The 57,671-nt window shown below is 59.7% G+C and carries 39 protein-coding genes (2 of these 39 running past the window's edge); 21 read left to right on the top strand and 18 right to left on the bottom strand.

The window, feature by feature from the left end:
- Positions 1–570, top strand: partial view of a helix-turn-helix domain-containing protein gene (locus AC07VO_RS16970; protein ID WP_019581529.1) — the 3' portion only. It extends 342 nt beyond the left edge of the window; 570 of the gene's 912 nt are visible here — the last part of the coding sequence; its start codon lies beyond the left edge, outside the window; the stop codon is at positions 568–570.
- Positions 571–703: 133 nt separating this feature from the next.
- Here AC07VO_RS16970 and AC07VO_RS16965 read toward each other — a convergent pair whose 3' ends face one another.
- The gene (locus tag AC07VO_RS16965) at positions 704–880 is read right to left on the bottom strand and encodes a hypothetical protein (RefSeq protein ID WP_167331182.1); all 177 of its coding nucleotides are present in this window, start codon (positions 878–880) and stop codon (positions 704–706) included.
- Positions 881–974: 94 nt separating this feature from the next.
- Positions 975–1,880, bottom strand: a complete 906-nt coding sequence (locus AC07VO_RS16960) for a LysR family transcriptional regulator (RefSeq protein ID WP_019581528.1) — start codon at positions 1,878–1,880, stop codon at positions 975–977.
- A gap of 114 nt (positions 1,881–1,994) precedes the next feature.
- Here AC07VO_RS16960 and AC07VO_RS16955 point away from each other — a divergent pair, with 114 nt between their 5' ends.
- Both AC07VO_RS16955 and AC07VO_RS16950 read left to right on the top strand, forming a co-directional pair.
- On the top strand, positions 1,995–2,876 hold the full coding sequence (locus AC07VO_RS16955) for an MBL fold metallo-hydrolase (RefSeq protein WP_477744536.1): 882 nt from the start codon (positions 1,995–1,997) through the stop codon (positions 2,874–2,876).
- Between the two features lie 208 nt (positions 2,877–3,084).
- Positions 3,085–3,699: an NAD(P)-dependent oxidoreductase gene (locus AC07VO_RS16950; protein ID WP_477746894.1), complete on the top strand. Its 615-nt coding sequence runs from the start codon at positions 3,085–3,087 to the stop codon at positions 3,697–3,699.
- A gap of 130 nt (positions 3,700–3,829) precedes the next feature.
- Here the strand turns inward: AC07VO_RS16950 and AC07VO_RS16945 are convergent, their stop codons facing one another.
- Positions 3,830–4,711 (bottom strand): LysR substrate-binding domain-containing protein, encoded by an 882-nt coding sequence (locus AC07VO_RS16945; RefSeq protein WP_018926562.1) that lies wholly within the window; start codon positions 4,709–4,711, stop codon positions 3,830–3,832.
- 159 nt (positions 4,712–4,870) lie between these two features.
- On the opposite strand from AC07VO_RS16945, the gene AC07VO_RS16940 reads away from it, so the two are divergent.
- From AC07VO_RS16940 to AC07VO_RS16915, 6 genes are all read left to right on the top strand, one after another.
- The gene (locus AC07VO_RS16940) at positions 4,871–6,508 is read left to right on the top strand and encodes a 5-guanidino-2-oxopentanoate decarboxylase (protein WP_018926561.1); all 1,638 of its coding nucleotides are present in this window, start codon (positions 4,871–4,873) and stop codon (positions 6,506–6,508) included.
- A gap of 8 nt (positions 6,509–6,516) precedes the next feature.
- Positions 6,517–7,965 carry an aldehyde dehydrogenase family protein gene (locus tag AC07VO_RS16935; RefSeq protein WP_495007640.1) on the top strand — a complete coding sequence of 483 codons (1,449 nt, stop codon included), beginning with the start codon at positions 6,517–6,519 and terminating at the stop codon, positions 7,963–7,965.
- Positions 7,966–8,183: 218 nt separating this feature from the next.
- Positions 8,184–9,287, top strand: coding sequence for an extracellular solute-binding protein (locus tag AC07VO_RS16930; protein WP_258672554.1), 1,104 nt, complete (start codon positions 8,184–8,186; stop codon positions 9,285–9,287).
- 203 nt (positions 9,288–9,490) lie between these two features.
- Positions 9,491–10,399 (top strand): ABC transporter permease, encoded by a 909-nt coding sequence (locus AC07VO_RS16925; RefSeq protein ID WP_495007639.1) that lies wholly within the window; start codon positions 9,491–9,493, stop codon positions 10,397–10,399.
- Positions 10,396–11,244, top strand: coding sequence for an ABC transporter permease (locus AC07VO_RS16920; RefSeq protein WP_018926557.1), 849 nt, complete (start codon positions 10,396–10,398; stop codon positions 11,242–11,244). The genes AC07VO_RS16925 and AC07VO_RS16920 overlap by 4 nt, the downstream gene beginning before the upstream one ends.
- A gap of 18 nt (positions 11,245–11,262) precedes the next feature.
- Entirely contained in the window at positions 11,263–12,318 is a 1,056-nt protein-coding gene (locus tag AC07VO_RS16915; protein WP_018926556.1) for an ABC transporter ATP-binding protein, read from the top strand.
- A 63-nt stretch (positions 12,319–12,381) separates the two neighbouring features.
- Here AC07VO_RS16915 and AC07VO_RS16910 read toward each other — a convergent pair whose 3' ends face one another.
- On the bottom strand, positions 12,382–13,311 hold the full coding sequence (locus AC07VO_RS16910) for an AraC family transcriptional regulator (protein WP_018926555.1): 930 nt from the start codon (positions 13,309–13,311) through the stop codon (positions 12,382–12,384).
- A gap of 336 nt (positions 13,312–13,647) precedes the next feature.
- On the opposite strand from AC07VO_RS16910, the gene AC07VO_RS16905 reads away from it, so the two are divergent.
- On the top strand, positions 13,648–14,001 hold the full coding sequence (locus AC07VO_RS16905) for a putative quinol monooxygenase (RefSeq protein WP_026286455.1): 354 nt from the start codon (positions 13,648–13,650) through the stop codon (positions 13,999–14,001).
- A 41-nt stretch (positions 14,002–14,042) separates the two neighbouring features.
- A complete protein-coding gene (locus AC07VO_RS16900; protein WP_019581518.1) occupies positions 14,043–14,273 on the top strand; it encodes a hypothetical protein in 231 nt (76 codons plus the stop codon).
- On the opposite strand, the gene AC07VO_RS16895 is transcribed toward AC07VO_RS16900, so the two are convergent.
- Together AC07VO_RS16895 and AC07VO_RS16890 are read right to left on the bottom strand one after the other, a co-directional pair.
- A complete protein-coding gene (locus AC07VO_RS16895) occupies positions 14,274–14,903 on the bottom strand; it encodes a flavin reductase family protein (RefSeq protein WP_018926552.1) in 630 nt (209 codons plus the stop codon).
- Positions 14,904–15,063: 160 nt separating this feature from the next.
- Complete coding sequence (locus AC07VO_RS16890; protein ID WP_018926551.1) at positions 15,064–15,255, bottom strand: hypothetical protein; 192 nt, start codon at positions 15,253–15,255, stop codon at positions 15,064–15,066.
- 206 nt (positions 15,256–15,461) lie between these two features.
- Between AC07VO_RS16890 and AC07VO_RS16885 the strand changes: the two genes are divergently transcribed.
- The gene (locus tag AC07VO_RS16885; protein ID WP_019581516.1) at positions 15,462–16,217 is read left to right on the top strand and encodes a COG4705 family protein; all 756 of its coding nucleotides are present in this window, start codon (positions 15,462–15,464) and stop codon (positions 16,215–16,217) included.
- A 66-nt stretch (positions 16,218–16,283) separates the two neighbouring features.
- Here AC07VO_RS16885 and AC07VO_RS16880 read toward each other — a convergent pair whose 3' ends face one another.
- The 7 genes from AC07VO_RS16880 to AC07VO_RS16850 form a co-directional block, all read right to left on the bottom strand.
- Positions 16,284–17,603 (bottom strand): MFS transporter, encoded by a 1,320-nt coding sequence (locus AC07VO_RS16880; protein ID WP_018926549.1) that lies wholly within the window; start codon positions 17,601–17,603, stop codon positions 16,284–16,286.
- A gap of 313 nt (positions 17,604–17,916) precedes the next feature.
- The gene (locus AC07VO_RS16875; protein ID WP_495007638.1) at positions 17,917–19,251 is read right to left on the bottom strand and encodes a sigma-54-dependent transcriptional regulator; all 1,335 of its coding nucleotides are present in this window, start codon (positions 19,249–19,251) and stop codon (positions 17,917–17,919) included.
- Entirely contained in the window at positions 19,251–21,011 is a 1,761-nt protein-coding gene (locus tag AC07VO_RS16870) for a sensor histidine kinase (RefSeq protein ID WP_495007637.1), read from the bottom strand. The genes AC07VO_RS16875 and AC07VO_RS16870 overlap by 1 nt, the downstream gene beginning before the upstream one ends.
- 86 nt (positions 21,012–21,097) lie before the next feature.
- Positions 21,098–22,024: a hypothetical protein gene (locus AC07VO_RS16865; RefSeq protein WP_495007636.1), complete on the bottom strand. Its 927-nt coding sequence runs from the start codon at positions 22,022–22,024 to the stop codon at positions 21,098–21,100.
- 63 nt (positions 22,025–22,087) lie between these two features.
- Positions 22,088–24,817 carry an RHS repeat domain-containing protein gene (locus tag AC07VO_RS16860; protein ID WP_495007635.1) on the bottom strand — a complete coding sequence of 910 codons (2,730 nt, stop codon included), beginning with the start codon at positions 24,815–24,817 and terminating at the stop codon, positions 22,088–22,090.
- Entirely contained in the window at positions 24,814–29,316 is a 4,503-nt protein-coding gene (locus AC07VO_RS16855; protein WP_495007634.1) for a SpvB/TcaC N-terminal domain-containing protein, read from the bottom strand. The genes AC07VO_RS16860 and AC07VO_RS16855 overlap by 4 nt, the downstream gene beginning before the upstream one ends.
- A gap of 234 nt (positions 29,317–29,550) precedes the next feature.
- Positions 29,551–31,074: a fumarate hydratase gene (locus AC07VO_RS16850; RefSeq protein ID WP_007938826.1), complete on the bottom strand. Its 1,524-nt coding sequence runs from the start codon at positions 31,072–31,074 to the stop codon at positions 29,551–29,553.
- Positions 31,075–31,535: 461 nt separating this feature from the next.
- Here AC07VO_RS16850 and AC07VO_RS16845 point away from each other — a divergent pair, with 461 nt between their 5' ends.
- The 3 genes from AC07VO_RS16845 to AC07VO_RS16835 all read left to right on the top strand — a co-directional run bounded on the left by AC07VO_RS16845 (position 31,536) and on the right by AC07VO_RS16835 (position 34,468).
- Positions 31,536–32,642 (top strand): GGDEF domain-containing protein, encoded by a 1,107-nt coding sequence (locus tag AC07VO_RS16845; RefSeq protein WP_495007633.1) that lies wholly within the window; start codon positions 31,536–31,538, stop codon positions 32,640–32,642.
- Positions 32,635–33,570 (top strand): iron-sulfur-binding ferredoxin reductase, encoded by a 936-nt coding sequence (locus tag AC07VO_RS16840; RefSeq protein WP_495007632.1) that lies wholly within the window; start codon positions 32,635–32,637, stop codon positions 33,568–33,570. Before AC07VO_RS16845 ends, AC07VO_RS16840 begins: the two co-directional genes overlap by 8 nt.
- A gap of 148 nt (positions 33,571–33,718) precedes the next feature.
- Positions 33,719–34,468 (top strand): enoyl-CoA hydratase-related protein, encoded by a 750-nt coding sequence (locus AC07VO_RS16835; RefSeq protein WP_064616334.1) that lies wholly within the window; start codon positions 33,719–33,721, stop codon positions 34,466–34,468.
- Positions 34,469–34,565: 97 nt separating this feature from the next.
- Here the strand turns inward: AC07VO_RS16835 and pyk are convergent, their stop codons facing one another.
- Positions 34,566–36,017, bottom strand: a complete 1,452-nt coding sequence (gene pyk / locus AC07VO_RS16830; protein ID WP_018926537.1) for a pyruvate kinase — start codon at positions 36,015–36,017, stop codon at positions 34,566–34,568.
- 173 nt (positions 36,018–36,190) lie between these two features.
- Here pyk and AC07VO_RS16825 point away from each other — a divergent pair, with 173 nt between their 5' ends.
- Together AC07VO_RS16825 and AC07VO_RS16820 are read left to right on the top strand one after the other, a co-directional pair.
- Complete coding sequence (locus AC07VO_RS16825) at positions 36,191–36,565, top strand: tetratricopeptide repeat protein (protein ID WP_018926536.1); 375 nt, start codon at positions 36,191–36,193, stop codon at positions 36,563–36,565.
- A gap of 237 nt (positions 36,566–36,802) precedes the next feature.
- Positions 36,803–37,162: a PilZ domain-containing protein gene (locus AC07VO_RS16820; RefSeq protein ID WP_018926535.1), complete on the top strand. Its 360-nt coding sequence runs from the start codon at positions 36,803–36,805 to the stop codon at positions 37,160–37,162.
- A 70-nt stretch (positions 37,163–37,232) separates the two neighbouring features.
- Here the strand turns inward: AC07VO_RS16820 and AC07VO_RS16815 are convergent, their stop codons facing one another.
- Positions 37,233–37,610 carry a DUF6124 family protein gene (locus AC07VO_RS16815; protein WP_495007631.1) on the bottom strand — a complete coding sequence of 126 codons (378 nt, stop codon included), beginning with the start codon at positions 37,608–37,610 and terminating at the stop codon, positions 37,233–37,235.
- A gap of 466 nt (positions 37,611–38,076) precedes the next feature.
- On the opposite strand from AC07VO_RS16815, the gene AC07VO_RS16810 reads away from it, so the two are divergent.
- The 4 genes from AC07VO_RS16810 to AC07VO_RS16795 all read left to right on the top strand — a co-directional run bounded on the left by AC07VO_RS16810 (position 38,077) and on the right by AC07VO_RS16795 (position 55,097).
- The gene (locus AC07VO_RS16810) at positions 38,077–42,042 is read left to right on the top strand and encodes a hypothetical protein (RefSeq protein WP_495007630.1); all 3,966 of its coding nucleotides are present in this window, start codon (positions 38,077–38,079) and stop codon (positions 42,040–42,042) included.
- 223 nt (positions 42,043–42,265) lie between these two features.
- Positions 42,266–46,933, top strand: coding sequence for a Tc toxin subunit A (locus tag AC07VO_RS16805; RefSeq protein ID WP_495007629.1), 4,668 nt, complete (start codon positions 42,266–42,268; stop codon positions 46,931–46,933).
- 83 nt (positions 46,934–47,016) lie between these two features.
- Positions 47,017–51,537: a Tc toxin subunit A-related protein gene (locus tag AC07VO_RS16800; protein WP_495007628.1), complete on the top strand. Its 4,521-nt coding sequence runs from the start codon at positions 47,017–47,019 to the stop codon at positions 51,535–51,537.
- A complete protein-coding gene (locus AC07VO_RS16795) occupies positions 51,534–55,097 on the top strand; it encodes an Ig-like domain-containing protein (protein WP_495007627.1) in 3,564 nt (1,187 codons plus the stop codon). The genes AC07VO_RS16800 and AC07VO_RS16795 overlap by 4 nt, the downstream gene beginning before the upstream one ends.
- On the opposite strand, the gene AC07VO_RS16790 is transcribed toward AC07VO_RS16795, so the two are convergent.
- From AC07VO_RS16790 to AC07VO_RS16780, 3 genes are all read right to left on the bottom strand, one after another.
- Positions 55,094–56,425, bottom strand: a complete 1,332-nt coding sequence (locus AC07VO_RS16790; protein ID WP_495007626.1) for a DUF58 domain-containing protein — start codon at positions 56,423–56,425, stop codon at positions 55,094–55,096. The genes AC07VO_RS16795 and AC07VO_RS16790 overlap by 4 nt on opposite strands.
- Before the next feature lie 148 nt (positions 56,426–56,573).
- Positions 56,574–57,575 (bottom strand): AAA family ATPase, encoded by a 1,002-nt coding sequence (locus tag AC07VO_RS16785; RefSeq protein ID WP_064616339.1) that lies wholly within the window; start codon positions 57,573–57,575, stop codon positions 56,574–56,576.
- Positions 57,572–57,671, bottom strand: the 3' end of a protein-coding gene (locus tag AC07VO_RS16780) for a DUF4350 domain-containing protein (RefSeq protein ID WP_064616340.1). Its footprint extends 1,064 nt past the window's final position; 100 of the gene's 1,164 nt are visible here — the last part of the coding sequence; its start codon lies beyond the right edge, outside the window; it ends in the stop codon at positions 57,572–57,574. The genes AC07VO_RS16785 and AC07VO_RS16780 overlap by 4 nt, the downstream gene beginning before the upstream one ends.

The raw sequence follows: 57,671 nt of genomic DNA, 5'->3' as shown, positions 1-57,671 counted from the left end.
GGCAATTCGGTAAATGCCCTGGCCCAAGCCGAAAGCTACCCGGCGGGCAAGGACAGCGAGTACCTCAACAGCCTGTTTTCAGCGCTGCAAAGCGAATACACCGGCCATCAGCCGGCGCGGGAAATGCTCATGCATTCCCTGGTCAGCGTGATCATGGTGTGGGTCAGCCGCCAGGTGATCCAGCGCCGCGCTGCCAATCAGCGTCCGCAGCGTGCCCGGGAATACCTCAACGGTTTTATACAGCTGGTGGAGGAGACCTATCGCCAGCACGTCAAGGTCGAGGACCTGGCCCATCGGCTGGGGATTTCCGTGTCCCACCTCAACGGCACGTGCCGTGAACTGGCGGGGCAACCGGCGTTGCAGATCATGCACGAGCGTCAGTTGCTGGAGGCCAAGCGCTTGCTGACCTACACCAGCATGACCATTTATGAAATGTCCGATGTGCTGGGGTTTTCCGATCCGACCAACTTCACACGCTTGTTCCGACGTCGGGTGGGGATCTCGCCCAAGGCTTTTCGCGACCGCTTGAAGGCCGATCAGGACGCTGCCGATCAGAAGAGCGAGGCCTGACCCTTGTGGCGAGGGGGCTTGCCCCCGTTCGGCGGCGCAGCAGTCGTAATTCGGTGAATGCGGTGTTCTCATTGAAATGCTGGGGCCGCTTCGCGACCCAACGGGGGCAAGCCCCCTCGCCACAAGGTGTTCGTCAGCGGAGGGCGTTGAGGCTTGCGCTGTGGGGGATGCAGCGCTCGAAGTTGCAGCTCGCGAAGTCATGGGGCACTTTGCGCAACTGTTCGACACGCCAGGCGGCTGTGCCATACAGCGCCAGCGTCGCCGCGCAGGTGATGAAAATGGCAAGGTATCTTCTTGTTTTGATGTTCATGGCGTTGACCTCTGAACGAATACCCTTGGGTACTGCTTTGAGCATAGGTCAGCGCCGGTGAGTTGCCATCAAAACCACCCCACATTCGCTCCGGTTAAAGGCCCACATCCCATGCCGGTTCTTCGGGAAATCTGAGCACCAGAAAATCCAGCATGCTGCGCAACGCCACCGGCATGTGCTTGCGTGAGGCATACACCGCATAGATGTTCATCTGACGGGGCTCGGCCTGGGGCAGCAGGCGGATCAGTTCGCCGCTGTGGATATGCATGCCGGCCAGGTAACTGGGCAGCATCGCCACACCGGCCCCGGCCATCGCCGCGCGCAACAGCGTGCTGGCTTCGTTGGCGCTGATGTTGCCCTGTACCGGCACCGAGACCGGTTCGCCATCCTGCTCGAAATGCCAGAGGCTTTTGCCGAAGTAGGAGTGGGTCAGGCAATTGTGCAGGCTCAGGTCTTCGACCCGCTGTGGCGCCGGGTGCTCGCGCAGGTAAGCGGGGGAGGCGCAGATCACCGAGCGGCAGACCGTCAGCCGCCGGGCGATCAGGTTCGGGTCCAGGTCGTTGCTGGTGCGGATGGCCAGGTCGATGCGCTCATCCACCAGGTTCACCGTGCGGTCGAGCATTTGCAGATCGATGCTTACGCCGGGGTAACGTTTGACGTAGGCGGCCATGGCATCGGCCAGTTGCGCCTGGCCGAACGAGGTGCTGACGCTGATCCGCAGCAGGCCGCGCGGTGCGTCGTCCGGCTCGCTGACGGCGGCTTGCATGTCGCTGGATAAATCGAGCATCTGCCGGCACCGGGGCAGGATTTCACTGCCGGCGGCGGTCAGGCTCAATTTGCGCGTGGTGCGGTGCATCAGGCGTGCGCCGACCCAATCTTCCAGCTCCGCCAGATACCGTGAAACCACCGGCCGCGACAGGTCCAGGTGATCGGCGGCGGCCGATTGGCTGCCCAGGTCCACCACCGTGACGAACACCCGCATTGCTTGTAGACGATCCATGATTTGCCCGCTTTCAGAAACAAACTATGTTCAAGCATCGCATTTTTTGTATCGAACCAGGCAACTAAGCTCTGTCCCATCGCCAAGCACGGCATTCGGACAACGGAGCAACAGATGATCGGCTTCACTTCAATCAAACGCATTCTTCTGGCAACCGCCGCACTGGGCTTCGCGGCCCACGCCGCTGCGGCGTCGACCCTGACCCTGGACGTCTACAACCCGGGCACCAACGCGATCTTCCCAGTGACCTCGGTACTGGTCAGCGGCGAGAAGGAAGCGATTCTGGTGGACGCACAATTCGGCAAATCCCAGGCCGAACAAGTGGTGGAAAAAATCCGCGCCAGCGGCAAGCAACTGACCACCATCTACATCAGCCACGGTGACCCGGATTACTACTTCGGCCTCGACACCCTCACCCAGGCGTTCCCGAACGCCAAAGTGCTGGCCTCGCAACCGACCGTTGATCACATCAAGAAAACCGTCGACGGCAAACTGGCGTTCTGGGGTCCGAAAATGGGCGCCGACGTGCCGAACAAAACCATCGTGCCGCACGTGCTCAAGGGCGACAGCCTGATGCTGGAAGGGCAGAAACTGCAGGTGCTCGGCCTGGATGGCAAGCAACCGGATCGCAGCTTTGTGTGGATTCCGTCGATCAAGGCAGTGGTCGGTGGCGTGGTTGTCGCCGAAAACATTCATGTGTGGATGGCTGATACCCAGACCGCGCAGTCCCATGCCGATTGGCTGACGACGCTGCACACGATCGAAGCCTTGAAGCCGAACACCATCGTGCCGGGTCACTACCTGGGCGAGAGCGCTCGCTCCCTGGCGGCTGTGCAGTTCACCGCTGATTACATCAAGGCTTTCGACGAAGAAACCGCCAAGGCGAAAGATTCAGCCGAACTGATCGGCGCGATGAAAAAACGCTACCCGACCCTGGGCGAAGAAAGCTCGTTGGAGCTGAGTGCCAAAGTCGCCAAGGGCGAGATGAAGTGGTAACCCGTCGGACCTGAAACTGAACAAGCCTTTGTGGCGAGGGAGCTTGCTCCCGCTGGAGTGCGAAGCGCTCCCTGCACTCCATCAGGCACACCGCATTTACAGGTTTTACGACTGCTTCGCAGCCGAGCGGGAGCAAGCTCCCTCGCCACAAAGGTTGTGCTGATTACACACACGCTATACATCACAGTTACATCAACTGGAGAACGTCATGAGCAAAATCGCAATCATCGGTGCCACCGGTCGTGCCGGTAGCCAACTGTTGGAAGAAGCCCTGCGTCGCGGTCACAGCGTCACCGCCATCGCCCGCGACACCTCTAAAATCGGCCAGCGTGCCGGTGTCGTCAGCAAAAACGTCGACGTGCTCGATGCTGCCGCTTTGCAAGCCGCCGTCGCTGGTCATGATGCAGTAATCAGTGCTGCACATTTCTCCACCATCCCCGCCAGCGCCGTCATCGAGCCGGTGAAGCAGGCCGGGGTCAAGCGTCTGCTGGTGGTGGGCGGTGCCGGTTCGCTGTTGCTGCCGGGCGGCACACGGGTGATCGACAGCGAAGGCTTCCCGAAGGAATACAAGGCTGAGGCCAGCGCCGGTGCCGATTTCCTCAACACCTTGCGTCAGGAACAGAACCTGGACTGGACCTTCCTGTCGCCGTCGGCGGAGTTTGTCGAAGGTGAGCGTACGGGCACGTTTCGAGTCGGCAAGGATGACTTGCTGGTGAGTGCGCAGGGCCGCAGCTGGATTACCTTTGCCGATTACGCGATCGCGTTGCTGGATGAAGTGGAAACACCGAAGCATTCCCGCCAGCGGTTTACGGTCGGGTATTGAGTGATTGATCGTTCCCACGCTCTGCGTGGGAATGCCTCAACGGACGCTCCGCGTTCGGCTCCGGATGGGACGCGGAGCGTCCCGGGCTGCATTCCCACGCGGAGCGTGGGAACGATCATCGGGGGGGCGGTTACCGTGCCTGCGCCTGCTCCACCAACCACCCCATCAATTCGCGCAACTTCGGCGAAGGCGCAGGTTTTTCGGGGAACACCAGGTAATACGCCAATCCGGTTTTCACCTTCAAATCAAAGGGCATGACCAGCCGCCCGGCGCTCAGGTCATCGCCGATCAACGACCAATCGCCAATCGCCACGCCTGTCCCCTGGGACGCCATCGACATCGCCAGGTCCAGGGTTTCGAAATGCTGGCCCTTGCCGACATTGCTCAGATGAATATCCGCCGCTTTCAACCAGGCTTTCCAGTCCCGTTCATCCCGGGTCGGATGCAGTAACAAGTGCTGTTGCAGGTCTGCCGGTGTCTGCAAGGCCAGTGGCCCTTCAAGCATCGGCCGGGAACACACGGGCGTCAGTTGCTCATCGAACAAATGATGGGAGGCCAGTGAGCTCTCCGGCGGCGGGCCATACATCACCGCCGCGTCGAACTGTTCACGATGAAAGTCCACGCCGTGTTTCACCGTGGTGGTCAATTCCACCGGCACATCCGGGCGTTCCTTTTGCCACTGCAACAGGCGCGGCAACAGCCAGCGCATCACGCAGGTCGGCGCCTTGAGTTGCAAGGTTTCGCGCTTCTCGCCGATCTGCTCCACGGCCTCATCGATCAGGCCGAAAATCTGCTGCACCCGTGGCAACCACTCACGTCCTTCGGCGGTCAGGCTCAAGCCCCGCGCCTGGCGAATGAACAGTTCATAGCCCAGATGATCTTCCAGCCCGGCGATCTGCCGGCTCACCGCGCCTTGGGTGATGTGCAGCTGTTCGGCGGCCCGGGTGAAGTTGCAGCACTGCGCGGTGATCAGAAAAGTGTGCAGCGCCGGCAGGGGAGGCAGTCGTTTCATTGGGATCCAAGGTATGACGTGAGGACATGGCTAGTATGACTTTTTATCCATTGTTGCGGCTACGTGTCGCCCGTTCCAATGAGGCCATTCCCTGGCCTGCCAATCCATCATAAACACTGCGCAGGCCCGGCGTCTCAAACGAACAAAAAGGGCAAACACATGGCGACGTGCGGCGAAGTATTGGTCAAGTTACTCGAAGATTACGGGGTCGAGCAGGTGTTCGGCATTCCCGGGGTGCATACCGTGGAGCTGTATCGCGGGCTGGCCCGTTCGAGCATCAACCACGTCACTCCACGTCACGAACAGGGCGCCGGGTTCATGGCCGACGGCTATGCCCGCACCAGCGGCAAACCGGGCGTGTGCTTCATCATCACCGGTCCAGGCATGACCAACATCACCACCGCCATGGGCCAGGCTTACGCCGACTCGATCCCGATGCTGGTGATCTCCAGCGTGCAATCGCGCAGCCAATTGGGCGGCGGGCGCGGCAAGCTGCATGAGCTGCCGAACCAGAGCGCACTGGTCGGCGGCGTGGCGGCGTTCTCCCATACCTTGATGTCGGCGGCGGAATTGCCGGGCGTGTTGGCGCGGGCCTTCGCGCTGTTCCAGGCCGGGCGTCCGCGTCCGGTGCACATCGAAATCCCGTTGGACGTACTGGTCGAAGAGGCCGATGACCTGCTCTCCAGCGTGCCAGTGAACATCGATCGTGCCGGTGCTTCGCCCAGCGCGATCAGCCGCATGACCGACCTGCTGGCCGGTGCCAAACGCCCATTGATTCTCGCGGGTGGCGGCGCCATCGATGCGGCGGCCGAGCTGACTGAACTGGCCGAGCTGCTGGATGCGCCAGTGGCCCTGACCATCAATGCCAAAGGCATGCTCGAATCCAGCCATCCGCTGCTGATCGGTTCGACCCAAAGCCTGGTGGCCACCCGTGCGCTGGTGGCCGAGGCTGACGTGGTGCTGGCCATCGGCACCGAACTGGCCGAAACCGATTACGACATCACCTTCGCCGGCGGTTTCGAAATCCCGGGCGTGCTGCTGCGCGTGGACATCGACCCAGACCAGACCGTGCGTAATTACCCGCCGAAGGTGGCGTTGGTGGCCGACTCGCGCAATGCCGCCCAGGCCCTGCTGAGTGCGCTGTCCCACAAGTCGCTGGCCGAGCGCCGCAATGACTGGGGCCAGGTGCGCGCCGCTCGCTTGCGAGAAGAGCTCGCCGCGACCTGGGACGCCCCGACCCTGGCCCAGACCCGCTTCCTGGAAACCGTGCTGTACGAATTGCCGAACGCGGTGTTCGTCGGCGATTCGACCCAACCGGTGTACACCGGCAACCTGACCTTCAACCCGGAGCGTCCGCGTCGCTGGTTCAACTCGTCCACCGGTTACGGCACCCTCGGTTACGCCTTGCCGGCGGCGATTGGCGCCTGGCTCGGTGGCAGCGTCGAAGGCGGCACGCGCCCTCCGGTGGTGTGCCTGATCGGCGACGGCGGCCTGCAATTCACCTTGCCGGAACTGGCCAGTGCGGTGGAAGCGCGTACGCCGGTGATTGTGTTGCTGTGGAATAACCAGGGCTACGAAGAGATCAAGAAATACATGGTCAACCGCGCCATCGAGCCGGTGGGCGTGGACATCTATACCCCGGACTTTATCGGTGTCGCCAAGGCCCTGGGCTGTGCGGCCGAAGCGGTCAACAGTGTTGACAGCTTGCGTGATGCGTTGCGCCTGGCCACCGATCGTCAGGGCCCGACCCTGATTGAAATCGACCAGACCCAGTGGATGAAGGCGGTGTCGCAATGAGTGCTCCCATGACCTTTCCGACGACCCTCGACGGCCTGTTCATCGATGGCCAATGGTCCGCTGGCAACGAACATCTGCGCGTGATCAACCCGGCGACCGAAGCCCTGCTGACCACCGTTAACGGCGGCGATGCACACGCTGTCGATCAGGCCGTCACCGCGGCGGCCAACGCTTTTAAGCAATGGTCGAAAACCACCGGAGCCGAGCGTGGGGCGATCCTGCGCAGAATCGCCGCAGGCGTGCAGGCCGGGCGTGAACAGTTGATGAAGTTGCAGTCGAGCAACAACGGCAAACCGCTGTTCGAAGCGGCCATCGACGTCGACGACGTGATCGCCACCTTTGAGTATTACGCCGGTCTGGCTGAAGGCCTGGACGCGAAACAAGACAGCGCCGTGGCGTTGCCGAGTGACGATTTCAGCGCCCGCTTGCGCCGTGAGCCGTGCGGCGTGGTCGGCCTGATCGTGCCGTGGAATTTCCCCATGGTCACCACCGCCTGGAAACTCGCCCCGGCCCTGGCCGCCGGTTGCTGCGTGGTGCTCAAACCGTCTGAAGTGACGCCGCTGCCGGAGCTGGAACTGGCGACGATCATTGCCGAGGCCGGTGTGCCAAACGGTGTGTTCAACCTGGTCTGCGGCACCGGCCTTGCGGTCGGCGCACCGCTGTCGGCTGACCCGCGCATCGCCAAGATTTCCTTCACCGGCAGCAACGCGGTGGGCGTGCAGGTGATGCAGCGGGCAGCGGAAACCGTGAAAGGCGTGAGCCTGGAACTGGGCGGTAAATCCTCGCTGCTGGTGCTCGCCGATGCCGACATCGAACTGGCTGTGGAAGTGGCCTGCGGCGGCGGTTTCTTCAACGCCGGGCAGATGTGTTCGGCGACCAGTCGTGTGCTGGTTGCCGATGAGTTGGCGGATGAATTTGTCGCGCGATTAAAGGCCCGTGCCGAAGCCATTCGCGTGGCCGACCCGTTCGACCCGAACGTGGAAATGGGCGCACTGGTCAACCAGGCGCAATACCAGCGGGTGCTGGGCCACATCGATCGCGGTTTGAGCGCTGGCGCGAAGCTGATCTGCGGCGGCAATCGTCCGGCAGACCTGTCGCGCGGCTACTTTTTGCAGCCGACCGTTTTCATCGACGCGCCCCTCGACAGTGCGTTGTGGTGCGAAGAGATTTTCGGCCCGGTGATTTGCGTGCGCAGTTTCAGCTCTGAAGCCGAGGCGATCGCCTTGGCCAACGACAGCCCGTTCGGTCTGGTCGCCAGTGTGGTCACGCGCGACAGCGAGGCCGCCGATCGGGTCGCCAACGCTTTGCAGGCGGGGCTTGTGTGGATCAACGCGCCGCAAGTGATCTTCCCGCAGACCGCTTGGGGTGGCTACAAACAGAGCAGCATCGGCCGCGAATTGGGGCCGTGGGGCTTGCAGGCTTTCCAGGAAATCAAACACGTGATTCGGGCCGTCTGACAGCACGAAAACAGTGAGCGCATGCCTCTTGATGAGGCATGCGCCAACGTCATGGCTTCAATGAGTATTTATCGATAGTCAGGTGTTTTGCACGACCTCAGGATGAACCCGCCGGTCAAGCTCAAGTCCTTTGAAACCGGGGACTTCAAGCCGAACTGGCCGCGCGGATGCAACGGTTGCGACCAACCTCATACTTAAAAAAACAAAGGGAGTCCTTCATGGGCGAGCACGATCTGAACAGACGTCAATTCATCAAAACCGTGGGCGTGGCCTCGGTTGCCGCGGCAGCCATGAGCATGCCGTTCATCAAGGCCAACGCCAGCGACACGCGCTTTGCGGGCAAGACCCTGCGCCTGCTGACCTGGTCCGATGACACGGGCCTTGCAGCACTGCGCAATATCGCGGCCACCTTCGAAGACAAGTACGGCTGCAAGGTCATTGCTGACCGCACCGGCAGCACCTCGGAAATGGTCGCCAAACTCAAGGCCGGCGGTGATCGTCCGCAGTACGACATCATCACCCTGGCCGGCGTCGGCGCCGAAGGCCTGGCCGCCGCCAACCTGCTGGAAAAACCCGACCTCAACCGCATCCCCAACCTGGTGGACGTGCCGGAGAAATACCGCACCGGCGCCAATGGCCACGGTATCGGTTACCTGCTGTGGTGCAACAGCCTGGTCTACAGCACCCGTACCCAGAAAGAAGCCCCGGACAGCTACGCCGCGATGTGGGACGCCGACCTGGCGCCGAACATTTTCCTGCCGCCGCCGAACTGGACCGAGGCCATGGACCTGATCATCATCGCCGCCAAACTGGCCGGTGGTGACGAACACAACATCGAGCCAGGCTTCAAGAAACTCGCCGAGCTCAAGAGCCGCGTGGTGACCCTGGGTGAAAACCCGAACCAGATCGCCGAGCTGTTCCGCACCGGATCCCTGGACATGGGCGGCTTGTACGCACCGGCGTTTTTCCCCAAACAGATCCGCGACCCGGCCTACGGTCTGGGCGCCACGTTCGGCATGAAGGAAGGTTTCTACACCGACCTGATGCTCTCGGTGATGCCGAAAAACCGTCCGGGCGATACCGACCTGGCCTACGCCTTCATCAACCACTCTCTGGACCCGCTGGTGCAGGGCAAGATGGCCGAAGACATCTACAACGGTCCGGTCAACGCCAAGGCGATCATCTCCGCCGAAGCCCGCAAGAGCCCGTACATCCTTACGCCGGAGCAGATTGCCGAGAAGGCGATCATGCACGACAACGCCTTCCTGGCCACCGTGCATGACCAATGGATTCGTCGTTACACGGAAATCTTTTCTTCCTGATTTCTGCGGTTTGAAGATTCATTGTGGCGAGGGAGCTTGCTCCCGCTCGGCTGCGTAGCAGCCGCAAAACCAGGCACCGCGTTCTATCTGAAAGGGCGCGGTGATTGATTGGGGTCGCTGCGCAACCCAGCGGGAGCAAGCTCCCTCGCCACAGGTTTTGCCGAATCTCAGTCTTGCTGCTTTCCATTGACGAGACCCTTGCTATGGAACACCAACCTCTGACCCATCCGGTAAGCGTCGCACCCACGCGCGCTAATCGGGGTGTCTCACCGACAGTGCGTGCGTGGTTTTTCATGTCGCCGTCGATGCTGTTTCTCGGCGTGCTGATTGCCGCCAGCCTCCTGGTGCTGCGCATGAGCGTGGGCACCAAAGGTGCGGAGTGGTCCGGCTTCAGCCTGGCCAGTTACGCGCAATTGCTGGAACCGTACTACCTCAAATCCTTGCTGCTGACTCTGCGCCTGGCGCTGATCAGCGCGGTGATCGCGGTGCTGCTGGCGATCCCGGTGGCCTACACCATGTCGCGGCTGACCTCACCGTTCGTGCGGCGGATTTTCCTCGCGGCGGTGCTGTTGCCATTGCTGGTCAACCTGTTGCTGCAAAGCTACGGCTGGCTGGTGATTCTCGGCCCGGGCGGGATGCTCAATCAGGCGCTGATGGGCCTGGGCCTGATCAAGCGGCCGATCATGCTGCTGTACAACCAGAACGGCGTATTGATGGGCCTGGTGCAAACCGCGTTCCCGTTGGCTGTGCTGCCGATTGCCAGTGCCATGCGCGGAGTCGCCCGCACTTACGAAGAAGCCGCTGCAACCTTGGGCGCCAGTCGCCTGCAGGTGTTTCGCCAAGTGGTGTTGCCGATGAGTTTTCCGGGGATCATCACCGGCGCGACGTTGGTGTTTGCCTACAACGCCAGCAGCTTCGTGGTGCCTTTGCTGCTCGGCGGTCGGCGCGTGCCGATGCTGGCGGTGATGGTCCATGACCAGATCGCCCCGCTGATGAATTGGCCCGCCGCGTCCGCTGCCGGCGTGGTGCTGATCGTTACCACCCTGGCCATCATGACCTTGTCCGAATACATCACTGGCCGTCGTCGGCGCATGCTGGAGGCTTCCCAATGAGCACCTTGATCAAGAAGCGTCAGTCGCTGCTGCCGGGCGATACCGGCAAGTTCGCCGGCATCCTCTCGGGCTTCATTCTGCTGCTGGCTGTGTTGCCGATTCTGACCATGATTGTCATGTCGTTCAGTGGCGCGTCGAACCTCGACTTTCCGCCCAGCAGCTACAGCCTGCAATGGTACAAGGCCGCCTGGCACACGTTCGTCTCGCCGGACGCCAGCGACGTGCTGAGCCTGGGCAAGGCCATGAGCACCAGTTTGCTGGTGGCCTGCCTGACCATGATCTTCGCCACGATCATCGCGGTGCCGGCGGCTTACGCGCTGACCCGTTGCGAGTTCCGTGGCAAGGCCGTGGCGCTGCAATTGATGTCGCTGCCACTGGTGTTCCCGATGGTGGTGTTGGGCTTGGCCTTGCTGCTGGTGTTCGACAGCCTGCCATTCCAGATCACCACCTCGCGGCTGGTGATTGCCCATGTGATTCTGGCGCTGCCGTTCGTGGTGAAGAACTGCACGGCAGCGATGCTTTCCATTGGCAGCGAAGTCGAAGAGGCCGCGCAAATGCTCGGCGCTTCACCGACTCGGGCGATTGTCGATGTGGTGGTGCCGTTGATGAAGTCGGGGATTCTGGCGGGCATGCTGCTGGCGTTCATCGTCTCGTTCAACGAATTCACCGTGACCTATTTCCTCTACACCATCGACGTCATGACCGTGCCGATCTGGATGTACAGCCGCACCGTGTCATCGCTCGACCCTACCGTTTTCTCGTTTGCCGTGCTGATCGTGCTGATCGACTTCGTGCTCATTTGGGCGCTGGAAAAGTTGGTTGGCGAAGGCGGCGTTTCGTTCTGATTTCTTGAGGTGATTCAAATGACTGGTCTGATTCTGGAAAACGTCGAGAAACATTACGGCTCGGCCTGCGCGGTAAAGGATGTGAACCTGCATTTGCCCGAGGGCAAACTGGTGTGTTTCCTCGGCCCGTCGGGCTGCGGTAAAACCACTTTGCTGCGGATGATCGCCGGGCTCGAAACCCTGACCGGCGGCGAGATTCGCCTGGACGGTGAAGACATCGGCCATACCCCTGCGCATCAGCGCAATTTCGGCATGGTGTTTCAATCCCTGGCGCTGTTCCCGCACATGACGGTGGGGGAGAACATTGCCTATCCGTTGAAACTGCGTGGGGTCAGCAAGGCCGATCAGCAGGCGCGGGTGGTGGAGTTGCTTGAGCTGATTCAACTGCAGGAAATGATTGATCGCCCGGTGGCGAAACTCTCCGGCGGTCAGCGTCAGCGTGTGGCGATTGCCCGGGCGATTGCCTCGCGGCCGAAAATCCTGCTGCTCGACGAACCGCTGTCGGCGCTGGACGCCAAGCTGCGCGAATCGATGCAGGTGGAAATCCGTCAGCTGCAACAGCGCTTGAACATCACCACCATCATGGTCACCCACGATCAGCGCGAAGCCATGACCATGGCCGACATCGTGGTGGTGCTGGGTGAACATCGGGTGCAGCAGGTGGGCACGCCGATTGAGATTTATCGGCACCCGGCCAATGAATTCGTCGCGGACTTCATCGGTTCGGGGAATATTTTCCCGGCCACGGCGTTGGGCAATGGCAAGGTCAGCCTGCCCGGCGGTGATGCGCTGCAAGTGCCGATCTGCAGCAGCATTGTGGTGGGGGAGAAAGTGAAAATGCTGATTCGCCCCGAAGACCTGCAATTGTCGCAACCCCAGGCGACGGCGGGGAATCGCTTGCTGGGTAAGGTGACGTTTGTGCGGGATATCGGCGCGACCATCGAAACCACCGTCGAATGTTCCGGGGTGTCGTTTACCGCGTTGAGCACGCCGTGTCAGGACGTTGGGTTGAGCATTGGCAATCCAGTGTCGGTGACCTTGCCGGCTGAGGCGTGCCGAGTACTGAGCGCCTGATTTTACTGGCCCCATCGCGGGCAAGCCCGCGATGAGGCCATCAGCCACGCAACAAATGCCGGATCAAACCGTCAACCGCAACCGCGCCAAGTCCCGCAGCGGCGGTGCCCCGAACAATCGGCTGTACTCGCGGCTGAACTGCGAAGGGCTTTCATACCCCACCCGATACCCCGCCGCCGACGCTTCCAGCCCTTCGGCCAGCATCAACCGTCGCGCTTCTTGCAGGCGCAACTGTTTCTGATACTGCAGTGGACTCATCGCCGTCATCGCCTTGAAGCGGTGATGCAGCGTCGACACGCTCAGGTTCACTTCCCGCGCCAGATCATCGATGCGCAGCGGTTGCTCATAATTGCCGTTGAGCCATTTGATCGCCTGGCCGATGCGATGGCTCTGGCTGTTGGCGATGGCAATCTCATACAGCCGATGCCCCTGCTGGCTGCGCAACAGCCGATACAGAATCTCCCGACGAATCAGCGGCGCCAGCATGGCGATGTCTTTCGGTGTGTCCAGCAAACGCGCCAGGCGCAGCACGGCGTCGAGCATGGCCGCGTCGATCCGCTCGACATACAGGCCTCGGCCCGTGGGCCGTGTGGGCAGGCCGATGGGGCCGGCGTCGGCAATCAGCGCGGTGATTTCCGCCGGGTCGATGTCCAGCCGCACCGCGAGGATCGGTTCTTCGGGCGAGGCATTCACCACCCGCCCGCTCAGGGGCATCGAGACCGATACCACCAGGTAATTCAGCGGGTCGTAATTGAAGTGTTCGTCCGCCAACCGAACTTCCTTGCGTCCCTGGGCCATGATGCACAGGGCCGGTTGGGCCAGCCCCGGGGCGAAATCATGGGATTTGCTGTGACGCGACATGAACAGCGAACCGACGGCGGTGGCGTAGGAACCATCGTCCAGCGTGTTGCGACGGATGAGGTCGGCCAGTTCCGCGCGCTGTTTTTCCATGTCAGCGGGAAGCGGAGCCTGAAAGTGATCGAGCGACGACATGCAGGGAATCCTCCGTGAAGTGTTGGTCATGGGCCGAGCTTAAATTTGTGCAAGGGACAGCGGTAGACACATCCTGTCAAAAGCTTGCCTGATTCTGCGCGGGGTGAATACACGAGGCTGCCATAGCAGGGCAATGTGGATGAAACTTGCTTAAAAGTGGTGTGACAGCGGTGTGACAGTACTTTGCGCGCTGTTACAGAGGCTTTTTGCAGTTGCGCAGGATTGTGCAATAAGCCGGCAGAAATCGACTAACGCTGTCTGTGATGCGCCGCCTAATCTTGGATCCTGTCGCAGCCCGTCCCACGGCTGCCACTCGACTCCCTGGGAGGGTTGAACATGTCTACGCAGATCCCCGTCAGTCATATGGCCTTCGTTCGCGCCCGCGCCGGGCGTTCGGCAGAACTCGGTGCGCGCCTGAGCGCCCTGATCGAACCGTCGCGCAACGCGCCGGGTTGCCTGAGCTTCGCCCTGCAGCACTCGCAATGTGATCCCGAGCTGTGGCTGGTGTCCGGTTTCTGGGCCAGCCAACAGGCGATGACCGCTTACTTCGGCAGCCCGGCGATGCAGATTTTTGCCGAGCTGGTGCAGGAAATGGTGGTCAACAGCCTGGATTTCCATACTTTCAAGGATGTCTCGGCGACCCAGGCCCTCGGCCAGTCCCAGGCAGCGGTACACAAACTGGCCGGTTGAGGGTTTAATGGCGCAACTCTCCATTAGCCAGGATCCGCGACATGGCACGTAAAGCCTTTGAACACTTCGAAGCCGTTTCAGCAGTAGTACCGGGCGAGGGCGGTTACCACGCCGCGATTGCCGTCAAAGCCCTCGGTGGTTCCGGTGCCCCGGTTTTTCACAAAGTGCTGGAAGGCCAGACGTTCAAGACCGCTCATGAAGCCGACGAGGCCGCGGCCAAAGAGCTGACCCACCTCAAAGACGTCAAACAAGACGCCGACCTGCTCTGGTAATCACTTGACCGCCCCCGGGCGGAACATCTTGAACAGTGCCTCTGGCCCCAGCTGAAAATAATCCGCTGGCCCGCCGCCGCGCAGAATCGGTTCTGCCGCGGCGGTGTCGTACACCCCATCCTTCAACAGCCATTTGGCGATGTGCACGGCGACCACTTCGCCGAGAATCAGCCAGCTCGGCACCACTTCCTTGTTGGCGCGCTGCAACTGAATGATCTGCGTGACCTTGCACTCGAAGGACACCGGGCTTTCGGCGACCCGTGGCACCTGAATGATCTTCGACGCGGCGGTGGTCAGCCCGGACAGTTCGAACTCGTTGACTTCCGGCCCGACCATGGCGCAGCTCTGGTTCATCTGCTCGGCCAGCGGACGCGTCGCCAGGTTCCAGGCGAACTCGCCGGTCTGCTCGATGTTGTTCAGGCTGTCTTTGCGCCCGACACTGGAAAACCCGATGATCGGCGGGATGTAGTTGAAGGCGTTGAAGAAGCTGTAGGGTGCCAGGTTCAGGCGACCGTTGGCGTCCTGGGAGGAAATCCAGCCGATGGGACGCGGGCCGACGATGGCGTTGAACGGGTCATGGGGCAGGCCATGGCCGTTGGCGGGTTCGTAGAAATGGATATCGTCGGGCATGGAGTGAATTCCTGAGGGCGTCCGGGAGATGAGCATGGTGCAAGGGCCAGCGGCAGATTTCAATCAGTGGGAGTGGGGCTTCTGTGGCGATCACCGGGTTTTGCTTTCCCCAGAAATGACTAAGCCCGGCCAGAGCCGGGCTGTGTGGTGCGTACAGGGATCAGTTGGTACGGGCAGCGTCGGTGCGATCGACGCTGTCGGTAGCGACTTTGGCCGCGTCAGTGCGGCTGTCGTCTGCGGTGTTGCTTTGCGCAGTGAAGACGGCGGAACCGGTGCGGTCGTAACCATCGGCGGCGAAGGTATTGGCCGCCAGCACAGAGAGGGTCAGGGCAAGCATCAGTTTGGTTTTCATGGGTAACTCCAGTTTGCACATTGCAATGAATTGATCGACGGGGGGCAGGATGCGTACTGGGCATTAACCAGCGATTAATCGGGCTCTCTTGTCTGCGTGACAGAATTTTCATCCTGCACTTACCTATTTTTCACCGCTCCACCGCCAGTCTGCGCACCGGTCAATAACCCGAAGAAACGACCGCCACGAACTGGAGCTTGCCTTGAATGAATAAACTTCCTCAGATCACCCTGGCGTTCTGGGTCATGAAAATCTGCGCAACGACCCTGGGTGAAACCGCGGGGGATTTGTTATCGATGACCCTTAATGTCGGTTACGCCATCAGCTCGCTGATCCTGATCAGCGTCTTTGTGCTGACGCTGGTCACGCAGTTGATGTCCAAAACCTACAAGCCGGTGCTGTACTGGATCGTGATTCTGTCGACCAGCACCGCTGGCACCACCATGTCCGACTTCATGGACCGCACCCTTGAATTGGGCTACGCCACGGGTTCGATGATCCTGATTGCGATTCTGCTGGGGATTTTCGCGGCCTGGCGCTTGAGCGGCGATTCGCTGAACGTCACCAAGGTCCAGACCTTCCGGGGCGAGATGTTCTATTGGATGGCGATTCTGTTTTCCAACACCCTGGGCACGGCGCTTGGCGATTACCTGGCCGACGACTCGGGCTTGGGTTTTGCCGGCGGCGCACTGTTGATCGGTTCGACCATTGCGCTGGTGGTGCTGTTGAAATACTTCACGAAGATTTCGTCGGTGCTGCTGTTCTGGGTGGCGTTCGTGTTGACGCGGCCATTCGGCGCAACCTTGGGCGACTTCCTGACCAAACCCCATGCAAAGGGTGGCCTGGATTTCGGCACCATCGGTTCGTCGCTGGTGTTGGCGGGGATTCTGGTGGTGATGATTGCGGGGGCGTCTTACGTGCAGGGCAAGTACGCGAAGCAGACGGCGGCCGAGTTGACTTGAGACTGAGTCGTCCTCTTCACGGGCTTGCCTGCGAAGAGGACGGTACAGCCACTATCAATATTGCTGTCAGTCGGTCTCGATCCGCGAATGCTTGCGGGTGTCTTTCATGGTCACGTACACCAGCAACGACACCGCGATGCACGCCGTGACATACCAGTAGTAACCGGTTTCCATGCCGATGCTCTTGAACCACAGGGCGATGTATTCAGCGGTGCCGCCGAAGATCGACACGGTCAGTGCGTACGGCAGGCCGACGCCCAGGGCGCGGATTTCGGTCGGGAACAGTTCGGCTTTGACCACCGCGTTGATCGAGGTGTAGCCGCTGACGATGATCAGCGCCGCCATGATCAGGAAGAACGCGCCCCACCAGCTCTGGATGGTGTGCAGGGTGGTCAGGATCGGTACGGTGAACAGCGTCCCGAGAATACCGAAGGCAATCAGGATCGGCCGCCGACCGACTTTATCCGACAGCCCGCCGATGATCGGTTGCAGGCACATGAATAGGAACAGCGTGGCCGCGGAAATCGTGGTGGAGTCGGAGATGCTCATGCCGACGGTGTTCACCAGGTATTTCTGCATGTACGTGGTGTAGGTGTAGAACGCCAGCGTGCCGCCCATGGTCAGGCCGACCACGGTCATCAGTTCCTTGGGATGGCGCAGCAAGGTGCGCATTGCGCTTTCTCGGGCTTTCTCTTTCTTGGTGAACGACTCGGTTTCTTCCATGCCACGACGCAGGTACAGCGCGACCACGGCACACAACGCGCCGATGGCGAACGGAATGCGCCAGCCCCAGGCGTACAGCTCTTCGGTGGTCAGGAAGTTTTGCAGCACGATCAGCACACCCAGGGCGATGAGCTGGCCGGAGATCAGCGTCACGTACTGGAAACTGGAGTAGAAGCCGCGACGTTCCTTGGTCGCCATCTCGCTGAGGTACGTTGCCGAGGTGCCGTACTCACCCCCCACCGACAAACCTTGCAGCAGGCGGGCGAACACCAGCAGGATCGGCGCGCCGATACCGATGGTTTCATAGCCCGGGCTCAGGGCGATCAGCAGCGAGCCGAAGCACATCAGGTAGACCGACGCCATGAGCGCGGCTTTACGGCCGGCCTTGTCGGCGTAGAGGCCCATCAGCCAACCGCCGATCGGGCGCATCAAAAAGCCCACGGCGAAGATTGCGGCGGTGTTGAGCAGTTGGGCGGTGGTGTCGCCTTTGGGGAAGAAGACTTTGGCGAAGTACAGGGAGAAGGCGGCGTAGACGTACCAGTCATACCACTCGACCATGTTGCCGACAGAGCCGCTGAAGATCGATTTGATCCGGCTGGCGGTGCTTCTTTCTTTAGCCGGCACGGCAGCCGACCCAAGGGGCAGGGCGTTGGAGTTATCCATTGAAGGATCCTTCGTTTAATTGTTTTTGTGGAGCGCGTGTAAACGCAGCCTGCAGGGGCTATAGCAGGAGCTGTGCCAAGGGGAGGAGGGCCGGTTTAGAGGGGGTGAGAGGTTTTGTTGAGCGGATAGTCGCTCAAGGTATGCGTAAGTATGAGCGGATTTCCGCCGATCACTTGTGGCGAGGGGGCTTGCCCCCGTTGGAGTGCGAAGCGCTCCCCGGCATTTTTTCAGGTACACCACATTTGCAGATTTTACGACTGCTTCGCAGCCGAACGGGGCGATGCGGCGTTCCGACAAGCCCCCTCGCCACAGGTCATGTGTCGGATATGAACATCTCCCGGCTCAAGCCATGGCGCTGCATCTTTTCATTGAAGGTCCGGCGCGGCAGTTGCAGTTCTTCAAGCACCGCTTTCACATCGCCCTTATGCCGGGTCAGCGCCGCGCGCAAGCAATGCGCTTCGAAGGCTTCCGCCTGCGCCGCCAGTGACTGGCCGGGATCGATCCCCACCGGTTCCGGTTCGCCGAGGCCCAGCACCTGGCGCTCGGCGACGTTGGCCAGCTCGCGCACATTGCCTGGCCAGTCGTGGCTCAGCAGATGGCTCAATTGCGGCCCGCTCAACGGTGGAAAGGTACGGCCAAGACGTTCGGCGGCACTCTGCGCGAAGAACTCGAACAACAGTGGAATGTCTTCACGCCGATCACGCAACGGCGGCAGCCGCAGCTCGGCGACGTTCAAGCGATACGCCAGGTCCTCGCGAAAACGCCCGGCCCGGGCTTCATCCAGCAAGTCGGGTTTGGTCGCGGCGATGATCCGCAAATCCACGTGGATACTCTGATTGGAGCCCAATCGCTCGAGCTTCTGCTCCTGCAACACCCGCAGCAGTTTCACCTGCTGCGCCAGCGGCATGCTTTCGATTTCATCGAGAAACAGCGTGCCGCCGTCGGCGTATTCGAGCTTGCCGATGCGCTTGCCCTGGGCGCCGGTGAACGCGCCGCTCTCATGGCCGAACAGTTCGGCCTCGAACAACTGCTCGGGAATCGCCGCGCAGTTCAGCGCGACAAAGGGCTTGTCGGCGCGGGGGCCGAAGTCGTGCAGGCAGCGGGCAACCAGTTCCTTGCCGCTGCCGGTTTCGCCACGGATCAGCACATTGACCGGCAGCGTCGCCAGATCCAGCACTTGCCGGCGCAGCGTCTGCAAACCACGGGACACTCCCAGCAGGGTGGCATCGAGTTTGGCGCGATTGTCGGCCTGTTCGTGCAGGGCACGGTTTTCCAGCACCAGCCGGCGCTTGTCCAGCGCCCGACGCAGGCTGCTCAGCAGGGTTTCCGGGCTGAAGGGTTTTTCGAGGAAATCGTAGGCGCCATCGCGCATCGCTTCGACGGCCATTGGCACATCACCGTGACCGGTCAGCAAGATCACCGGCAAATCGGCGTCGCGGCGCTGCACTTCGGCCAGCAGCTCCAGCCCGGTCATGCCGGGCATGCGCACATCGCTGAGAATCACCCCGGGGAAGTGTTTCGGCAGTTGCGCCAGGCACTCATCGGCGCGGCTGAACAGCTGCACCTCGAACCCCGACAGGCTCAGCCACTGTTCGACGGCGCTGCGGATGCTGCTTTCGTCATCGACCACCATCACCGAATTGAGCATCAGGCAGCTACCTCCAGATCAATGGGCAACGTCAGGGTGAACACCGCGCCTTTTTCGCCATTATCGGCGCTCAGGCGTCCGCCCGCTTCGTGGACGATGGCAAAGGACACGGCCAGCCCCAAACCCAGGCCATCACCCACCGGCTTAGTGGTAAAGAATGGATCGAACACCTGGCTCAAGTGTTCTTCGGCAATGCCGCCGCCATTGTCGATGACACTCAGGCGCCATAGCTGTTCATCGGCTTCGAGGCGGATTTCCAGACGCTTGCAGGGTTTGCCCTGCATGGCGTCCAGGGCGTTGCGCAGCAGGTTGATCAGCACCTGTTCCAGACGAATCGCATCGCCACGTACCCAGGCCGGACGGGTCAGGTGCAGCACCAGGCTGACCTGTTCATCGCGCAGGCGCGCGTCGAGCAATTGCAGGGCCTGATCCACCACCGCCGCCAGATCCAGTCGTTCGCGCAAACCGCTGGGGCTTTTGCGCGCGAAGGTTTTCAGGTGGCCGGTGAGGGCGGCCATGCGCGTGAGCATGTCGTCCACCGGTTTCAGCGCCTTGTAGGCGTCGTCGACCCGGCCGTGATCGAGTAGCAACCTCAGCGTAGCAAGCTGCATGCGCTGGGCGGTCAGGGGCTGATTGATTTCATGGGCCAGCGCTGCGGACATCTGCCCTAGCGCCGCGAGTTTGGCCGATTGCACCAGTCCGTCCTGAGCGGTGCGCAGGTCACGGGTGCGTTCTTCCACCAGTTGTTCGAGTTCTTCGCGGCTGCGTTGGCGCATTTTGGCCAGGCGCCAGCGTTGATTAAGGAACAGCAACAGAAACACCAGCGCCAGCCACAACCCGGCAGCAGCGAGCGCGGCGTTACGGATGTCTTCGAAGGCGACTTGCGGGCGGCGCAGCAGGTGCAAGGTCCAGCCTTCAGTGGTCAGCGGCAGCGATTCCCACAAGTAGTTTGCCGTGCCGTCAGGGCCGACGACGCGCGCCAGATCACTGTTGTCGTCAAAGCGCTGCAGCGATTGGTAATCCAGCGGTGTCAGCGGTTGTTTGTCGTATTGGCGGGTGGCCTTGAGCTCGGTGTGATCGCTGTCGTTCAACGGTTTCAACAGGCGATAGCGCCAGCCCGGCTGGTTGGCAATGAAGATGATCCCGCGCGCATCGCTGACCAGCAATGTGTCGCTGCCCTGACGCCATTCGCGCTCCAGTTCCGGGAATTCCAGTTTCACCACCATGGCGCCGAGGAACTCGCCGCTGTCGCGGGTCACCGCGCTGGAGAGAAAGTAACCGGGAATGCCACTGGTGACGCCTACCGCATAAAAGCGCCCGGCGCCCTGGGTGCGGGTCTGGCTGAAGTAAGGGCGAAAACCGTAGTTGTGGCCGACGTAACTGCTGGGCAAACGCCAATTGCTGGCGGCCACGGCCAGGCCGGTGCGGTCGAGCAGTTCCAGGGTCGAGGACTGCGCGGCACCGTTGATTTTTTCCAGTTTGCGGTTCAGTGCGTCCTGTTGCTCAGGCGTTACCGGGCCATCGAGCGCGGCGCGCAACTCCGGGTCCAGTGCCAGCACGGCGGGCAGGGCGCGGTAGCGGTCGATCAGGGTATGCAGGGAATTGGCGTACAGCGCCAGTTGCTGGTTGGCGCGGGCGGCGTCTTCTTCCAGCGCCTGGCGTTCGGCGTGACGCAAGGCAAAACCGGCCGCCAGCGCGGCTCCGGCGAGGATCAGCAAGGTGTAAAGGGAAATACGCACTGTACGAGAAGTCGGCAGCATACTGTGGGAAACAGGAAGTGATACGGGCGCGCACCATAACATGCGCGCCCTGTGTGGGCGGTGCCACATGGCGTAAACACGATGGTTTACGCCGCGACCCGATGACCTTTTCCATGGGCTCGAACTTTCTGCAGCAGATCGCCCAGCAGGCCAACGCTCTCGTTGGTCTTATCCTTCAAGGCCTCTATTTCGATTCCGCCTATCTGGGTGATGGAAAGGGCATTCGCCTGTTCAATAATGTTGTTCATGCCTGAGGTAATAGCGCCTTGCAGCTCAATGATCCCCTGTTCGAACTGATCCATTTTTTCGTCAGATTTTCCTCTGAGGGCACCGCGTGTTTCATTGATGATTTCCGGTATTCCCATTGCAATGCCTACGCCACTGCTCATTGCGCTCACCGCTTCCGAAGGCATGTGCGCCAGGGTCGCCTTCAATATTTCGCTGGCCGCCATAGTGGTGGCCTCTTTCGTGAGTTTCAATTGCGACTTTTGAGAGCTGAAGTTCATGTTCCTGTATTTCGCTGCGATGTAGTCAGTCAGTTCCATCGTTTTATATTCAGCTTTTTTAATGTTTTTATCTGCGGTCAGTTTGCTGGTTTTCAGGTTGACCGAGGCACTGAGCCCTGTGCGTTCAGCCACATAATCGACTGCCGCACTCACGGCGATTTTGGCGGAAAGTCCAATCGCTACGCCAACCGCGTTGCCGACACCCGGAGCTGCGACGCCCAATGCTTGTGCGCCGAGGCCGACAAGGATTCCGGCGCCATAACTGAGGGCTTTCCCTGCCACCAGAACCCCCGTTCTGCGGGCAGTCGATAGCGCAACGGCTGAACCTGAGCCCATCGTCTCAAGTTGCTGGCTGACGTCCTGAGTGCGGCGTTGGGTAAGCCCTAATATATTGATTTGACGAAGGACATCGCTGGCGATCTGATTTTTCAGATGATGTACCGCACGAGATTGCCACCGGCCTCCGTGCGCATGTAAGCCACTTGCCTGATCGTCAAGCCTTGACAATCGTTGACTATCAGAGTGGGCGTGCGGAGCGAGATGCTCTGGCTCATTCTGTTCCTCGCCTGTTCAAGCGGCTTTTTTTCGTTGGAGATGCTCGGTTGCCCTAGGACGCAGATCCACGACACGCTGCATCTTCCCTTTTATGACTGTTTCAGTTTTCTCCAGCCGATGACGAGTTCCAGCTGCTAGCGCTATGTGCTTGCCACCGAGACTTTCAAGCTCTTCCAAAGCCGAATCGGATTTCTCTTTTTCAGTATTCAGAAAGTCACTCAGCAAATAGACGCCCTGTTCTACCAACTCAAGATCTCTTGGTCCAAGTGTGTCATTAAGCGCCTCGGTCATTTCGATGCTCAGGCGAAAAAACGCAAGAAATTTTTCCAGGTGAGTACTTTGTTGTGTCAGCGTATCAGCGGTCCCAATCGCCCCTGCCATCAATGTTTCCTTGTTTCCGTCCGTTTGCAGCGGGCTGTACTTTCCTAGAATTTTTTTTATTTCGGTTCTTATGCGAACTGGCTTTGCATCTTCTTCTATATTGCCCAAATCGTAGTCGTCGCCTTTCGGTAGGAGCGAGTATCCGAAAGCGTTCTTCTGCCCGACGCTGTCAATCGCATTACCTGATACATCTGCTGCCAAGGCAGCCCCCCCGATACCAATTGCTGCGCCTGCCACCACATTGCCGCCGGTCGCGAACGTGCCGGCAGTTGTCGCTAAACCACCAACGAGGCCTGCGATCATTGCAGACGCCAAGACATTGACCAATGTAAGCGCAGCCCTTTTACCACTGGATTTGTAGATATCCCTGGTACGGTTAAGGTTGTTGAATTGATAAATCGACTTGTCCAGTCTGGGTTCGACCGCTGTAAGCAGATTTGAGTAGCGATCAATGACAGCTTTCAGTTCATCCGGCGTTCGCTGTTGCCCGTCATCATCGAAATAGTTCGTCGGATTGTTCTTCACAAACGCATAAAGATTCAGCCCGTCCACAGCCCCGGCCGGATCCGCGCTTACCCAGCGCCACAACCATGGCGCATAGTAACGACTGCCGTAGTAACACAGCCCGCATTCATCCATTTCCTTGCCTGAGTAGCGGATGGTTTTATAACTGACCTCCAGCGCAGAGCGTGCTGTCAGCCAGGCGGTGTCGCCGAACGGGTAATAGCCCTCGTGACTGACTATCCGCGCGTCTTGATCCAGTTCCATCACGCTGGAGCCCAAGTGATCATCGAGGCTGTAGCGCAGCTGATCCTTATCGATCGCTTCGGGTTTGCCGCTGACCCAATGCAGGCAACGCACGCTGCCTCGTCCGCCCGGCACGGTAATGACGTGCAGTTCCTCGCCGTTGTCGCGGGTGCGGATTTCCAGCCCCGGCAAGTAGAGCACTCGATGAAAATGGGTGAGGGTCGAGGCTTGCCATTCGTGGCGTTTGAACACCCGTACACCCTGGCTGTAGCGAAAGTCTTCTACATCGTTGGGGCGTTCGTCACGTTCAACCAGCGTTGCGCTGGCCAGTTGATCGCGGATGTTCCAGTGCAGGGGTCTTCCCGGGGCCGAGGCCAGGAGATTGCCATGGCGGTCGAACAACTTGTCGAATTCCGGTGGCGGATCACCCGGTTTCCAGCGCACGCCACGATTGCTGTTCGGGTCGATGTACATCTGGTGGGTGTAACCACCCACTGCACGCTGATGGGTCAGCTTGATCAGATTGTTGCCGTCGTCGTACATGTAAAACTGTTTGTAATTGAGGTGGTTTTTCGGGTCGCTCGGCGAGGGGCGACCCGACAAGTCAGGGCTCGGGACAGCATCATGCCCGGTGGCGCTGGTCAGCTCGTACAGCGAGTTGTAGGTGAATTCGCGGTGGCCATCGATGAGCTGGTTTTTGAAGAACACCGGTTTGAACGTGAGGTCGTCGATGCGCAACACGTTACCGACCCGGTCGTAAAGGTATTCAAAGAACTGCAGCGGGTCCTGCCCGGGTACACCGGCTCTCATGCTGTTGAGACGGCCATCGGCCTCGTCGTATGTCCAGGTGCTGACCACCTGGTTGCTGGCCTTTTGCTCAATGATCTGGCCGGCGGCGTTGTATCGGGTGTCTTCAAGAACGGGCGTCCAGGCCGCCGTGGGTTCGAGTCGCAGGTGTACCTGACGCAGTTGCCCGCTAATGTCGTAGCGCATCCGTTGCTGATGCTCGCCGGCATCCGTCTGGGTCAGCACCGCGCCGAGTGGGCTGTAGGTTCGGCTGCTGGTGAAGGTCCCGGCCTCGCTGAGGATTCGGCTGTCGCGCAGCGGTTGGCCGTGCAGGCTGAAACTCTTGATCTCAAGTTCGCCTGAGGGGTCGACTTGCTTGATCAACTGGCCACGCAAGTTGTGGGCGGGATCAGCCGATACATCGGCGTAGATGTTGGCGTCGACTAGGCCCTGACCATGCTCTTCAAGCGTCAGCACGCGCAGCTGGTTGTCGTAAGTGGTGCGCCAATGGTTGCCGCGTTCATCCCAGTGCTGGAGGGTTTCACCGGCCAGCCCCGCCAGGGTTATCCGCACGCCGGCATCGACGCTGTCGACCTTGACCGATTGTCCGGTCAGGCCGTAAACCGTGGCCAGGTTGGGTTTGGGAGCATCGGCCAGTCGCGGGTCCCGTTGCTCCACCGGCTGCCCGATAACGTCATGGCGTAGCCGGGTAATCAAAGGTTTCACAGTGCCACCTGCCGCATTGCACAGGTAGGCAATCTGGCGTACTGGCAGGCTTCGCGCATCATGGGACGTTATTGACGGTGTATTGCGGTCGACAGTACTCATCATTGCTTGTCCGCCTTGAATCCTTTCGTGTCTGGCGCGACGTAGGTGTCATTAAAATCCAGCTTGGTTGTGAACCAGGGGTGGATTTTTTCCAGCGCGATATCCCCTTTGGCGTTGATGACCTTGATAAGGCGCCCCAACACATCGTAGAAACTTTTATCGTGATGGCCGAATTCCTTGAGGCAATCGTCGTTGATGTAGCCGTAAGCATTGGCGAAATAGGGACGATAGGTTCGTACCGGCAGTCCTTTGTTGTTGTATTCCACCCGTTCGCTGATGCGCCAGCGCCGCTCGGCGTGTGCAACTGTTGGCTTGCCGTTTTCGTTCACCAGTTTGCCGTTTTCCACGACATAGGCATCACCAGGCTCGACCCGTTGCTGGGTTTGCAAGGGGCGGCCGAAGCCATCGACGAGGCTGAGGGTGATCTGGATTTGCGGGGGTTCTTCATCGTAAAAGTCACGATCGGCGCTCAAAGCGACGCTGTGCACCGGAATGCGAGGGACGCTGACCAGTAGGTCCCACAACGCTTGTTCTGCCGGTGTCCGGGTCTTGAGTCGGGCCAGGCGCAGGCGGGCACTGGCGCGCAGGTGCAGGCTGGGCAACACGTAACCTTGCGTGATCCAGTCACCCAGCCACTCCGATGTCTGCCCCACGGAGCCTTGGAGCTGGCCCATCCAGCTGAACAGGTCCTTGCGAAAGGTGCTGGCCGCGTTTTGCAGCGCTTCCTTGGGGTATTTGATAGCCGTGTCGGGGCTGGCATCTTCAGGACGGTTGTATTTGTCGATGGGCAGGAAGCCGGCGGGAACACCGTTTTCTGTTCCGTGATAGGTGACGGTGTGCGGACCAGAGGGATCGTGAAGGGCCTCTTCAACGTTGTCGTTGGCATCAGTGGTGCGCAGCGCTCGCAGTGAGTGGTAATCGAACTCGACGCGAGTGGTGCAGCCATCCGGCTGCTCGACGCTGAGGGGCGCGAGACAGTAAGCGTCGTATGTCGCTTTGGTCACACCATGGCTGCGGGTTTCGTTGTATTCCATCACCCGGTAGAAGCGTTCGAGGCCTGCATACTCGGCAAAGTTGTAGAGCGCGGACCAAAGATTTTTCTGTTTGTCCTCTTCTTTCTCGGCCTCTTCGTCCGTGCCCAGAAACAGATTCATGGACAGATAACCAATCTTCTCAAGTTCTGCCCGGATATCGATCGCAGGCGTTACGTCGTCGTAGACCTCCAGCGCTTTCTTGTCCAACTGAGCGATTTCCATTGGCCCTGCCAATGCCTCGAATTGGGCATCGCCATCCGGCAACTCGTCGTTGGTCGTCGTGACGTAGCGTTGCACCGATTGCGAGGTCAGTTCCCGCACAGCCGCCCATTCGGCTGATGCGAACAGCTCGAGAAACTGTCTATAACAAATCTCCTTGGGATCAAGGCCTCCAGCTTCCGATTTCTTGGGCAATACCAGCGCATTGCCGCGTTGTTGATAAGGCAGGCCGAGCCGCCAGCCTTGCGGGTCGAGCAAGTGAATGAAACTGGCGCGGGTTTCGCTCAAGTAGTAGAACTGCTGGGCCCGATCATGGGCATCAATCCACCATGTCCTTTCATCGACATCGGTAAAGGGCGGTTCATCCTCCTCGGTCCTGCGCCGGGCATAACTGACCGTGATGCTGTGGGTCGTCAACCCGAACTCGTCCCGTTTCAAGTTAATGACATGGCGGCACAATGGGTCGTCGATGAAGCGTTCATAGTTGTACGTGATGGTTTCCAGCGACGACACCATCAACACCGCGTCGGGATGGTGTTCGCCCCGTTCTAGCACTTTGCGAACGATGTAGCGGGACTGCTCAACCAGGTAAGGAGTGGTCGGGTCATTTTCCGCGTAGGTTTCCACTCTCAGCACCGAGCCGGCGAGGGCACGCGCGATGGCGTGGGCCATGGCCTCATCGGCAGGCTCGATGAGTTCTTCGCATTCGTCGCTCGGGTGGTATCGACAAAACAGCGTTTCGCCCAAGGGGTGTGCCTCATCGTCACGGTCAAAGTAACCGGTGCAAGACATGTCGATCTGTTTGCCGGTATGAAACCAGGTGCAAACCAATGCCGGTTCGGTGAAGCTTTCGTCTTCATCCGAAGCGGTTTCGCTGTCGGTCTGGTGCAGCCGCCCGAAGCCGCGGAATTCCCGGTCCTGATTGTCGTACCAGGCCTCGAAATAGCTGAAATACTGATTCAGGCAATTGCCGGTGATTTCGTCGAGCTGGGTTTGTTGGCTGACGACCTGCAAAGCGAAAGGCAGGTATGAAACGGCGTGTTTATTGAGGTCGAGAATTCCCTGTTTTTCATCCAGCCATTCCTGCGCCGAACTGCGGTACACCACCTCCGTGCGGCACCCCATGTTGTTGTTGCTGGCGATCATCAAATACGGTTTGGCGCCGACAAAATCATAGCGCCAGTGCCGGGGTTTCATGTGCGGCACGGTCAGGATCAGGCTGGCGCAACCGAGCCCTTGCAGGTCGGCGAGCGAGACCTGGCACAGGTTGTCGTAGCGAACGCCTTCGGGCCAAAGGACAGTGATCGGGTCTGTCGCAAACCCATTGCCGCCCTGGTTGAGGTAAATACAGAAGTCATCCGAGTTCAGATAGATGAGCGCAGGAGCGCCCGAGCCGTTCACGTCGGCGATGCGCACCCGCGCCGCGTCGAAAGTCGCGTAATCGAAGGTCGGGCCTTTGATGACGAAACCTGTACCGAATGTTCCGTGCCCATGGTTCGGCCAGCATTTGATTTCGTCGTGGCGAATGCGGCACAAATCGGTCATGTCGCTGCCCAGCAGGTTGCCTAGAAACACCAGCTCACTGCGGGAGTCGCTGAACGACGGCAAACGGTCATCCAGCGGCTCATGAGAGACTTCCTCGGGGCTGGCAAATCGATCACGCTGGTTGGCGTAAAGGCGTACAGCGTTGGGACCGATCATCGCCAGAGAACTGAGTCCATCGCCGTTGAAGTCACCCAATTGTGAAAGGGCATGGAAAAACTCCAGCGCAAACGCTGTAAACGGAATGAAGTCTGACCAGGTCCTGTCCGGGTTCAGCGTAAAAAAACCGCACATTCCGGGTTGAGCGATGATCCAGTCCAGACGACCGTCGCCGGTCAGGTCCATCAGGGCCTGATGCACTTGCTTGTTCCGGTCGGCCACCGGGATTTTTTCGAGCGCTGTCCACGGGCCATAGCTGATGCGATCACCACCGGCCTGGTCACGCAACGGCTCCCGGTAGTACCAGCACTGGTCATAGCGGCACAGAAACCCCGGCAGGCCCTCACCGAACAGGTCGACGCATTGATAGAACTGCCTGTCTTCGATACCAGGCTGGGTGTCGAACGGAAAGAACGGTGTTGGCTGTGTATTGAGTTCGAAAGCCGAATAATCGAACTCCATCGGCGGCATGGTTTCCACGGCGCCGCTGGCGTCATACGCCTGATAACGCGCCGCTGTGATTTGACTGTAGGACCAGGGCCCGGTGTGGCCCGAGTACTCCAGCAGCAAGCGGCGCACCAGTACGGGTTTATCACCCAGTTCCGGAAAATTGTGGAACATCAGCACTTGCCGGCAGAGGCGCCGAGTGCCCACTTCAAAGCCTCGCCCATAGGACGAAAACGGGTCGTTACGGACCAACCATGGCTTGAGTGTCGCGCCGTCATAAACCGGTTTTTCAGCCAGTTCCAGCGTGCGTTCGCCGTAATCGAATACCAGGTGAAAGAGCCATACAGGTGGTGCCGGCCTCAAGACACTCCAGCCGTACAACTGGTCGCTTGCGTCAACATTGCCATAGAGCACCCGATGCAAATATCGCTGGGCCCGGTAGTCATGCGGGTCAGGAGGCTCGTTCTGTTCCTCTGACAGGTACTCGTAGCAAATATGCTCGCCATGGGCATTCATGCTTTCCTGCAGCAGCCATGCCGCCACATGGAGTGGCGCTTGTGGGTCGGCCACGCGGGAACTGTCGGCCTTGCCGAAAAGGTGCAGGCTGCCGTCGGCTCCGTGCACCAACCAGAAACCCTCTGGCGTGACGTCGGAATACCAGAATTCGATGAGCTCGAACGTCTGTTCGACCCGCGGCCGATACCGCACTACCTTATGGCTGCCGATGGGCTGGCCGCGGTATTCATTTACGTCCCTGGCCTTGATGTTGCCCTCGTCATCACGCTCGGGCATCAGTTGTTCGCCGGCAGTGTTGAGGAACACGTCATCGCCCAGATAACGCGGCACGCCCTTGGTGGTCTGGCGGGTGATGGCCGGGAGGTCCACCTGCCAGCAGAGACCGAACATACCGTTTCCGGACTGGCTGCTGTAGCTCAGCGAGAGCTGAGGATCCCAGCCACGGCCAGACGAAATAGGCAGAGGCAATACAAATGAAGCGGCTCCCGTCGGACCCACCTTGCCCCAGCTATTGCCGATGGTGGCGATCGAAGCACTCTTGGCGATAGAGGGTTCAGTGATACTCAGGGACGCTTGCTCTTCCATGGGGCTGATCCTGTTTTGGCCTGGCGCTAGCCCTGGCAACGGTGTCGCTGGATGGATCAGACGCTAACAAAGCAGGAATGCTACGTAACCTGTCAGATCTGACAGGTTTGGAGGGTTTTGGTAGATCAAATAGTTGTAGCTACACAGCTTTTCATGCCGTTGGCATTATTCGTAAGCAAAAAAAGGCCGGCTCGTCCATACAGACGAGCCGGCCGCATTGGCAAACTGAAGCGCTTACTGCACTTCCACCGCCAGGCTTTCGCTGATCTTCTGCTGCCAGATCGCAGGGCCAGTGATGTGTACCGACTCACCCTTGCTGTCCACCGCAACGGTGACCGGCATGTCTTTCACGTCGAACTCGTAGATCGCTTCCATCCCCAGTTCGGCGAACGCCACCACGCGGGATTTCTTGATCGCTTGCGCCACCAGGTAAGCCGCGCCGCCGACTGCCATCAGGTAAACGGCTTTGTGGTCCTTGATCGCTTCGATTGCGGTCGGGCCGCGCTCGGATTTGCCGATCATGCCCAACAGGCCGGTTTGCTCGAGGATCTGACGGGTGAACTTGTCCATCCGCGTAGCGGTAGTCGGGCCAGCCGGGCCAACCACTTCTTCGCGCACCGGATCAACCGGGCCGACGTAGTAGATAAAGCGACCTTTCAGGTCCACCGGCAGGGTTTCACCCTTGTTCAGCATCTCGACCATGCGCTTGTGCGCGGCGTCGCGACCGGTGAGCATCTTGCCGTTGAGCAGGACGGTTTCGCCCGGCTTCCAGCTCTGCACTTCTTCCGGCGTCAGGGTGTCGAGGTTGACGCGACGGGCCGACGGGCCGGCTTCCCAGACGATTTCCGGGTAGGCGTCCAGCGGTGGCGCTTCCAGCGAGGCCGGGCCGGAACCGTCGAGCACGAAGTGCGCGTGACGGGTGGCGGCGCAGTTCGGGATCATGCACACCGGCAGGGAGGCGGCGTGGGTCGGGTAATCCATGATCTTCACGTCGAGCACGGTGGTCAGACCGCCCAGGCCCTGGGCACCGATGCCCAGTTGGTTGACCTTCTCGAACAGCTCCAGGCGCATCTCTTCGATACGGTTCTGCGGGCCGCGTGCTTTAAGCTCGTGAATGTCGATGGATTCCATCAACACTTCCTTGGCCATCACGGCGGCTTTCTCGGCGGTGCCGCCGATGCCGATGCCGAGCATGCCCGGTGGGCACCAGCCGGCGCCCATGGTCGGAACGGTTTTCAAAACCCAGTCGACGATCGAGTCGGACGGGTTGAGCATGGCCATTTTCGACTTGTTCTCGGAACCGCCGCCCTTGGCCGCCACGTCCACTTCCACGGTGTTACCCGGAACGATGGAGTAGTGGATAACGGCCGGGGTGTTGTCCTTGGTGTTTTTACGAGCGCCCGCCGGGTCGGCGAGGATCGAGGCACGCAGGACGTTTTCCGGCAGGTTGTAAGCCCGGCGCACGCCTTCGTTGATCATGTCGTCCAGGCCCATGGTGGCGCCATCCCAACGTACGTCCATGCCTACGCGCACGAACACGGTGACGATGCCGGTGTCCTGGCAGATCGGGCGGTGGCCGGTGGCGCACATGCGCGAGTTGATCAGGATTTGCGCGATGGAATCGCGGGCTGCAGGCGATTCTTCACGCAGGTAGGCCTCGTGCATCGCCTGGATGAAATCCACGGGGTGGTAGTAGGAAATGAATTGCAGGGCGTCAGCAACGCTCTGAATCAGGTCGTCTTGCTTGATCACGGTCATCGAGTCGCGCTCCTCTAAAAGACGGGAACATTCAATAAGGTGCCTGCGGCTTGGGTGCATCGGTCGGTCGCAGACACCTTTCAAGGCACGCCGGGCATGCTGGCGCGACGCTAAAAAGGCGCGGCAGTATACCGCGCATCAAAGGCGGGTACATCTGTTGACAGTCAAACGTTGGTCGCATACATCGCCGGTGCGGATCGCCACGAATCCTGATATAGCCGCACAACGCGAACCTGTAGCAGCAGCCTCGCAAGCTCGACAGCTGCTACAGCGAACGCAGTCTTCGGCAGCTGCTACCTGGAATGCAGCAAGGCTCGACTCACAGGAAGCGGGTCATGGGTTTGACGCCAGATTTTCGCCACAAAAATTGAATGGTCATTTATCAGACTCGCCACTAAAGTGGCATCCGGCCTGTAGAGTAGGACACTCTGACAGCCTCCTTTCGCACGGTGAATCAACGATTGACCCATAACGCCATCCAGCGGCTTTTGCTCAAACGCTTTGCCCTTGCGGCCGGCACTTATGCCCTGGCCTTGCTGCTGGTGTGGCTGGCGTTTTTCACCGGCCATTACAACGACTCCCTTGCTGGCATGGTGATCGGCAGCGTGTTGACGGTGTTCAGTCAGGCCGTGTTGTTCGCGGTGTTTTACAGCGGCACGAACCTGCGGTGTTCCGACCCCAGCCTGACCGAAGTGCAAATTCTGCTGGGGCTGGGTTGGCAATCCTGGCTGATCGCCCATCTGGACGAGGCGCGCGGTGCGTTTCTGGTGTTTTACCTGCTGATCCTGTTGTTCGGGCTGTTTCATCTGTCGCGTATTGCTTTTGTGCGTTGCGCGTTGCTGGTGTTTTTCAGTTTCAGCGCCATCACGTTATGGGAGCTCTACCACTTCGAGCTGCACGACCCGACGCAGTCCCTGTTGCAGGTGTGCGTGCTGTTTGTGGTACTCGGGTGGCTGGTGCTCTATGCCCGTTACGTCCAGGTGTCGCGCCAGCGTATGCGGCAGCGGCGGTTCGCCTTGCAGGCGCATCAAGACACCCTGCGCGGGATGATGCGCCAGCTCGAAGGCCTGGTGGCGACCGACGAACTCACCGGGCTGTTCAACCGCCGGCATTTCCTGCGCCTGGCCTCCCGCGAGTTGAATGCCATGGAAGTCGGTGTGGTGCATGGCCTGGCGCTGATCGACCTCGACCACTTCAAACGCATCAACGATGTTCACGGCCACGCCGCCGGTGATCAGGTGCTGCAAGCGTTCGCCGGAGTGGCCACGGCCTGCCTGCGCGATGGCGATATTCTGGCCCGTTATGGCGGTGAAGAATTCGTGGTGCTGTTGCCCGATTGCGATGCCGAGCGCCTGACGGCCTGTTGCGAGCGCTTGCGCATAGCCTTCATGGATGTCGAATTGGTCGGCCTGGAGATCGCCCATCTCAGCCTGTCGGCGGGCATGACCTTATTGGAACTGGGCGACGATCTGGATCACGCCTTGCACCGCGCCGATCAGGCGCTGTACCGCGCCAAGCGTGACGGCCGTAACCGTTGCGCGGCCGCCTGGGAGAATGTCGATGCCTGAGTTACGGGTCGGCGAACGCCAATGGGCAGTGGCGGTAGGCAGTAACCTGCTCGATGCCCTCAATCAAAACGGCGTGCCGGTGCCCTATAGCTGCCGCGCCGGCAGTTGCCACGCGTGCCTGGTCAAATGTGTCGAGGGCCTGCCCAGCGACAGCCGTCCCGATGCCTTGAGCAATGAACAGCGCCAGCAGGGTTGGCGGTTGGCCTGTCAGTGCCAGGTGGTTGACGATCTGCAAGTCGAAACCTTTGACCCGCTGCGCGATGGTCTTGCCGCGCAAGTGGTCGCCAGCGATTGGCTGAGCGCCAGCGTGTTGCGCTTGCGCCTGTGCAGCGAGCGCCCGTTGCGCTATCAGGCGGGTCAGCATCTGGTGTTGTGGGCGGGGCAGGTGGCGCGGCCATATTCCCTGGCCAGCCTGCCGGAAGAAGACCGCTTTCTGGAATTCCACCTCGATTGCCGTCAACCGGGGGAGTTCAGTGACGCGGCGCGTCGCTTGAAAATCGGCGATCCGATCCGCCTCGGCGAGTTGCGCGGCGGGGCGCTGCATTACGATCCGGACTGGCACACCCGCCCGCTGTGGTTGCTGGCGGCCGGCACCGGTCTGGGGCCGTTGTTCGGCATCTTGCGCGAAGCCTTGCGTCAGCATCACCAGGGCGCCATCCGCGTCATTCACCTGGCCCATGATGCCAGTGAACATTATCTGGCCAAACCCCTGCAAGCCATGGCCGAGGGCCGTGAAAACCTTAATGTCGAGCTGTGGACGGCGGCCGAGTTGCCCGCGGCTTTGGCGCAACTGCGCCTTGTTTCCCGGCAAACCCTGGCCTTAGTCTGCGGAGCACCCGACAGCGTCGACGCCTTTGCCCGGCGCCTGTACCTGGCGGGTTTGCCGCGCAATCAACTGCTGGCGGATGTCTTTGTACCCCATGGTTGAGCGCTGATTGCTGTGGCGAGGGGGCTCGCCCCCGTTGGGCTGCGAAGCGGCCCCAAAAGTTTGTGAGCGCTGCGCACTGGAGCGCCAGCCCGGTCAAGCGGGAGCAAGCTCCCTCGCCACAGTTGATCCTCTCAGATCAGGACACGCCATGCCCGACGCCATCCAGTTTGAACGTGAGCGCGGTTTACTGACCCTGCGCCTCAACCGCCCGGAAAAGAAAAACGCCCTGAACCGTGCCATGTACAGCCAACTGGCGGAGGGCTTGCGGCTTGCCGACAGCGATCCCGACATCAACGCCGTGCTGATCACCGGCAGCGCCGAATGCTTCACGGCTGGCAACGACATCGCCGACTTCATCCAGCAACCGCCGGGCAACCTCGACAGCCCGGTGTTCCACTTCATGCTCGGCCTTCTTGAGTGCCGCAAGCCGGTGATCGCTGCGGTAGCCGGCGCGGCGGTGGGGATCGGCACGACGATGCTGCTGCATTGCGATCTGGTTTATGTCAGTGCGGCTGCGAGGTTGCGCATGCCATTCGTCAATCTGGGGTTATGCCCGGAGTTCGGCTCCAGCCTGATCCTGCCGCGCTTGCTTGGGCAGGCCAAAGCGGCGGAGTTGTTATTGCTTGGGGAAGGTTTCAGTGGTGAACAGGCCGCCGCGTGGGGCATTGCGACTGAGGCCTTGGGCAGTGGCGAGGCGGCGTTGGCCAAGGCGCGGGAGATGGCGTTGCGGTTCGAGTCATTGCCACCGGAAGCGGTGCGCATCAGCAAGCAATTGATGAAAGCGCCGGACCGGGAACAGCTGCGCCAGGTCATAGAAGAAGAGGGCGCGTTGTTCACCCAGCGGTTGCGCTCGCCGGAAGCGATGGCGGCGTTGTCAGCGTTTATCAGCAAACACTAACCGATCGTTCCCACGCTCTGCGTGGGAACGATCACCACAGACGAAAAAAGCCCCACCATTCACATGGCGGGGCTTTTGTTTTTCAGCTATCGGTCACTCAGACCTGCGGGTCGCCCACGTGCAGGATCTTCATGCCGTTGGTACCGCCGGTGGTGTGGTAGCTGTCGCCCTTGGTCAGGATCACCCAGTCACCTTTCTGCACGACGCCGCGCTTGACCAGCTCGTCGATGGCTTTCTGGCTGACTTCGTTCGGTGCCAGCGAGGCCGGGTCGAACGGAACGGTGTACACGCCACGGAACATCGCTGCGCGGGCCTGGGCTTCGCGGTGCGGGGTGAACGCGTAAATCGGCACCGACGAGCGGATACGCGACATGATCAGCGGGGTATAGCCGCTTTCGGTCAGCGCGATGATCGCTTTCACGCCTGGGAAGTGGTTGGCGGTGTACATGGTTGCCAGCGCGATGCTCTCGTCGCAGCGCTCGAATTCCTTGCCGATGCGGTGGCTGGAGGTCTTGCTGGTCGGGTGCTTTTCAGCGCCGATGCAGATGCGCGCCATGGCTTGCACCGCTTCCAGCGGGTACAGGCCAGCAGCACTTTCAGCCGAGAGCATCACGGCGTCGGTGTAGTCGAGCACGGCGTTGGCTACGTCGGACACTTCGGCGCGGGTCGGCATCGGGTTCTGGATCATCGACTCCATCATCTGGGTCGCGACGATCACGGCCTTGTTGTGGCGACGTGCGTGCAGAATGATTTTCTTCTGAATGCCCACAAGCTCAGCGTCGCCGATTTCCACACCCAGGTCACCACGGGCCACCATCACCGCGTCGGAGGCCTTGATCAGGCCGTCGAGGGTTTCGTCGTCGGCCACGGCTTCGGCGCGTTCAATCTTCGCCACCAGCCAGGCAGTACCGCCGGCTTCGTCGCGCAGTTGACGGGCGTATTCCATGTCGGCGGCGTCACGGGGGAAGGACACGGCGAGGTAGTCGACTTCCATTTCGGCGGCGAGCTTGATGTCGGCCTTGTCTTTCTCGGTCAGAGCCGGCGCCGTCAGGCCACCGCCGCGACGGTTGATGCCTTTATGGTCCGACAGCGGGCCGCCGATGGTCACGGTGCAGTTCAGTTCGGTGGCGGTGGCGGTATCGACGCGCATCACCACGCGGCCGTCGTCGAGCAGCAGCTCGTCGCCCACGCCGCAGTCTTTCACCAGGTCCGGGTAGTCGATGCCGACCACTTGCTGGTTGCCTTCGGTCAGCGGATGGCTGGTGGAGAAGGTGAATTGATCACCGATCTTCAGCTCGATTCGCTTGTTGGCGAATTTGGCGATACGGATTTTCGGGCCTTGCAGGTCACCCAGCAGGGCGACGAAGCGGCCGTGCTTGGCAGCGAGGTCACGCACCAGCTTCGCGCGAGCCTTGTGCTCGTCGGGGGTGCCGTGGGAGAAGTTCAGGCGGGCGACGTCCAGGCCAGCCAGAATCAGCTGTTCGAGAACTTCCGGCGAGTTACTGGCCGGGCCAAGGGTAGCGACGATTTTGGTACGACGAACGGACATGCAAAGACTCCTGAGTTCAAGCGCTAGCAGAGGCTACTATGGTCTTTGGGTGTAGTCATTGTTCGTTTGCACTACTTATTGCTTTCTTTATTGAACGTGACAACTTTGCAGCACGCCATCCTGAAGATTTCCGACAACGGGTCGATACAAAGCGCAAGACAGGAGATCCCCTTATGCGATTCGTGCTCATTGCCGTCCTTGCCCTCAGTGCTGCGGGCTGCACCCATTGGTCGATGGACCATCATTTGAACAATGCCTACAGCGCCTACGAACGCGGCAACTGCGAACAGGTGATGCTCGAACTGTCCAAGGTCGATCGTGAAAGTCGTTCCCGCCGCTACGTACAGCCGGAAGTGTCGATGATGCGCGGCCAGTGCCTGGAACGGCAGAAGCTGTTCATCGATGCGGCGCAGACTTATCAGTTCATCATTGCCTCGTACCCGCAAAGCGAATATGCCTATCGCGCCCGTGCCCGTCTGGAAACCTTGCAGAGCCTGGGCCATTACCCAGCGCGCAGCGCGGCGGCCGTGCGCCCGACGCAGTTCTGATGGCCACTGTCATGCAACGGCTGGCGGCCCGGCGGTGGTGAGCTATAGTCGAATGGATCGGTTTTAGAGCCTTGCCTCTAAACCGGGGTGATACCTGTGATCGGCAGCAGTAAGCGTCAGCGTTGTAAGGACTGACGCACCAGGATCGGGGAGAGCGCGCCCAGGCTTATCAAGCAGCCGGCACGTTCCGAAGCATTAGTGCGGCCCTGCTTAAGGGCCTTGCTGGGCCATTTGCGCATGTTTACCGACCGCCGGATCGAGCGGCATCAACTGCCGTATTTTCTGAAAGTGTTCAACAGCGTCACCGACAAACCCATCGGCTTTCTGGGCAACTTGTCCAGCGACGGGCTGATGCTCATCAGCCAGTTGCCGATGATGGTGGGCGTCGACTTTGACCTGCGATTGAAAATCCCCGCCAGCGACGGCTGCCAGCAGGTCATTGACCTGAAGGCGTGTTGCCTGTGGTGCCATGAAGACGCCACGCCCCACCATTACGACACCGGGTTCAGCCTGCAACGGGCACCGCCGGAGTATGGGCAATTGGTGGAGGCGTTGACGCAGTACTTCAGTTTTCAGCCGTTGCCTGCTTCGGCCTGAAGTTCTGTGGTGCCTGTACTGACGCTATCGCGGCCTTGCCCGCGAAGGCGTCAGCCCAGGCGCCAGCTATTTAAGCCCCGGCCACCTTGATCGCCTTCTCGTTATCCAGCGACCGCTCCACCAGCATCAACCCCAATTCACTCATCCGGTAAATCGCCATGGCCAGATGCCGCGGCTTGTCGTCCAGGCTTTCCGCCAGGTCGAGCAGCAGAATGCTGACCGTCGAAAAGGTTTCGTAGGTCTCGATGGTCAAGGCTTCGGGGTTGGCATCAGGGACAACGGCGAACATTTTCATGGCACGGTCCTGGGATGAGCGCGGCGGGGTGGTGTCGGGTTTGAGGTAGTGATCGAGGGCCTTTTCGGCGGCTTCGTGGAGCTTTCTGGAGTCGAGGGTGGCGTAGGGGGAAACCGGGTCGGTTTCTGGGGGATTCGGTGTTGCTTTAAACATATTCGCGATTCCGTTATTAGGGCTACCACCGTCTCGCGACTAAACGAGGGGTGGCGGCTGGACGCAGGTTAGTCGACCGGGGAATCACGAAAAACCGGTGCGCCCGAGGGCGCCCTGCGAACAGCCACCATCAAGTGCGGGGGATAGGGAAAACCCGACTGGATGACGCTTGTGCACATTCGTGAAACCCCGGGCGACTAAACCCGATCGCTGATTGGCAGCGACGCGGATCAAGTTACGGGGCAAGACCAAGGCGCACAAGCCGGCGGATTCTGGCGGATGTGTAGTCCGTTGCGCAAGGCGCTGTAGTCACTTGCCCAAGCCTTTGTAAATCACCGTGAACGTGTAAATGCGGGGGTGTGCCGTTTGTCGGAACTGTCAAATTTTACAGGTAGGCAGCGCCCCGTTAGCGACGTAGAAAAGAACATTGGTTTATTCAACGGTCGGCGGCGGCGAGGGCGGCATCATGTCAGAAGATGAAAGCAAGTTCAGTGATGTTGAAGGTATCGAGAATGATGAAGAGTACGCGGACTTGAAACCTTCGCTGTTAAACGATAATGAAAGCTTGGCCGTGCGCCCAATGTTCATTACTGGAATTACGGCTAATCAAATTGTAAATCGCGATCACTCGTTTAATTGGACGTTGAATACAGATGGGAGACACAATGCTTTCTTGGAGTTGATAACTAACGGCACGCGCTTCTGGTATGAACACTTCGATATGATCGATGGGCGATCCGTGAACACCCAGCGAGTTATGTTGAACGCGCCAGCGGCGGTTCAACTAAATCACAAGTGGGATAAAGATAACGATACTTCAGGTTGGCATCATTTTTACTATTATGCGAGTGACTTGCCTGTCATAGATAATAAATCAACGTTTACTAATGAGGTTACGGGGTCGGGCGGCGCTTCAAGTTTGGTGAGTGCTTGGGTGCACAATGGTAATGGCATATCCCTAGATGTAACGCCTACTAATAGTAGATGGTCGTTACGTTTATTCTCGAGCGTGCCCCCTGGAACGTATGAAATCGTCATTCTGCAACGTGTCTCAGGTTATGATCAGCGGTACTCTGCAAGAAAGACAATTACTTACCTCGCTGCCCCGAAAATCAGTACGCCTAAGGAGGGCGAAGTCGTCAAACTCAATGCGGCGATGTCCGTGACAGGGACTTGGGGCGCGCCGAATCGACACATTCAACTCACGAATGCAGGTGGAAGTTCTGAACTTGGAAGTGATCCTGCAAACAGCCGCGGCGAGTGGGCGATAAGTTTTAATGCCAAAGACCGATACCCAAGCGGTGGTCCGACAGAACTTAACGTACGGCATATCGATTCAGGCAATGCTGCATGGACGAAACTGAACATATTTCTACTGGCTCCACCCACCCTAACTACAACCGCTTCAGAAGTAGAAATGAGTACAACGATCGAGGGGGCGGGGCATACGGGTAGTGAGTTTTTCGTAAATGTATTCCTTGATGGTTCGACTAATCCGATCGGCGGCGGGCCGGTTACAAATGCGAGGTGGTCTGCGGCTGTGCGGTTTTCGACACCGGGGCCCCATAGTGTCACGGCAGAACAGATCTATGGTAGTGTGCGATCCGACCGTGGAACTTCGCGTCTCTATCTTGTTCGACCGCTACTACCTACACTTGCAGTCGAGTCAGTTGGAGAAGATATTTTCTTATCCGGTACCGGCTACAAGGGCGTCGACACTAAAGTGCATATCAATATCCACTACGTCGACGATAACTTCCTTACTCCATTGGTCGATGATAAAGGTGGCTGGATGATTAAAGTTCCGGCCACCTTAGTCCCAAATAACTACGAATTCTCCTGTAGGCAAAGCGTTCCCGATGGAGGAACCGGGCGTATCTATAGTTCCGGTTGGACCAATAAAATTCCGATCACTGTCCGCACACCCGTACCAACGGGTATGACCGTCACCGTCAACGGCCAGAGGGCAACGTTCTCCGGCAGAGGACGTCAGTGGGGCACGCATGAGGTCAAGATCGGCATCTACAACAATGGTGTCGCCCTGGCCGGCGTACCACAGGCCACGGTACAGACCAACCTCACCTGGAGCACCACTGCAACTGCCGATCTTGCACCTGGCGTTTACACCAACCTGACCGCACGGCAAGGGGTGAACACTCAGTGGTCCACTCACAGTGTCAAGTTTTCGATGACCGTGGCCTCGCCTCCCCCTGAATTCACCAATCCACCCGAGGGTGTCCCCGCCGGACAGCGCCCGGAGATTTCCGGTCGCGCCTGGCCGGGGTCGGCCATCGTGTTGAAGATTTCGGGAAAACCGGATGTATCGCTGACGGCCACGGGCGGTACGTTTAAACTGACCGCCACCGAAGACTGGGCGCCAGGCACCTACACCATCACGGCCACGGCGGCTTTTGGCGGAGGGCAGCCATCTTCACCGCGCACGCGAACGTTCACGGTAAAAACCCCGGTGCCGACCATCACAACGGCCGCCAACGCCGAGGTCGATCTCGTTCCAGTCATCAAAGGCACAGGCTTCAAGAACTGCTGGGTGGTCGTTTATTCGTCCACTCATCAGGAACTAGGGGGCGGGCTGGTAGGTGAAAACAGAGAATGGGAGGCGGAGCTGACTGAGCGCGCCCCGGGTAATCTGATCATTTATGCCGTTCAGAAAGAATCCAGAAGCAGTAGCAACATATCCACTCCGACCGCACAACGGACGGTGAAGGTGCGCGTGCCGAAGTCCGGAATAACAGTGCCGGCGCAAAACGGCAGGCCGGCGCGGACGTCGATGTTCACTGGCACAACGACTGCGTCGGAGGGCACCGTTGAGTTGTCGATCAAGGGTGAACGCGAGCCCTTTATCAAAGGCATTCCATTGAAGCCGGACGGCAGTTGGGAGGAAACGCTTACGCTGTCGGTGGGTCTGAAAACCGTGGAGGCCAGACTTCGTCAAAAGACATACCTCAGTGACCCGTTCGAGCGTGTCATCACGGTGGTGCCAGGCGTTCCTGTGATCGATACGCCCCGTAATGGCGAAGCGCTGGGTCGTCTGCTAAGGATCTCTGGATTTGGTCATCCGGCGGATACCGTGCATGTCCAACGGACAGGCAATGCTTACAACTTCGACCCTGTCACGGTGAAGGAGGATGGTACCTGGTCGGCCAACTTCGTTCACGACATGATCGCCACCAACGGCATCAAGGCATTTGCGCGAGCCGGTGCGGGGCTGGACTCTCTCGCGTCATCCACGAGTACTTTTCTTTTGCTCGGTCCGGCCCCGCAAATCACCGAACCCCTGCCCGGCGACTGGGTCGGGGAAAGGCCGCTGTACAGTGGCCTGGCCACGCCTGGGGCCCGCATCACCGTCGCTTCATGGTTCAACCCCGAAGACGTGCTGGCGCCGCCAACGGAGGCCGATAACGATGGCCGGTGGGCAGTGGTGGGCAACAAGGCGCTGCCCGTCGGCGCGGCGCGGGTGATCATGCGCCAGACCGTGGACGGCAAGGCTTCGGAGTGGGCCGAGAGCGGACGCTTCATGGTGGAACGCAAGCCTGGCCAGTTTGAAGCGCCCACCGTGGGTTTCCCGCTCAACGGGCAAAAGGTTGGACGGTGGCCGATGTTCTCCGGCATGGGGGAGCCAGGGGCTGACATCTTCATCTGCAAGGTGCGTGACATGAACGAAGTATTGGCGACGACCCGGGTGGATCGCAACGGGAAGTGGGCGGCACGCTCGCAGATCGAGTTGCCAGTGGCGGGCAGCGCTTATACCTATTCGGTGCGTCAGTCGCGCGATGGCGCCACTTCGAATTGGTTGTTGCCGAACCGCACTGTCGAGGTGATCCAGGTGCCAGACGCTTTTGAAAGACCGATCATCGACTTGCCCGTGAACGATGCGGCCCAGGAACTCGAACGCATGCCGCCGTTTGCCGGCAGAGGCATGCCCGGTGCGGAGCTCAATGTGTATCTGTATCCAGGCCAGACGACCGTGCTCGCGACGACGACAGTGGATGCGCAAGGCAACTGGTCGGTTCGCTGCGCGGTTGAGCTGGCGGTGCAGACGGATGCCCACCGGATCTGGGCTCGGCAGAGCATGGACGATAAACTCTCGGCTATGTCGGGCGCTCTCATCCAATTCAAGGTCGCCGAAAAAATAGACCGCCCCGTGATCGTCAGCCCGGTCGCGAACGCCCAGATATCCCCTCGAGAAGTGATCCGCGGCACGGCAATGCCGGGGGTGGAAGTGCGGCTCTACAGAGCGGGGAACCCCGGTGTCGTTTGGGGCAAGGGTGTTGCCGATGCGCGGGGGCAATGGGTGATCGTGATGGATGGGTTGCCGCTGGGTGACTTCAAGATGGCAGGGAGAGGGTACAAAGACACCCTGCTATCCCCTTCGATGCTCGAGACTGATTTCACGGTAATCGATGCCAGCTGACGCGTTGCTGTTTCCTTGATATCTGGCCCTCTTGTGAGGGCCATTTTTTTGTCCGCTGCAAATGGCATCCATGCTACGTCTTACGACCAACGGTCATTTAACCTGTCAGATCTGACAGTAGACCTACGCTCGTCAGCAAGCGCTAAATCAACCTGACGCAAGCAGCCGCCAAACCCGCTGAGGGGATCCGGCCCTGGTTTTTGCCTGAAGGGAAAATAGCGCAATGAATGCATCCGACAATCGTCCGATTCACCAATTGGTCAAGGCTGTGCTGGGGGAGGAGCGCATTGATGCAGCCCTGCCTTTCGATGAGTACATTGCGCAGAACCGCAGCGTATTCGACTTGATAAAACTGGGCGTCGGCGGTTTGCAGAAGCTTGGCCTGGACCGCGAACAGGCCCGCTCGTTGATCGCCCGTGGCAATGCCCTGGCGTTGTACATGGCCAGGGTGTATCGCGAGCAGAGCCTGCGCGCTGCACCGACGCCAGACGATGAGAAGGCGTTGGTGCCGTTGCCCACGTACAAGGAACAGTTCAAACCGGATGTCGACGGCGCGGCCCCGCCAGGCAGCCCTGAACACAGCGCTTCGATCACCGCTTACATGGTGGCCCTGCGTGAATGGGTACGAGACAACATCGTGCCCCAGGGCGATCCAGACCAGACCATCGCGCTGGATGAGCGTCGGCCGGATGTGGATCAATTGCTGATCGACGAGATGGCGATCAACCGCGTGCAGTCACGGCTGGAAATCGCCAACGCGGCGCTTGAAGCTCAAATCCTGTCCCGGCGCGGCAACGAATTTCCGACCGTCAAGGCGTACCTGCGCACGATCCGTTTTCACAACAGCCTGCCTTATGACCACGACTGGGCAAGCATCACTCATGTTGTCGGCGAGGCGGTAAAGAATGGGACACTGGGGGAGATCATTCGCCGGGTCGATCTGGGCTACCCGTATTTCAAGAATCGGGGCGCCCGGGGCGATCGCGACGATGTGGCCTTGCAGCTGAGCAGCGGCATCGGGCCGTTGCATTTGTCGTTGTTGCTGGAAGATCCGTACTTTCCATTGAATACCGAGCTGGCCAACACACCGCTGTGGAGGGTGGATCCGCAAACCCGGCTGGTCGATGCGGATCCGCAGCAATCCAGTGAAGATTTTTACAAGGCAAATTTCGGCGAGTTTGCGATGGGCCTGGCAAGCCTGCGCATACTCTTGATTTTCAAGGATGCGACACGCCTTGATCAACGCCAGGTCGATTGCTTGTTGGGGCGTGGTGCCTTTACCCCCAAACTGTCGGCCAACGCCCCGGTGCTGGGTAACCCGGATGTGCCGCTCACGGGGGTAACGGCAGGCGCCAGGTTCATTCACGGGGGGCAAGAACCTGCGATCGATTTGGTGAGAGATGGAAGGGCGGACGAGTTCCAGATGCATAATGTGGGGGAGGAGCCTTTCACACATCTGGCCCACCGCATGGACCGGATCAATCGCAAGTGCCGGCTGGATCGCATGCTGCAATTGCCCAGCCATCTGGTCGATCAATTGCTTATAGCGGCGATGAACGCAGAGCGTCGCGGCACCGGAGAACCGTCGATCTGGATTCGGCCCAATACGTTGCGCTGTCTGGGGTTGTTCAAGGAGCTGAATACGGCATACGACTGTAAGGCCGAAGAGTTCGCGGCGTTCATCGACGTGCTGTTGGTCTACGGTCAGGATGGACAACAGGCGCACTTTGACCGGGTGTACAACCGAGAGGCGATGTATGAAAGCCCCTTGCGCATCGACAATGTCGAGTTTGCCATCGTACCGCGCACCGAAGCCGAACAGCAGACAGTGCATCAGATCTGCAGCGCGCTGGAAATCAACTTTGAGACCTACCGCTACCTGGCCACCGTGATCGCCAAGGCCTATGGGCTCAAGACGCACTTGGTGCGCAGTCTGGCGATTTTTTCCAGTTTCTGGCGTCTGGTGCGGCTGGGCCGAATGTTCGGGCTGACGCCTATCGAGTCGACCGCGCTGCTGCAAACCCTGAGCGAAGGTGAAGGCTTGGTGGCGCAATTGGCGGGTGAGCCGACGGTGTCCAGTTACGGCTCGGGAGACGGCGCGGATGCGTTGAGCGCCATCCGTGGGTTGATGACCTGTGCGGCATGGGCCCGCGATTACGATATACCGGTGCTGTGGTTGGTGCAGAACGTCAACTCTGTCTCTGTGCCGACGATTTGGTCGCAGGCCCAGGAGCAGTTTCTGCGGCAATTGCGTAGCCAGGCGCAGCCGGTATTGGTGGAGGAGGCCACGCTGCTGGAGGAGGGGGCACCGCTGCGTGACAGCAAGCAGCAGCTTATCAAATGGCTGGACCGGCTGACCGGGCTGGTGGATGGCAACGGGCTGGTGGTCGGGCAGCATGGCGAAACCGAGGCGCAGTATCTGGCGCGTGCCGACGAACTGATCGAGACAGTGGTGTGGGATATCCTTGACCAGAATCCTGTCGACGAAGAGTCCGAGAGACTGATAACCCTGATCCGCACCATCGTACTGCGTTGCCGGGATGAGCAGCGGGTGGTGGTGGAAGAGGGCATTTCGGTTTATCTGAAACTGGATTCATTGCTGGCTGCGCAGGTGTTGTCCTGGGCTCAGGGGCATCCGTATGACTTTTTGAAAGAAGCCATGAAGTTGCAGTCCGCACGCCTGCAACAGGTGCTGGAGAAACCGGATTCATTCCTGCAAATGCTTGCGGAGCTGGAACGGCGTGGCAGGATTGCCGACAAGCTTGGGTTGAGTCCGCAAATGCTCGCCACACTGCAGACGGGCGAACAGTATCAATGGTTCAGCCTCCAGAGCCCGTACGAGATCTCGATCCGGTCAGTGTACTACCTGGCGTTCTACCGTCGGCTGATTACCCGGGCCCGCCAGCCCGAGGAAAAAATGCTCGACTACCTGCTTCAGGTCAACCAGTTGCCCGACGACCTGAGTGATGACGGATTTCGCCTGGTTCGTGATGCCGCCGCCGACAAGCTGGCCACCTATTTCGGCTGCGGAATCCGGCACGTGCTCGAATGCGCCGAGCACATCAACCACGAGATCGAAGGCAGCGATAGCCCGGCCCGGCCCATTCTGTGCAATCTGGCGCACCTTGATCTGCTGGATCGCACATTGGAGCTGGCCCGGCACGGGATGGATGCCACGGCAGCGCTGCGCCTGGGCGCGTTGTACCCGCTGGATCTGGAGCCGGTCTATGCCTCGGCCGCGCAAAGCGCACTGGAAAGCCTGGTCCGATTCAATGCCATGACCACCGCCCAGGATTCGGCGGAAGTCGGGCAGAGCTTCACCACCCGTTGCGTGGTGGACAACTCGACCCTGATCGCGAACCTGTCCCAGGAAGTGGCGGAGTTCTTATGCTTGTTGCTCGACTTTTACGGTAAACCGCTCAAGGGCGTGGACATCCATTGGGCCACAGACCTGGGGGCCATGCTCACGCCGGTGACCCGCACCGATCATCTTGGGCGGGCCTGGGCCCGGCTCCAGGCGGGGGGGCGGACGGGCACCGCCCACGTGTCGTTCAACTTGCCGCTGTATGAACCGGTGTATGCCCCGTCGGTGGTGATCGATTGCGATGAGGAGACCCTGAAGTTCAATTCCGAGTTGAGCGGATTGCCGCCCAAGGATCCGGTGCTGGCAGGGCGTCTGTGGGAACAGAGGATGTACGCCGTGCTGATCGACGATTACGGCAACCGGGGTGCTTATCATGAGGTGGCCTGGTCCACCACGCTGGGGGAAATCCGCCCCAGCCGGACGTACACCGACAAGAATGGCCTGAGCGAGGTGTGGATCTCCAGCCTGAGTCCGGGCGAGGCTACGATTACAGTCGGCAACGTGGAGGGCAGTCACAGCATGACCTTCAGCCGCCCCATCGTGTTTGCCGACAAACCGCGGATTCTCGACAACCCTGCTGTCGCCACGGTGGCGATGGTCGGTCATGCCTTGCCGGTGCGCTGCCGGGTTGTCGGGCTCGACGATGCACCCGTCGCGGGCGAGAAGGTGATGTGGTGGACGAGTGTCGATTCGACCAAAGTCGAGCGAGCCAGCGATGCGGACGGGTTCAGCGACTTTTCGGTGGCCGATCCGCAGCCCGGCGATCTGACGATCTACGCACAGTTGGGCACTGACCCCGTGGTCGAGCTCAAGGTGTGGGTGGCGAGTGACGCCGTGATTCAGAACTATTCGGAAGTCATTCGCTTCCCGGTGGCCGGTGCGGCGCTGTCGACATTGCTGTGGGTGGATGTGAAGGAGTCGAGCGACGCGGATGCGAAGCCGGTTGGCAATTATCCGGTGTTGTGGAAGGTCAATTCGACACCACCCGTGGAGGTGTCCATTGCGACCGATGCACAAGGTCGATCTGTGTACCCATTCAAGTCGGAGTCGGCTGGCCAATTTGTAGTGACCGCTGAGCTTGTGCTCCATCCACCGCATAAGCAACGGTTCGATTTGACTGTCATTCCCGCCTTCAGATGGAAAGTCGAGCTGATCACCATCGAGTCCGACGTTGAGCAGCCACCTGTACCGATCATCCCCGGTACTGACGAGCTCACCCTGTTCAGAAACGGCCATTACCGCCTTGAAATATCGCCGGTCGACACTGCGCAGCTCAAGGGCAGCCATGGTGCGCTCGGGTGGAGTTCCGACTATTCCACCCAGGCGCTGAGAATGGTGTTCAGCCCAACCTTGGCTACGCGCTTCGAGTTTACCGATGACCCCTATCAGGTGGTGATCCGCACCGCTGACATCCGAAACGGTCGGTTCCAGTTGAGCCTGTTCTGCGACCGCTTGAATGAGGCACTGGTGATCGAAGGCACCTTGGGCAAACGCCCCGTCACCCGACGTTCATCGTCGACATCATGAACTGATTGGTTGTCCAGAGCCCCGGCCTGAACACTGCGTTTGCAGGCCGGTCCGGTCATCACCCAGCGACAGGGAGCAAAGCAATGGAAACGCTGCAAATCAATGAGCTGACGCAACGTTACACGGCGGCGATGGTGGAAGCGGTGCTGGGCCAGAAGCTATGGTCAGGTCCCGTCACCCTGCGTACCTTCGACGAATTGAGCGAATACCTGCTGCTTGATGTCCAGGACAGTGCGCAATTGGAGGCCACTCGGATTTCCTCGACCGTGCGGACGTTGCAGCAACATATCCAGTCAGTTTACAGCGGCATGGAAAAGGGTTACGAGAACAGCCATTTCGAAGAGGAGGATTTGCAGTACTGGTATGGGATTCTGAGTCGCTACAGCACGTGGTCGTCCAACGTGCTGCTCAAGGATCAAGCGGAAAACTACATTGTCCCGTCACTGCGCCTGAACAAAACCAGCCTGTTTCGGGCGCTGGAAAACAGTCTGAATCAGATGCGCCTGAGCACCGGATCGGTGCAAAAGGGCTTGATGGAGTTCACCCAGGCGTTCCAGCGCATCTGTGATCTGGATGTGCTCAGCGGCTACATCGACGGGGCGAACTTTCGGAATGCCCGTTATTACCTGATCGGGCAGGAGCGGACGGCGCCGTTCGCGTACTACTTGCGCAACGTCAAAGTCGAAATCGACAACAACAGCAAAAAAATCAACCCCGCCGCCTGGGGCGAATGGCAGAAGATCGATATCGCTACTACCGGCTCCGTGGTGGATATCCGCTGCGTGAACTGGCTGGGGCTGCCGGTTCTGGTCTGGTGTGAATGGCGTGATCGTCAGGTGGGCAGTAACGGTGTGGTACAGACCCCCTGGTCGCTGGAAATCAAACTGTCCTTCAGCTCCCTCAACGGCCAGTGGTCGGCGCCGCTGTCACTGCATCGGCGTGACTGCGAGTACGACGTGTCCAACGGCCGGTTGACGGTTGTTTCGCTGGGCGACGGTGATCCGAAGGACGACCGGTTGGCCGTCTGTTACACCAACCGCCACGGCCTGGATAGGCAGGCCCCGTTCCATGAAATCGAAATTCATGAAACCCGCGATGCGCTGTTCCGCAAGGTGGCCGATGACACCGCGACTCTGTTGACGATGACTTTCGGTCGTTTCAAGGACGCCGCCAGCCTGCAACAAAAGGTGGTGCCACAGGATTACTCGACAGTCACCATTAAGCGCGAGGTGGAAACGGAAGGTTCAATCACTGCGAATTTATTTCTGGATGCCGTCTATACCCGAGAGCAAGGGACGGACAGTAACTTTTATGAGGTGCTCAGAGTTCGGGGGCGCTGCGATGCCGTGCAGGAAAACGGTCGTGTACTGCAGCGCATGTCGATCAGTTGGAGGGCAGTGACGGCGAATACGTCTGTCGACATCCGGATTGTCGATGCCGGGGAGAAGCAGCTCAGAATCACACTGACCACACGGGACCAACCGACGCAGGGGCATGTGGTGGCATTGCTCAAAGGCACGGTCAAGGAAACTATCCATTCATTCACCAAAGAGGACTTCGAGGAAACAAAGGTAGGTGATGGGATCTGGGTGGCAGAAGCCATAGCCACTCTTCCTGGCGACTTGTTAATAACTCTGCTTGGAAGAACGCAAGACGAGATTCGGGCCGGCGCCGGTTTTTCCATCATCGGCCTGGGTGATGCCGTGTTGAATGAGCAAAATCAGGTGGTACCGAGAATTCTCTATGCCCCTGTAGTCTTCAAATTGGAGAAGTATGTACCGATTGAGGATGATCCACAGCCCTGGATCTCGACGGATGTTCTGGATGGTCAATACGCGACCCCTTGGCGGACTTACAGCCGAAGAACCGCATCGGTGGGGATTAACAATTTCCCCATTGATTCGGATATTGTCTTTTTTTTCGGTGAGACGGATGAGGACAATAAAGGATATGGGCGCGGCAAATTCTCCGTCTTGCTGACGAAGAGGCCGCACCTGTACACGACCCCCTCCATCGACAAAAGCAGCCCTGAGGGCGCGCAATTCCTGAGTTTCAACAACAGCCAACAGGCGCTCAAGTACTCACGGGTGAACTCCACCTTCGGCCCGGTATTGACCAGTCGCGCGGCAGTGTCGGTCGATGCGTTGCTTTCCTGGGACACCCAGCATGTCGACGAGCCGCTGATGCCCGATGGTAAAATTGAGGAAAACGGGCCCTTCGACGGCTGCAACGGTTTGTACTTCTGGGAGCTGTTTTTCCATACGCCGGATCTGGTGGGGTCACGTTTGTCGGCGGAGGGCCGTTACCACGAAGCGCAACGTTGGTACGAGTTCGTCTTCAACCCATTGGCGCGCGAGATCCCCCCCACGCAGAACCCGCAGCCCGAGGATCCGTTGCCGGCGCCTGCGTACTGGCGCTGCCGCCCGCTGCAAAACGAGAACATCGAAATCTCGTATGAACGCGCGGCGCCGTCGGACCCGGACAAGATCGGTTACACCGCGACGATTCACTTCAAGCTCGCCATTTTTCTGCGTTATCTGGAAAACCTGATCGAGTGGGGTGACAGTCTCTATCGCCGCCTGGATTACGACAGCATGGTTCACGCCGCGCTGAATTACAGCAGGGCCCGGACGCTGATCGGCGAAGAGCCGGTCACTCAAACGGCCAGCACCTGGCAACCGAAGATTCTGAAAGACGTGCTGACGAGTGTCAGCGGGCGCGATTCGTTAAAAGCGTTTGAAGCCGACTTTGAACTCGGCCTGGCCGATCTACCCACCGGCATGCTGACCACGCCGCGTTTCGACCTGTTGGGTTCGGGTGTGTTTTACCCCGGGCTCAATGAGCGTCCCAAAGCCTTGTGGGACCTGCTCGACGCGCGGCTGAACAACTTGCGCAACAACCGCTCGATCGACGGTCAGCCGTTGTCGATTCCATTGTTCAAGTCGACCATGGATCCGCTGGAACTGTTGCGGGCTCAAGCCAACGGCAATCTGGGAGCGTCGCGCAACCCGGGCGGGCAGGTGCAGGTCGTGCCTTATAAATGGCAAACCGTACATAACCTGGCACTGCAAGGCGTGGAGTTTCTGATCCAGCAGGAGGATCAGCTCAGGTCCTGGCTGGAGCAGCGTGACCAGGGCGAGTTGGAGGAGTTGAAACTAGGCAACGTGATCGCGCTGGCCGACTATGCCCACTCGATCCACAAGACGACGATCGCCCAGCTCGAGGCGACGGCGGCGTCGTTGAGGCAAAGCGAAAGCATGGTCAAGGCCCGGGCGAAGCACTATCAGAACTTGATCGATGAAGGCGTTTCCGAGGCTGAGTACGGCGTTCTGGAAAAAAACAGGATTGCCCGATATGTCGCCGGGGGCGCTGGGGTACTTCGGGGAGTAGGGGCGAACCTGGATCTGATTCCCAATATCTTTGGGACATCCAATGGCGGTATGCGTCTGGCGGCTATCCCGTACGCTTTCGCCGAGGAGGCGCAGTTGACGGCGGATATGATGATGCGCGAAGCCGAAGAGGCCAGCATCATCGAGCAGCAGAGGCGGCGCCAGCAGGAATGGGAGCTTGCGCGCGACCAGTCCAATGCCGAGGCAAGGGTGTTGCGCGAGCAGCTGCTGGCCCAGGATCACGCGATCAGCGCTGCCCGGGCCAACCTGCAACAGACTGAAATAGCCAACAACCAGGCCAAGGAGGTGTACGCGTTCTACAAGAACCGCAGTACCGGCCTCGAGTTGAGCAACTGGGTCGTTGGGCAAGTGAAGACGTTGATCTACCAGGTTTACGACGTGGTCGCCGGCCTGTGCCTGTGTGCCGAAACCTGTTGGCAGTACGAAATGGCCGACTACGAGGCCCATTTTATCCGCCCGTATGTCTGGATGGACACCTACCACGGATTCACGACGGGTGCTTCGCTGAAGCTGGATCTGCTGAGGATGGCGGCTGCGCGTATCAAGCGCGATGAGCGCCGGATTCAGTTGGTCAAAACGATTTCCCTCAAGAGCCTGGATGCAACCAATTGGAGCAACTTCAAAACCACAGGAGAGTTGGAGTTCGAGCTGAACGAAATACTCTTCGCTCAAGACTACCCAAGCCACTACCGCCGTCAGGTCAAGGAGTTGTCACTGACTTTCCCCGGCCTGTTGGGGCCATACCAGAACATTTGCGCCACGCTGGTGCAAATCAGCAGTGCCACTGTTCTTGAGCCGGAAATCGAAACGGTCAAACACCTGCATAAACCTGCGTCCGCCAAACCGGTTGAGGGTTCGCTGGTGCAGAACCTGCGCCCCTACCAACAGATTGGGCTGTCTCTGGGGCTGGACGACAACGGCGCCGCCAAATGGGCGGACGATGACCGTTACCGGTCGTTTGAAGGCACGGGGGCCCATGCCAAGTATCAACTGACGCTTCCCAGGCATGATCAAGAGGGTCAGGCAAGTCTGTTGCTGTCATTGACGGACGTCATTCTGACCCTGGTGTATCAAGCCCGGGACGGAGGAAGTGACTTCGCCAAAGCCGTTAAAGATTTACTCGACTCCCCCCCCGAAACCGGTTCGCCCGATCGGGCAATGGGTAGCCAGCGCGCAAGGAAGACACAGCCATGAGCGAAGAAAATGTTTACGCCAACCACAACTTCATTCTCAACGGCGACTTTAAAAATAATCTGAACGACTGGACCATCAATGACGAAAGTAAAGTCACCCGGCAGGAAGGGCTATGGCAGGGCCAAACGATCGGCTTCATGAATGCCGTCAATATGGGTGAGGGCGACCAGACGATTACCTTGGCATCCTTGCCGAGCCCTGAACCCGGCAGGGCGGAATACAAGCTGGTTTTCTGGTACGAGGCGGTGCGAGGCGCCGTAGGTACGCTGCGGATCAAGCCCAGTATGACCGGGGAAGAGGATCTCACGTTGGTACCCTCGCGCGAGGCCGAGCCCGAACAGGCGTTGAACCCCGACGAGCTTCTGCTGGATCTCAATCTCGCCGAGTACACTCACTCGCTCACCCTCAATTCTGCGGAGACGTCCGTCAAATTCACCGTCATCAGTCCGGACAATGGCGAGCCGGGTATGCCAGGCGCCGTGCGGATCGCTTTCGTACGTGTGGAGTTGTTGCTGGAGCCTTTGCAGCTGGACAGTGTGCTGATCGATGATGAGCCACAATCCCTCGATGAACCGCTGCACCTGTGCTTCGGCGCCAACCATGAAGTGGCGCTGAAAGTGGCCAGCGGCAATACATGGAATGGAACGCCAGCAGGTTTGCTGGTGAACGGCGGCGAGTTTGATCCTGAGCGCATTCTCAGTACCAGCCCACGGTGGGGGCAAGAGCATCCTATCAGCAACCCATGGACGATAACCTGCGCCGGGATTGTTGAAGACAAGCAGGTTCAGCACACGCTGGACGTGCGCAGCTATTACACCGCCGACCTGTTTCCACTGCGCACGGTTTGCGGCCATTTTCAGTTGGATGTCATCGCGCTGCAGGAAGCCGCCTACTACCCGGTGATCGACCTCAATCAGAGCGTGGAGCTGCGTGTGCGGGTGGAGTCCCATTACACCAAGACGCCATTGGCCAATCGCTTGGTCATCTGGACGTTGAAAGGCCCGACCCTTGCGGACGATATCGTATTGGACAGGCAACCCTCGGACGAGAACGGCGAGGCCGGTTTTACCTGGACACCGGACGTAGAAGGCGACTGGGAGATCGAGGCCTCGGTCGACAGCCACTATAAAAAGGAAGATGCCCGGCACACATTCACTGTGCGCGCCCTGAAAGAAGACCCTTGGTTGAGCGCATCATTTGGGCTGGATGATCCGCTCAATAAATGGATTTGGGGGGCCAAGACGGCTTACCCCAACCGCGGCGGCAATCACGAGGTGACGGTGGCGTTCCCGGAAGGCCATGCCTTGGCCGAAACGGAGTTGGCACTGCATTGGATATCGGAGGAGGGGGACACACCCGAGGGGTTGGGGATCGAATTCGACCCTGAACGTGAGCCTGGGCAACCCGTGCAGGAGAACGGGGCGGTGTGGCGCATGACGTGTGAAAACCGCAGAGACAGCGTTTTCCAGTTCTCTGTCAGCTGTTCGAAGTTGCTGGAAGCCTCCCCCTCGCAAACGCTGAGCCTGGCTCACAACTGGCTGGTCATCAACGACCCAAGGCAGTCTGTGAGATTTCCTGTGGTGTGTGGTCCCGCACTGGTGCTGTCGCTAAAGATCCACTCGCAGGTGCCCGGTGTAGGGGGCGTTTCAGGAGTAACGACCTTCTGGAAAATCGGAGAGGAGGAAACCGAATGGCGGACGGGGGAAGAGGGTAAGGTCGAATTCTCGTTCGAGCCTGTTACTAAAGACGATTTCGTGGTCACTGCGAGAGTCGTCAGCCCCTACGATGCCACGGAACCCGCGCATGAATTCCGCTTCACAGTGGTGGATGAGGATGTCTGGGCCGAGATGGCGCTCGTGACACTGAATGGCCGAGAGGAAGGGAGGGTCGGTTTCATCTGTTTTCGTAATGCGCAAGCGGTGGAACTCTCGATCATGCCGGTTGGCGACGCTTTGGTAGGCGAAAACCTCTGGGTGAAATTCGTCAGCGAAGAAGGATCAGGGGTGGAATTTGAAGTCGATCCTTCCGCGGAAATCCCCCGTGAAATGACCTCTGCCGGGCTAACCTACCAGGTCAGCTCCACCTCGCAGACCAGTGCACGCTTCCAACTGCATGTTTTCCATCATGAATTGCCTGCCTATGTATTGCAGGGGCGATTGTTGTCAACAATCCTTCAGGAAGAGGGGACGCTCAAATTCGACGACAAAGAACTGGCCTTTGGGGATACGGTGTACACCTGCATTGAAGGGCAGCACACCTTAAAATTTACACCTGGCTCCGACAGCCCGTTGACATTGCTGGATATCGGCGCGTGGTTGGCATCCGGCGATTCTCTGGGTTTGATATTGATGCCTGACAATCCGCGACCCATTCCAAGTTCCGGAGTGGAGTGGACGCTGGACGCCAAGGCCAGCACTGAGAGTGGGGAGCAGGGCGTTTTGTTCGGGCTCCCTCAAGCTGAGTTCAACTACCAGGAACTGGGGGTATCGCTGGACCACAACCGAATCGAGATAACCGAGGTACGCGGGCCCACATTTGATGTATTTGTGGGTGAGACCGCTTATCTGGAAATCAAGACCCAATCGCACTACACCCAGCGACCGGTACCAGGAGTTGAAGTGACCTTCAAGGAGGGGGCCACTTCAACGCTGGAGCCGACGCAGGATAATGGCTGGGCACGCTTCGCCTATACAGCCACAAAAGAGGGCCCTGTGGTGGTGATCGCGACCGTGCCAAGCCCTTACGATGGCCCCGACGATGGCCCCTCATTCAAGTTTGAATTCACAGTGTTGGTCGCAGCATCCATGGAATCACCACCTTCTACAACGCTGACGGGAGAGGGATTACTCATGTCTGAAGAGCAGGAACCAGGACACTACGCTATCGAGATTGGCGAGGTGCGCGAGGCCGCTATTGATCCGGTGGTAGGCGAAATCGTCCGGTTGGGCGTCAAGGTACGTGCGTCCGGAACCCAACGGGCTGCCTCCGGTGTGGATGTGGTCTTTACGGCCGAGCAAGAGCCTGTAAGGGTGAAAACCGATGGCAAGGGGTGGGCGTATTTTGCCTACAAGGCCGAACAGGCAAAGGATGTTCAGGTGGTCGCCACGTTGGAAAGTGTCGGCGATGGCACTGAGGCGGCTCTGTCCCATACCTTCCGTTTCAAGGCATTGGCGGCGGGTGTCTGGGACGATGCCAAGATTCAGCTCAACACTGAGGTTCCTGCAACAGTCTGGGGCGAAGAGACCAGGTTTCCCCGGATTCCTCAGGCTCATACCATCAAGTTGGTGGTCGACAATGCAAGCAGTCACTTGCTCGGTCGTGATGTTTGCCTGGGGTTGAAGGGGTACTCCTTGCCCTCAGAATTGGGGATTACGAATGTGCAGCCAGCGTTGGGCGTTGCCCGAAAATTGACTGCCGCCGGGTTGAGTTGGCAGTGCACCAGCACGATTGGCGGGGCTTGCAACCTGCAACTTGAGGCGTCGCGCCTGCTCAAGCAATCACCGGTCAATGCGATGTCGTTGGGGCCGATGCTGCCCGCCCAGACGTCTGAAGCCGATTAAAGGGCTCCCGCTTTCTTCCAGCTCAAATACCGCGTCACCAGCTCGGCCCCCAACTCCCCGGGTCGGGCTTCCAGCACCGCAACGCCATGAGCACTCAAGCGATCATGGCGTTGCGCGCTTGCGTTCAGGTAATCCAGCGTCCCGCAATAGGTCAGCACTTCGTCCAGAGTCTGAACCGGGCGATGGCGTATTTCATCGAGCACGTTTTCCCGAAGGCTCGCCACGAGCACACGATGCTGCAGGCTCAGGCGTTTGACGGCGGTCAGCAGTTCTTCATCGTCTTCATCCCGCAGGTTGGTCACCAGCACCACCAGTGCCCGGCGTTTTTGTCGGGCCAGTAGTTGCGTGACGGCGGCCTGGTAGTCGGCCGGGCGTTGGGTGCTGTCGAGGTCGTAGACGGTGTTGAGCAACACATTGAGCTGGCCTGTGCCCTTGACCGGGGCAAGGTAGTGCGGATGGTTGCTGGCGAAGGTGCTCAAGCCCACCGCGTCACCCTGGCGCAACGCGATATAGCTGAGCAGCAGGCAGGCATTGAGGGCGTGATCGAAATGCGCAAGCTCGCCATCCTGGCTGCGCATGCGACGGCCGCAATCGAGCATGAAGATGATTTGCTGGTCGCGCTCGTCCTGGTATTCACGGGCGATGGGGGTGCGTTGGCGGGCGGTGGCTTTCCAGTCGATCTGGCGCAGGCTGTCGCCTTCGCGGAATTCGCGCAGTTGATGGAATTCCAGGCCCAGGCCGCGACGTTGGCGCTGGCGTACGCCGAGTTGGCTGAGCCAGTTGTCTACCGCCAGCAACTGGCCGCCGTAGAGGCGGGCGAAGTCGGGGTAGACGCGGGTGGTGTCGGGTATGTTGAGCAGGCGTTTGCCGGACCACAAACCCATGGGGCTCGGCAGGTTGATTTCGCAGTATTCGAAGCTGAAATGGCCGCGCATGAGCGGGCGCAGGCGGTAGCTGATCTGGCTCTGTTGGCCGGGTTGCAGTTCGACCGAAAGGGGCAGGTTTTCGACGCTCAGGCCGTCGGGTACGTGGTCGAAGATCTGAATGTTCAGTGGTTGGGTAAAATCATGCTCGACCTCCAATCGCACTTCGCTCCAGCGACCGAGTGCCAGGCTGCCGGGCATTTGTCGCTGGAGGCGCGGTGAGGGCAAACGCTTGAGGCGAATGGCGTCGAGTATCGCCAGGGCCAGCAGGGCCAGCAGTAATCCCCAGTTGATCGATAAAAGGCTAGATGGAACGGCGATGTCCAGCGCCCGTAAGGCGCCCAGCACGATGCCGATGGCTAGCAAGGCCGCAAGCCAGGCCAGTAGAAGCCGGGATGGTTTCATCGGCACACAGTTCCTGTGGCGAGGTAGCTTGCTCCCGCTCCAGTGCGCAGCGCTGGCAAGTTCTTCGCCCTATCAGAAATGTTGGGGCCGCTTCGCAGCCCAGCGGGAGCAAGCTCCCTCGCCACAGGGGTGGTCCGGATGGCCATGTTCACAGGCGTGGCGCCGGCACTTGGTCGAGCAGTTGCTTGAGCACCTGATCGACGTCCAGCCCTTCGATGTCCAGCTCCGGGGCAATCCGCACGCGGTGACGCAGTACCGCCAGGGCGCAACCTTTGATGTCGTCGGGAATCACGAACTCGCCCCCGCGCAACAAGGCGCGGGCGCGGGCGCAACGTGCCAGGGCGATGGAGGCGCGAGGCCCGGCGCCGAGAGTCAGGCCTGGCCAGGTGCGGGTGGTGCGGGCCAGGCGCACGGCGTAATCGAGCACCTGATCGTCCAGCGGCAGGTCACTGGCAATGCGCTGCAAGGCCAGCACGTCCTTGGCTTGCAACACGGTGCGCAGCGGTTGTACATCGAGCATGTCGGCGCGGGTCGAGCGGCTGACCTGACGCACCATGTCCAGTTCCTGATCGGCCTCGGGGTAGTCCATGCGCACCTTGAGCATGAAGCGGTCGAGCTCGGCTTCGGGTAACGGGTAAGTGCCTTCCTGTTCGATGGGGTTTTGCGTGGCCAGCACCATGAACGGTTGCGCGATGGGCAAAGCGCGGCCTTCGAGGGTGACCTGGCGTTCCTGCATGGCTTCGAGCAACGCGGCCTGGGTTTTTGCCGGGGCGCGGTTGATTTCATCGGCCAGCAGCAGGTTGGTGAACAACGGGCCTTTGCGCAGTTTGAATTGCTCGGTTTGCAGGTCGTACACCGCATGCCCGGTGACGTCGCTGGGCATCAGGTCCGGGGTGAACTGGATGCGGGCGTATTCGCCACCGAAGCAACGGGCGAGGGCGCGCACCAGCAACGTCTTGCCCAACCCCGGCACGCCTTCGAGCAGCACATGGCCGCCGGCGATCAGGGCGGTGAGCACATCATCGATTACGGTGTTCTGGCCGATCACCGCTTTTTGCAACTCCGTTCTTATCGCCTGGGCCAACTGGCCGGCGCGCTGGCGCTGCTGGGCGGCGTGGGTCTGGGTGCCGGGCTCGATCTGTTCACTCATAAGGCGTTCCTCAAGGTTTGCAGGTGGGCGACCTGACGGCTGAATTCAGCGCTGGACAGCCGCTGTTTCGGTCGCGGGCTCATGGCCTGGCTGATG

Source organism: Pseudomonas sp. GW821-FHT03E01 (genome assembly GCF_059420765.1).
The sequence above is the reverse complement of the archived record's forward strand: the minus strand, read 5'-3'. Positions and strand labels throughout refer to the sequence as shown.

Excerpts from the sequence above, each read along its gene's own strand:
- AC07VO_RS16885 (WP_019581516.1), top strand. The coding sequence starts at position 15,462 with ATGAATAAACTTCCTCAGATCACCCTGGCGTTCTGGGTCATGAAAATC.
- AC07VO_RS16795 (WP_495007627.1), top strand. The coding sequence starts at position 51,534 with ATGAGCGAAGAAAATGTTTACGCCAACCACAACTTCATTCTCAACGGC.
- AC07VO_RS16945 (WP_018926562.1), bottom strand. The coding sequence starts at position 4,711 with ATGAAACGACTGCCTCCCCTGCCGGCGCTGCACACTTTTCTGATCACC.
- AC07VO_RS16895 (WP_018926552.1), bottom strand. The coding sequence starts at position 14,903 with ATGCCCGACGATATCCATTTCTACGAACCCGCCAACGGCCATGGCCTG.
- AC07VO_RS16815 (WP_495007631.1), bottom strand. The coding sequence starts at position 37,610 with ATGTTTAAAGCAACACCGAATCCCCCAGAAACCGACCCGGTTTCCCCC.
- AC07VO_RS16935 (WP_495007640.1), top strand. The coding sequence starts at position 6,517 with ATGACCTTTCCGACGACCCTCGACGGCCTGTTCATCGATGGCCAATGG.
- AC07VO_RS16925 (WP_495007639.1), top strand. The coding sequence starts at position 9,491 with ATGGAACACCAACCTCTGACCCATCCGGTAAGCGTCGCACCCACGCGC.
- AC07VO_RS16900 (WP_019581518.1), top strand. The coding sequence starts at position 14,043 with ATGGCACGTAAAGCCTTTGAACACTTCGAAGCCGTTTCAGCAGTAGTA.
- AC07VO_RS16785 (WP_064616339.1), bottom strand. The coding sequence starts at position 57,575 with ATGAGTGAACAGATCGAGCCCGGCACCCAGACCCACGCCGCCCAGCAG.
- AC07VO_RS16825 (WP_018926536.1), top strand. The coding sequence starts at position 36,191 with ATGCGATTCGTGCTCATTGCCGTCCTTGCCCTCAGTGCTGCGGGCTGC.
- AC07VO_RS16790 (WP_495007626.1), bottom strand. The coding sequence starts at position 56,425 with ATGAAACCATCCCGGCTTCTACTGGCCTGGCTTGCGGCCTTGCTAGCC.
- AC07VO_RS16800 (WP_495007628.1), top strand. The coding sequence starts at position 47,017 with ATGGAAACGCTGCAAATCAATGAGCTGACGCAACGTTACACGGCGGCG.
- AC07VO_RS16880 (WP_018926549.1), bottom strand. The coding sequence starts at position 17,603 with ATGGATAACTCCAACGCCCTGCCCCTTGGGTCGGCTGCCGTGCCGGCT.
- AC07VO_RS16940 (WP_018926561.1), top strand. The coding sequence starts at position 4,871 with ATGGCGACGTGCGGCGAAGTATTGGTCAAGTTACTCGAAGATTACGGG.
- AC07VO_RS16805 (WP_495007629.1), top strand. The coding sequence starts at position 42,266 with ATGAATGCATCCGACAATCGTCCGATTCACCAATTGGTCAAGGCTGTG.
- pyk (WP_018926537.1), bottom strand. The coding sequence starts at position 36,017 with ATGTCCGTTCGTCGTACCAAAATCGTCGCTACCCTTGGCCCGGCCAGT.
- AC07VO_RS16840 (WP_495007632.1), top strand. The coding sequence starts at position 32,635 with ATGCCTGAGTTACGGGTCGGCGAACGCCAATGGGCAGTGGCGGTAGGC.
- AC07VO_RS16915 (WP_018926556.1), top strand. The coding sequence starts at position 11,263 with ATGACTGGTCTGATTCTGGAAAACGTCGAGAAACATTACGGCTCGGCC.
- AC07VO_RS16960 (WP_019581528.1), bottom strand. The coding sequence starts at position 1,880 with ATGGATCGTCTACAAGCAATGCGGGTGTTCGTCACGGTGGTGGACCTG.
- AC07VO_RS16835 (WP_064616334.1), top strand. The coding sequence starts at position 33,719 with ATGCCCGACGCCATCCAGTTTGAACGTGAGCGCGGTTTACTGACCCTG.
- AC07VO_RS16950 (WP_477746894.1), top strand. The coding sequence starts at position 3,085 with ATGAGCAAAATCGCAATCATCGGTGCCACCGGTCGTGCCGGTAGCCAA.
- AC07VO_RS16855 (WP_495007634.1), bottom strand. The coding sequence starts at position 29,316 with ATGGAAGAGCAAGCGTCCCTGAGTATCACTGAACCCTCTATCGCCAAG.
- AC07VO_RS16920 (WP_018926557.1), top strand. The coding sequence starts at position 10,396 with ATGAGCACCTTGATCAAGAAGCGTCAGTCGCTGCTGCCGGGCGATACC.
- AC07VO_RS16965 (WP_167331182.1), bottom strand. The coding sequence starts at position 880 with ATGAACATCAAAACAAGAAGATACCTTGCCATTTTCATCACCTGCGCG.
- AC07VO_RS16850 (WP_007938826.1), bottom strand. The coding sequence starts at position 31,074 with ATGACCGTGATCAAGCAAGACGACCTGATTCAGAGCGTTGCTGACGCC.
- AC07VO_RS16870 (WP_495007637.1), bottom strand. The coding sequence starts at position 21,011 with ATGCTGCCGACTTCTCGTACAGTGCGTATTTCCCTTTACACCTTGCTG.
- AC07VO_RS16860 (WP_495007635.1), bottom strand. The coding sequence starts at position 24,817 with ATGATGAGTACTGTCGACCGCAATACACCGTCAATAACGTCCCATGAT.
- AC07VO_RS16955 (WP_477744536.1), top strand. The coding sequence starts at position 1,995 with ATGATCGGCTTCACTTCAATCAAACGCATTCTTCTGGCAACCGCCGCA.
- AC07VO_RS16890 (WP_018926551.1), bottom strand. The coding sequence starts at position 15,255 with ATGAAAACCAAACTGATGCTTGCCCTGACCCTCTCTGTGCTGGCGGCC.
- AC07VO_RS16910 (WP_018926555.1), bottom strand. The coding sequence starts at position 13,311 with ATGTCGTCGCTCGATCACTTTCAGGCTCCGCTTCCCGCTGACATGGAA.
- AC07VO_RS16905 (WP_026286455.1), top strand. The coding sequence starts at position 13,648 with ATGTCTACGCAGATCCCCGTCAGTCATATGGCCTTCGTTCGCGCCCGC.
- AC07VO_RS16930 (WP_258672554.1), top strand. The coding sequence starts at position 8,184 with ATGGGCGAGCACGATCTGAACAGACGTCAATTCATCAAAACCGTGGGC.
- AC07VO_RS16875 (WP_495007638.1), bottom strand. The coding sequence starts at position 19,251 with ATGCTCAATTCGGTGATGGTGGTCGATGACGAAAGCAGCATCCGCAGC.
- AC07VO_RS16820 (WP_018926535.1), top strand. The coding sequence starts at position 36,803 with ATGTTTACCGACCGCCGGATCGAGCGGCATCAACTGCCGTATTTTCTG.
- AC07VO_RS16810 (WP_495007630.1), top strand. The coding sequence starts at position 38,077 with ATGTCAGAAGATGAAAGCAAGTTCAGTGATGTTGAAGGTATCGAGAAT.